This is a genomic window from Prochlorococcus marinus XMU1404 (assembly GCF_017696175.1).
GTDB lineage: Bacteria > Cyanobacteriota > Cyanobacteriia > PCC-6307 > Cyanobiaceae > Prochlorococcus_A > Prochlorococcus_A marinus_X.
Window position 1 is genome coordinate 509,941 of record NZ_JAAORE010000003.1, and the last position, 57,671, is coordinate 567,611.

The following is a 57,671-nucleotide window of genomic DNA, read 5'->3' on the forward strand; positions in this document are numbered from 1 at the left end:
TCTTGATGAATAGCATAAGTAGCTGCAAGAGTTGGTACTGATTTTTCAAAAAAGCCTTGAATTCCTGGAGAGTAAGGATTAGAACTGGTGCCACCTTCTGTTTGAATAATATCAACACCTTCTTCCACTAGTTTTAAAGCAAGATCAACTTGTTTATCAATAGGCATATTATGAGGAACAGTTACTGATAAAGGAACATTAGGCAAAAAATCCCTCGTCTCTTTTGTAATGTTTAAAACTTTTTTATCTGAAAAATTAATTCCTTTTTCATAAAAAGTATCGTAATTTCCTATCTCAATTAATGATGCTCCTGCGTTTACAGAATCTTGAAAAGATCGAGGCACTACTGAACTAACACAAACGGGTAGTGTTGAATTCTTAAGTGCTAAATCAACGAGTTCAGGTTTACAAGCAATATCGACAAGATCTGCACCTCCTAATGAAGCAGCTTCAACAATTTTTTTCACAGATTGAACATCGAAATTATTCAATCCTGAAATAACTTTGAGTAAAGATTTGCTTCTTAACTCTTCTTTGATTTTTTGTGGCAAAAGATTAATCAGACTCATTTACTTAATGAATTTATTACCCGATTGTGACATTGTTTTAGTAAAACAGTGCATTTTTTAAAAAATATTATCTGAGCAACACAAAATGTCTGATAAAAAATTAACTCAGAAAAATTGGTCCTCATGGCATCATCAGCTTCATAAGGAGATTCTTACCAAACAAATATTAATTCCTAAAGGATCGAATATTTTAATAAGTGTTTCTGGAGGACAAGACTCAATGACCTTATTAACCCTAATTAATGACCTAAAAAAATTGCATAATTGGTCTATTAGTGTTTGGCATGGTGATCATCAGTGGCACGAAAAATCCTCGGTTTATGCTCTTGAATTAAAAAGTTATTGCAAAGATAAAAATATTTCATTCTCCTTTGATCAAGCAAATAAAGAAAATATTTCTTCAGAAGAAAAAGCTCGAGAATGGAGATATAAAAAATTATGTGAAAGAGCCAAAACTTTATTAAATAAAAACCAGGAAAAACATAATATATATTTGTTAACTGGTCACACGAGTAGTGATAACGCAGAAACGTTTATCCTCAATTTATGTAGAGGGAGCAATTTTGCCGGTCTAAGTAATATTGAAAGCAAAAGATTACTAGAAAATCAAATTTTCTTAATAAGGCCAATATTAATTTTCAGTAGAGAAGATACGAAACAATTTTGTAATGATATGAAAATCCCAGTCTGGGAAGATCCCACAAATTCAGATCTTAAATTAAAAAGAAATTTAGTAAGAAAAAAAATTATTCCTACCTTGGAGGTTATCTATCCTGGTTGTTCTGAAAGGATAAATAATTTTTCCCAAAAAATGAACAAATACAATAATGAACGTAATGATCTTAGTGAACTAGCATACCTATATTGTAAAGATGTAAAAGGTATCAAAAGGAGTCTCTTAAATAGTATGTGTATTGAAGCGAGGTGCACAATCTTAAATAGATTTTTAAAAGAAATATCTGCAAAGCAATGTAGTTCTAAAAATCTGACAAAATTAGCAACTTCAATTTTTGAAAAAAATAAAGGTCAAATTAACTTGCAAGAGTTTTTAAAAATTGTTTGGAATAAAAACTATATAAATTTTGAAAAAAGTTAAGATGTGACAGTAGATCTTCTTCTTCTTGTTCTACCTTCAAATGAATCTTCTGTAGGAGTCTCAGCCGAAGGATTCTGAGAAACTTTTGGACTTTTTTGAGTATTTTGTTGGTTATTTGAAATATTCGGTTGGTTATTGTTTGATTTCTTATGGAAATTATTATTATTTCTATTTCTATTGGAAAAATTTTGCTCTTCGGTAATCTTTGGAATATAAGCACGAGTTCCACTTGGAGCAGGTTGAACTAGACACAAAATAAGTGGTTCAACTTGTAATTCTCTTCTCATTCTTCTCGATAAACCATTTTCAATTTCTCTTTGTACACCAATCCAATCTACTTCAAAATTATTCGGCCCAGTTTGTCTGGATAATTGTTTCCATCTATTTTCTAAGACCCAGCTTATTTCTCGTTCTGTCCACATAGACATTTTTCTTGGCTCTGCAGTAGTAACAACTCCTCTTAAATTAACTCTGGGAGGCGCAACCATCTTCCCATCTGTACTGATAGGAGCTAAAACAGTTACTACACCATCCCCAGCTAATTGCTGCCTTTCCTTTAATACTCGAGCATCTACTATCCCATTTCGTGAGTTATCAAGCAGTTCAACACCAGCTTTTACAGGATCACCTTTTTGAATAGAATTAGGAGTTAACTCAACTACATCTCCATTTTCAATAATTAAAATATTGTCCTTTGGAACCCCCATAGTTTGTGCACTCTTGCCATGACAAACAAGCATTCTATGTTCTCCATGAACAGGAACAAAAAACTTAGGTTTTGCGAGTGCCAACATTAACTTTTGATCTTCTTGAAAACCATGACCAGAAACATGAATATTCTCACCCTTTCCATAAACAACCTTTGCTCCGAGTTTCATTAATCTATCTATTGTATTAACAACAGAAATAGTATTGCCAGGTATTGGACTGGCTGAAAATATTACAGTATCAGTAGTCTTGAGACGAACATGCTGATGTTCACCACGAGATATTCTGCTTAACGCTGCCAAGGGTTCTCCTTGACTTCCAGTCATTAATAATAAGGTCTCTCTATCTGGCAAATCTCTAATTTGCTTGATAGGAACAAACAAGTCATCTGGGCATTTCATGTAACCAATATCTCTCGCCTTAGCAATAACATTTATCATCGATCTACCTAATAAACCGACCTTTCTTCCATGTTTCATGGCCAACTCTAAGATCATGGTCACTCTATGAACAGAACTAGCAAAAGTGGTAAGGATAACTCGCTCTTTTGCATCCGCAATATGTTTTTCTAAAGAGGGATAAATAGTCTTCTCTGAAGGACAAAACCCTGGAACTTCAGCATTAGTGGAATCACTGAACATGCATAAAACGCCCTTCTCTCCGTAATGCACCATTCTTTCAATATCAAATTGCTCTCCATCTACTGGCATATGATCAAACTTAAAATCTCCCGTGAAAATAATTGTGCCAACAGGTGTTGTAACTGCTAAAGAAAAACTATCGCAAATAGAATGAGTATTTCGAATAAATTCAACAGAAAAATGTTGTCCAACTTTTACAACATCTCTTGGATTGACTGTCTGTATAGTTGTTCTATCAGATACCCCTGCTTCCTCCATTTTTCCTCTAAGCATTGACATTGCAAGTCTTGGGCCATAAATAATCGGAATATTAAAATGCTTTAGATGATGAGAAATACCTCCAATATGATCTTCATGACCGTGAGTGACAATCATTCCTTTTATTCTTCTTTGATTTTCTTTTAAAAAAGTTGTATCTGGCATAACAATATTTACGCCATGCATACCATCAGATGGGAAAGCTAGACCAGCATCAACAAGCATCAATTCATCACCATATTCAAAAACACAAGTGTTTTTTCCTATTTCATGTAGTCCTCCAAGGGGTATTACTCGTAGAGCTGGAGTATTACCTTTAGATCTAGATGAATCATTATTAGATCTATTTACAGTTGAATTTGTACTTGATTGCATAATTTTGAAATTTATGAAGGCCTGCTTGAAATCAAATAAGGTTTATTTAAATTTAATTATCAAGTTAAATATAATCCCTATTATAGGGATTTCAGAATAAAAGATAGTTGCTCTTTCATGTCAGTGGTTAATGGTGACAAAGGACTTCTAGGATTACCTACATTCCATCCCGAAAGCTCTAAAGCAGCCTTAATTGGGATTGGATTAGTAGTCATAAAGAGTGCTTTGAAAAGAGGCTGAAGTTTTTCATGAATAGTAAGCGCATTGGAAAACTCTCCACTTTGAAAGGAATTAATCATCTCTTTCAGTTGCAATCCAACCAAATGACTTGCAACACTTACTACTCCTACAGCACCTACAGATAACATTGGAAGCAACAATGAATCGTCGCCACTATATACAGAGAGTTCAGAACCACAAATAGCTCTTAATTCTGTTACTTCTTCTATTCTACCGCTTGCAGCTTTAATACTGAGAATATTTGAGAAATCCATAAGTTTCTTCACAGTATCAGGTAATAAATTGCATCCTGTCCTTCCAGGAATGTTGTAGAGCATTAGAGGCAAATCCTTTGCAGAATTAGCAATAGAACTGAAATGTTTATAAAGACCTTCTTGAGGCGGCTTATTGTAATAAGGAACAACGACCAAAGCACCGTCAGCACCAGAGTCGTAGGCTTTTTTTGTAGCTTCCACAGCCTCGCTTGTACAGTTACTACCAGTGCCAACTATTACTTTACAGCTTGAATCCAAAGATCCTTTTACTGCAATAAATAAATCATGCTGTTCCGCCCATGAAAGAGTCGGAGATTCTCCAGTAGTACCGCATAACACAATTCCATCAGAACCGTTCTCAAAAAGATAATTTGAGAGCTTTATAGCTAGTTCATAATCTACATCTCCATTTTCAGTAAATGGAGTAACCATTGCAGTCAATATTCTTCCAAATAGTGGGTTATTACACTCAGTTTTGTCTGTAATCATTTTTTTGGAATTAATAACTCAGCTATTTGAACAGCATTAAGAGCTGCTCCTTTTCTTATTTGATCTCCACATAACCATAATTCTAATCCATTAGGCTGACTTATATCAGTTCTTACCCTGCCAACAGCAACATTATCCCCTCCCATAACGTCATTTGGCATAGGAAATCTATTATTTTTGTAATCCTCAATTATTTCAATTCCAGGAGATTTTTTTAATGCTTCAAGAGCATCTTTAGGCTCAACTACACCGGCAAATTCAATATTGATCGATTCAGAATGTGCTCTAAGTACAGGGACTCTAACACATGTAGCAGAGAGCTTTAAATCAGCAATATTTAATATTTTCCTTGTCTCATTAACCATTTTCATCTCTTCTTCGCAGTAATTATTTGCAAGCATGGGTGAATTATGCAAAAACAAATTAAAAGCCAGTGAGTATGGCAAAACTTCACTTTTTTGATGATTACCCTGAAGATATTGTTCAGTTAAAAGTTTTAGTTCCTCCATCGCCAATTGCCCTGCACCACTTACAGATTGATAAGTTGAAACAATAACTCTTTGAATAGTCGAAAGTTTAGTTAATGGAGCCAAAACTAATGTCAACAAAATAGTAGTGCAGTTTGGATTCGCTATTACCCCATCATGATTAATTACATCACTAGCATTAACTTCAGGAACTATAAGAGGTACATTATTATCTAATCTGAAAGCACTTGAATTATCTATCAATAAAGCATTTTGTTCCATAATGGTAGACAACCATTTTTTTGAAATACTTCCACCGGCTGAAGCTAAAACTAAATCAAGATTCAGAAATTCTTCCTTAGTTGTTTTTTTTGTAACTAATTCTTCACCTTTCCAAATAATTTTTTTTCCTTCTGAACGCTCTGATGAAAGCAAGACCAATTCTGATATTGGGAAATAACGTTGTTCAAGAATGTTGAGTAATTCAGATCCCACAGCACCTGATGATCCTAAAACAGCAACTTTTAATGGCCTATTAGGCAAAAACGGAGATTTTCTCACACTTTAAAATGATTTTTATAAATAGATTGACTATTTTTTTTACTTTATCAAAAAAATAACTTTCAAGGAAATCACATAATGTGAAATAATTAAGATTCGGCTTTTAGTAATTAATAAAAAAAATGGCTAAAGAAGCATTAATAGTCAAAACAACTCCTCTTCCTCAAAGTAGAATTGCATTTGAATTAGAAATACCATCTGAGACATGCAAAACTTGTGTAAATGAGACAATCAGTTCTATCAGTCGTTCTGCTAAAATTCCGGGATTTAGACTTGGTAAAATTCCTAAACAAGTCTTAATCCAAAGAATTGGCATCACACAATTACATGCTTCTGCTCTAGAAAAAATTATTGATAAATCATGGCAAGAAGCATTAAAAATAAAATCTATAGAGCCACTAAGTGAGCCAGAATTGGTAGATGGATTTGAATCTTTACTTGCAAAGTTTAGTCCTGAAAAATCACTTAAGGTTACTCTTCAAACTGATGTTGCCCCAGAATTAAAACTAAAAAAATCGAAAGGACTAAGTGTTGAAATCTCAAAAACAAAGTTTGATCCTAAGTCAGTAGAAGAAGCGCTAGAAAAATCTAGAAATCAGTTTGCAAATATTATTCCAGTAACCAATAGAGCAGCGAAATTAGGAGATATTGCTGTAGTTAGTTTCAAAGGAAAATATAAAGATTCTGGTAAAGAGATTGATGGTGGGACAAGTGAATCAATGGATCTTGAGTTAGAAAAGAATAAAATGATTCCCGGTTTCGTTGAGGGAATCGTAAAGATGAAAATTGGTGATACTAAAACACTTAACCTTAAATTTCCTGAAGATTATTCTCATGAGGATTCAAGAGGCAAAGATGCAATCTTTGAAGTAAATCTTAAGGATCTTAAAGAAAAAGAATTACCTGAACTCAATGACGATTTTGCAAAACAGTCTGGCAACAAAGAATCATTAAAAGAGTTAAGGAAAGATATTGAAAAGCAACTAAAAGACAATTTTGAAAAAACTCAAAAAGATATCAAAATTGAAGCTTTACTAGATGCCTTGACAAAGGAATTAGTTGTAGAAATTCCAAAATCTATGATTGATATAGAGGTAAGGAATAATATTGAACAAACCGCTCAAAGATTTGCTCAACAAGGTCTTGATGTTAAATCTACGTTCACTCCGGAATTAGTTAAGTCATTAGCAGAGTCTACAAGACCTCAAGCTGAAAAAAATGTTCAAAGAAATTTAGCTCTAAAAGCATTAGCTGAAAAAGAAAACATAAAAGTAGAGAAAGATGAAATTGATTTGAAAATGAAAGATTATGAAGATGCAATCTCTCAATCTTCAAAACAAATAGATATTAAAAAATTAACAGATGTAATAAGTAACGATTTACTCAAAGAAAAATTAATAATTTGGCTTGAAGAAAATTCTGAAGTAAAAGAAAAAACTACAAAAACAACAAAAGCCACAAAAACTACGACAAAAACTACAAAAACTATTAAAACAACAAAAAAAACAAAAACCCAAAATAAAAAAGAAAAAAAATAATTTATGAAATTTCCTACTAATTAAACAAAAACCCCTTAAATTATTTATAAGACGCAAACTAATTTGTGAACTCAGAAAAAAAACATTTAATCCAAAGCTCAATAAGTTCTTACGAAAGTAATAATAAAACTATTGCCGCTGTTCCCACCGTTATAGAACAATCAGGTAGAGGAGAAAGAGCTTTTGATATTTATTCAAGACTATTGAGGGAGAGAATAATTTTTTTAGGTACTGGAATTAATGATCAAGTTTCTGACTCACTTGTTGCACAATTATTATTTCTTGAAGCTGAAGATCCCGAAAAAGACATACAAATATATATCAATTCTCCTGGAGGCTCAGTAACTGCAGGAATGGCCATATACGATACCATGCAACAAATATCCCCTGATGTAGTGACAATATGCTTTGGAGTAGCCGCAAGTATGGGTGCATTTCTGCTTTCTGGAGGAGCAAAGGGGAAAAGATTGGCTTTACCTAATTCTAGGATTATGATTCATCAGCCTCTTGGAGGTGCACAAGGTCAAGCAGTAGAGATTGAAATACAAGCTAAAGAAATACTTTTTCTCAAGAAAACATTAAATTCGCTTTTAGCAGAACATACTGGTCAACCTTTAGAAAAAATTAATGAAGATACAGAAAGAGATTACTTTTTATCTCCCTCAGAAGCAGTCGAATATGGATTAATTGATAAAGTTATCAAAAAGTGACAAGGAATACTGATTTTTTAAGAATATGATGACGAATTGATATTTATAAGCAATCCTAGTGAATAGGGATAATTAACACCTTTCACATTAAAACTTATAATCGATGGCTAAATTCGACGCCCATCTTAAATGTTCATTTTGCGGGAAATCACAAGACCAAGTAAGAAAGCTTATAGCTGGTCCTGGGGTTTATATCTGTGATGAGTGCATAGACCTTTGCAATGAAATTCTCGATGAAGAACTACTTGATAATCAAGCCAACACAAACAACTCTCCGCAAGTAAAAAAGAAATTACCAACTGAAAATCCAAAAAAATCTGTTCCTTTAGAATTAACCTCAATTCCTAAGCCACTAGAAATTAAAAGTTTTCTAGATAATCAAGTTGTTGGACAAGAATCTGCAAAAAAAATATTATCAGTAGCCGTATACAATCACTACAAGCGATTAGCTTGGAAAGTTAAAGAAGACAGTAAAAATAGCAATTCAACAGATTCACAAGCAACTAAATTACAAAAATCAAATATTTTACTCATCGGCCCTACTGGAAGTGGAAAAACATTATTGGCGCAAACTTTAGCAGAGTTTCTAGATGTTCCTTTTGCAGTAGCTGATGCAACGACTTTGACAGAAGCTGGATATGTTGGGGAGGATGTTGAAAACATACTTTTAAGACTTCTACAGAAATCAGAAATGAATGTGGAACTAGCTCAAAAAGGAATTATTTATATTGATGAAATAGATAAAATTGCAAGAAAAAGCGAGAATCCTTCAATTACTAGAGATGTCTCTGGTGAAGGGGTACAGCAAGCATTATTAAAAATGCTTGAAGGAACAATTGCTAATGTGCCACCGCAAGGCGGAAGAAAACATCCTTATCATGACTGTATCCAAATTGATACGAGTCAAATATTATTTATTTGCGGAGGAGCTTTTATAGGTTTAGAGGATATCGTTCAAAAGCGTATGGGTAAAAACTCCATAGGATTTACCACCAATTCAGATCAAAATAAAGTTGATACAAAAAAAATAGTAGACACAAGAGATTCCCTAAAAAATTTAGAATTAGATGATTTAGTGAAATATGGCCTAATTCCAGAATTTATTGGAAGAATTCCGGTTTGTGCTGTATTAGATCGTCTTACTAAAGAAACTTTAGAATCTATTTTGACTCAACCAAGAGATGCATTAGTAAAGCAATTCAAAACTTTGCTAAGTATGGATAATGTTGAGTTATCATTTGAGCCTGATTCTGTTGAAGCGATAGCAAATGAAGCATATAAAAGAAAAACAGGTGCAAGAGCATTAAGATCAATAATTGAGGAACTAATGCTAGACATAATGTATACTTTGCCTTCTGAAGAAAATATAAAAGAATTCACAATTACGAAAAAAATGGTAGATAATTTGTTCTCATCTAAAATTGTTAAACTACCTTCAGGTTCAAAAAGAATCATTAAAGAGTCTGCATAAAAATTAGAGTTTAGTTGCTTTAATTGAATGTCTAATTTTTCTACATTAATGAAAAATAAATGCCAAATATACATAAACCTTTTCATCAAAAATATAGACCAAACAAGTTAGACGAACTGGTTGGGCAAAAATTTATATCCATCACACTCAAACAAGCACTTTTAACAAAAAAAATTGCTCCTGCATATCTTTTTAATGGTCCAAGAGGCACTGGAAAAACTTCAAGCGCGAGAATATTTGCAAAGTCTTTAAACTGCCAGGCATTTGACCAACCTACGATAAATCCTTGCTGTAAATGTGACTTATGCAGACAAATTACAGATGGAAACGCTCTAGATATTATCGAGATTGATGCAGCATCAAATACAGGAGTTGAAAATATACGAGAAATTATAGAAAGAGCGAGATTTGCACCTACTCAAGCAAGATGGAAAGTATATGTTATTGATGAATGTCATATGCTTTCAACAGCAGCTTCAAATGCTTTACTAAAAACTATTGAAGAACCGCCCTCAAGAGTTGTATTTATCCTTGCGACAACAAATCCTGAGAGAGTATTAAATACGATACAAAGTAGATGCCAAAAGTTTGATTTTAGAAGAATAAGTCCTAGTGACATTTTTCAACATTTATCAGAAATAGCAGAAAAAGAATCCATTGAGTACGAAGTGCAGGCGTTAAAAATGATAGCAAAAAGATCTAATGGAGGCATGAGAGATGCACAAAGCCTCCTTGAACAACTGAATCTTTTACCTGAAGGTATAACGATTAATAATATCCAAAACCTATTAGGAGAAGTATCAGAAATTGAACTAACAAATCTTATTCGATCATTGGTTGAGAATAATCCAGCGTCATTAATTATCACATGCAACAAACTGTATGATATTGGATACGAACCCCATCAAATAATTATAGGATTACTGAATATAACGAGAGATTTACTACTGCATACTACAAATAATAAATATTCAGATCTTTATTATACATCGGATGAATTTCAAGATGAATTGGATGAAATCTCAAAAACAATAAATAAATCAAAAATAATTAATTGGCATAATAATCTGAGAAATATCGAATATCAAATAAAAACAAGTGATAATCCAAGGCTTTGGTTTGAAATACATTTAACTGGCCTTCTTGATAATCAAGAGAAAAATAGTTTTGAAAATAAGCAAGAAAGTAAAAATAATTCGACTTATGAGAAGCATGAAAGTATTAAAAACATTGCAATAAATAATAAAGAAAATATTGCTGATGAAATTGAAAAACAAAGTATCAAACAGGAGATAAGGCGCGAGGAATTGATTGTAAAAAAAGACAAAATATTAGGAAAATTTGACATTAATAGAAAAGAAAGTCTTGGAAATATTTCTGAAAATAACGAAAATGATTCCGAATCAAATAATTTAAAAGATAAATGGGAATTAATTCTTTCTAAAGTAGAGTTACCTTCAACAAGAATGTTACTTTCACAACAAGCCGAACTTGAAAGTTTTGATTCGCGGGAAATCATAATTGCATTATCTCCAAACTGGGAAAATATGATAAAAAGCAGAAAAGTTATTATCGAAAATACAGTAAAAAAGATATTTGGAGATCAAATAGTACTTAATTTTTCAACAAAACAATTAACTAAAGGTAACCCAACAAAAACTCCAGAAATAACCCAAAATGAAGAAAAGATTTTGAAACCAATAAATAAAATAGAATCAAAAACTAATTTATCAACAAACAAATCAAACGAGGAAAATTATGATGATAGTTCAAAAAATTTAGCAAATTTTTTTAATGGAGAAGTTATAGACTTTGATGAATAAATTTAGACTCCAGTATGAAGAGTTTTACGCCAAAGTATCTTTTTTGGGAAAATAGACATCTTTATTGTTACCCAGGGAATTACCAAAAACCAATGTGATAAATAAAAAACCGATACAAAAACCATAAAAAAATTGCTTTTTTGCAATACAGGTACTTCGCTTTTACAAGAAGAACCGTACCAAAAAGCAATTCCAGATAACATAAAAGCGGTGAATGAAATAGGCCAGTAAATTGGCGAATCTAATAAAGCAATACTGAGAACTAAATCAAAAATAGAAATAATTGGCAGTGCATATTGCAGGATGAAGAAGTAAGATAAATCAAATTTTTCCAAATAATCAATCTTATTAGTAAGTAATTGATCCCCATAATCAAAGAATCTTTGCAACCCCCCCTCTGCCCATCTTTGCCTTTGCGCTAATAAAGCATTTAGATTCTCAACTGCTTCCTCCATGACTGGAGGATCCCATAAGATTCCAATTCTAGATCTCGATAATAATAACCTTAAACTTAAATCTAGATCATCTGTAACTGTGTCTTCGTTAAAAGATCCACATGCCAATAATGTATCTTTCTTAATTAATTGACCATTTCCCCTTAATTCAGAAACTCCAGCAACAGATAATCTTCCATATTGAAAGATTGCGTCCATAGCCATTTCCATTGACTGACATGAAGTTAAAAAATTCTTACTTACATTTGTTACTGATTTTCTTAATTGAACTGCAGACCAATCACCCTCTTTTACAAAACTAAATAATCTTGTCAAAGAATCTTGTTTTAATTCAGCATCAGCATCCAAAACTAATAACCATTCACCATGAGTAAACTTCAAGGCATAATTTAAAGCCCCTGACTTTCCTCCTCCCGCGTTTGGAGAACGACTTACGACTTTTAGCTTTTCATATTGTTTAGATAATCGATCTAAAATTAAAGGCGTCTTATCAGAACTGCCATCGTCGATTATATAAATATTTAATTTATTTGTTGGATAATCTAAATTAAATAATCTTTTAACTAATCTTGCTATGACATTCTCTTCATCTCTAGCTGCGACTAAAATATCAAGCACTGGTAACTCTTTATTGCTAATTATGTTATTTACGGTATTTGAAACATTGTTCCTTTTGAAATTTCTAGAAATAACTATTAAACCGTAAAAAACAATCACTAAAGAAAGAATCAATGTAAAGTAAAAGAAATTTTCGATATTGTAAGCATGAGGAATAAAAGCCAATAAAAAACAAACACTAAGAAATATAAACGATTTCAATCTTCGATTTTTATAAAAACCCTTACTCATAAAAGTAAATTTTTAATTACTTAACTTTCATTGAGACAATATCTCAATTTTTTCGAGTTTTGCATCTCGATAGTAATGATTCAATATTTGTTCATAAGAGAATCCTAATTTAGCCATTTCAATTGCTCCTGACTGAGATAAACCTACACCATGACCGAAGCCTCCTCCTCTCAAAAGCCATAAATCATCACTTAATTTATTAATAGTAAACAAATTACTAGGTATAAAATTTAATACCCTTCGAATATCATCTTTAACTAAAACAATAGATTTATTAACTTTGTTAGTTTGTATTTCCAATTTTGTCACCCTGCCACTAAACCCACGTTCAGTAGAATTTAAATCCAAAACATCTTCATTAATATTTATAAGTTTATTTTTAATTAACTTTTCTTTAATTTCAAGACTAGAAATTTTCTTATTCCACCGAAAAAGAGAATGATTACTCCCATAAAACTGTTCTTTATCAAAATCTAAAAAATTATTTAAATCATATTCACTTTTAATTGGAAGTTTAAAAATTTTATTTAATGATTCAGAACCATCAATGATCGAATTGAAATAAGAATAATCTTGAATTTGCCAAGACTCACCTGCAGTAGCAGATACGCCACCATTAGAACCATGATAAAAAGCATTTATTGGTTGATTTCCATATGTGAGAATTAAATTTGAAGTTGCTTCTATAGCTTTTTGTACTTTTTTATTTGGAATTTTAGAAGGCTTATAAACTTGGCATTGAGTGCTTATACATAAATGATATTTATCCATAGTAAATCTATCAGAATTAAAAATTCCCCAAGTTCTTGCTATGATTGCTTGTGCCTTGAGAGCTTCTAAAGGAGAATTCGGTCCAATTTCGTATGGCAAAACACCTGCCAAATAATCGTCAAACTCAATTCTTTGAACTAATGTCCAAGTTCCATATGAATCTTTTATTAAATAAAAATTTTTGCCAAAATTAACACCATTTATTTTTATTTCATCTTGAGCATAAATATATATAGGTCCTTCGAGTTTCATAACACTATATTCACTTTTTAGTACAGGAGTAATTTGAAAATTTTCTATTTTTCTGAAAATTTTATTTTTTAATTCAAACTTTGGCAGATTATCCTCAAATGGAATCCATACTTCCCAATTTTTAGGGTAAGCAACAGTCGTCTCAAATCCTTTATTTTTAAGCTTCTCTGCTTCTTTTTTTGCTGATTCATAGCTGGCAAAAGGACCAAAAACAATTCTTTCAATCGTTTTTGGATTTTTGATGGGTATATCCACCCAAGCAATATTAATCTGTTTTGATTTATGTTTAATACCGTTAGACGATATCAGGTTTAAAAAACCTTTATCCGTGATGAATTTAATATTCTTCTTTTTAGAAAAACTATCTTTTTCCCCGCCTAGATATTGCTTTAAACCAATTAAAAACTTTCCTTTTTTAATTTCTGCATTGAGTTCAACCTTTAACAAGTCTTCTGCTTTTAGAGAAGAAGTAAATTTAGTAGTGTTAATTGCTAAAAAAGAAATACATCCTAAAAATAAATTTAAAAAGGCAAATTTAAGTTTCATAAGTTAGAAATTTCCTTATCAATTAAAAACTTTAATTTGCACCAATGCGTATAAAGGTTTAGATTAACCTAATTAAACACATTTGACTTAAATGTCTAAACTAAAAACTCGTAAATCAGCGGCCAAAAGATTTAAAGCTACTGCAACGGGTAAATTCATGAGAAGAAGAGCTTTCCACAATCATTTACTTGATCATAAAAGCTCCAAATTAAAAAGACACCTATCAACCAAGGCCGTAGTTGATGAAAGAGATGCCGATAATGTAAGATTAATGATTCCATATGCATAAATTTTTAACCAATTTTCATTAGATATTCATGGCACGCGTAAAAAGAGGCAACATAGCCAGAAAAAGAAGAAACAAAATCTTAAATCTTGCAAAAGGTTTCAGAGGTGGCAACAAAAATCTATTCAGAACCGCAAATCAAAGAGTGATGAAAGCTCTTTGTAATGCTTATAGGGATAGAAGAAGAAGAAAAAGAGATTTCAGAAGACTTTGGATTTCTAGGATTAATGCATCTGCCAGAATAAATGGAACAAACTATAGCAAGTTAATAAATGGCATGAAAAATTCAGAAATTATCATTAACAGAAAAATGCTGGCCCAATTAGCCTTAAACGACCCTAAGTGTTTTGAAAAAATCGTTTCTTCCGTTAGTAATTAGAAAAAAGAATATAATTTAAAGAAGTAATTATAAATAATGGAAATTTCTTCCTTTCAATCCTATTTAATAATTCTTTTTGTTGTCTTATTAATAATTTCTATTTTTGTATTCAGACAATTTCTAAAAACAAGAAGTGAAGAATTAAACCTAGTAAAATTCGAACAGAAAGGTTTAGATTCTCTTACTCAAGCTACAGAATTATATGAATTTGGATCTATTCAAATTAAAAAAAGATTATATTCTGAAGCTACTAAAACTTTTTTAAAAGCAATTAAAAATTATGAAAATGAACCTGATGAAGCCAAAGCCATAATAAATAATGCTTTAGGATATTCTTATGCTGCTCAAAATGAATTTCAAAAAGCAATTAAACACTACAACTCTGCAATAAAATCACTCCCAGAATATCCTATAGCCCTAAATAATCTCGCATCAGCACAACAGCGTTTATTCGAGTACGACTTGGCATATGCAACTTATCAAAAAGTTTTGGTAATAGATCCAAAAAACAAAACAGCAATTAAAAAAAGTAAGGAGTTAGAAAAAAGAAATAACTATAAACCTTATAAAGGTATTAAAGATAAGGGATTCTAAATATGAAAAACCATTCAACTTTACTAATTGGAGGAAAACAATTTTCCAGTAGATTAATGTTGGGTACTGGCAAATACAAATCTACTCAAGATATGGTAGAAAGTTTGTCAAATTCTGAGACTGAAATTATAACAGTAGCTGTTAGAAGAATTAAAAATGATCAGACCGGAGAAAATTTATTCGAAAAGATCAACTGGAAAAAATACTGGATGCTTCCTAATACAGCTGGTTGTATTAATTCCGATGAAGCAGTCAGAATAGCAATTTTGGGAAGAGAACTTGCAAAATTGTCTGGTCAAGAAGAAAATAATTTTGTGAAGTTAGAAGTAATTCCTGACAAAAAGTATTTGCTACCAGATCCGATAGAAACCCTTAAAGCAGCTGAAATTTTAATAAAAAAGGGTTTTACTGTACTTCCCTATATCAATGCAGATCCTATTCTTGCAAACAAACTAGAAGAAATAGGTTGTGCAACTGTAATGCCATTAGGCTCGCCAATTGGCTCCGGGCAAGGTTTATTAAATTTATCAAATATAAGGATAATTATTGAAAATGCAAAAGTGCCAGTAATAATTGACGCAGGAATTGGAGTGCCAAGTGAAGCTTCTCAAGCAATGGAACTTGGAGCTGATGGTGTCTTAATCAATAGTGCAATAGCACAAGCTGAAGATCCTCCTCTGATGGCTCAAGCAATAAATTATGGGGTAAAAGCTGGTAGACAAGCTTTTCTTGCCGGAAGAATTAGAAGACAATCCATTGCAGTAGCAAGTTCACCGGTAAAAAACATATCTATCTGATTCTATACATTGAATAAAGTTGGGAAAAACAGAGCAAAAATTTATTATTTAATTTTATTTATCGAATTAAGAAAGAAGATTTGAAACTATTTACAATGTTTTTTCGCAAATTGGAAGCGCACTGTAGTAATTTAATAAATATATTATGAATCTATTAATTCTGGAGTTCTGAGTGAAAGTTATTGTTCTAGGTGGAGATGGTTTTTGCGGTTGGCCTTGTGCGGTGAATTTAGCAGAGCAAAATCATGATGTGATTATTGTCGACAATTTAAGTCGTAGAAAAATTGATATTGATCTAGAGGTAGAATCATTAACTCCAATTGCTTCGATAACAGAAAGACTTTCTGCATGGAAAGAGATTGGAGGTAAGCCTATGAGATTTCTTAACATGGATATCTCTAAACAATATCAAAAATTACTCAATTTGCTCGTTAATGAAAAACCAGATTCTGTGATCCATTTTGCAGAACAAAGAGCAGCGCCTTACTCAATGAAATCTAGTTTTACCAAAAGATATACAGTAGATAATAATGTTAATGGCACCCACAACCTACTTGCTGCAATTGTAGAGAGTAATTTAGATATTCATGTTGTTCATTTAGGAACAATGGGAGTCTACGGATATGGATCACATAGAGGTGCAACAATTCCAGAAGGTTATCTAAAAGTTGAAGTTCCACAACCAGATGGAAGCAGGTTTGAAGAAGAAATATTACACCCCGCTAGTCCAGGTAGTGTATACCATATGACTAAAACTCTAGATCAATTATTATTTCTTTACTACAACAAAAATGATCTTGTAAGAATCACTGACCTACATCAAGGCATAGTTTGGGGAACAAATACAGAAGCAACTTTAAGAGATCCTAGATTGACGAACCGATTTGACTATGACGGAGATTATGGAACAGTTCTAAACAGATTTCTAATGCAAGCAGCAATTGGATATCCATTAAGTGTGCATGGGACAGGAGGTCAAACAAGAGCATTTATACATATAAAAGACTCTGTTAAATGTGTACAAATTGCTCTTGAAAATCCTCCAAAACCTGGCGAGAGAGTCAAAATCTTTAATCAAATGACTGAAAGTCATCAAGTTGGAGAACTTGCTAAAAAAGTTGCGACTCTAACAGGAGCCGATATCAATTATTTACCAAATCCAAGGAATGAAGCAGTAGAAAATGATCTAATTGTTGATAATAAATGCTTTATAGAATTAGGTTTAAACCCAACGACTCTTGATAATGGCCTATTAGAAGAAGTTGTTAAAGTTGCGAAAAAATACTCCAATAGGTGTGATCTTAAGCGCATACCTTGTGTTTCATCCTGGACTAAAAAACAAGCTGAGGCAATAAAGACTAATTAAAATTTCTGAAATACTTACCTGAAGAAAGTGAAAATTGCATTGTTTACTGAAACTTTTTTACCTAAAGTTGACGGCATAGTCACAAGACTGACTAAAACGATTGAATTTTTAATTAAAAATGGCGATGAAGTTATAATTTTTTGTCCAGAAGGGTGTCCAGAATCATATATGGGAGCAACTGTAGTTGGAGTTGCTGCAATGCCATTACCTTTATACCCAGAGTTAAAGCTTGGTTTGCCTGGTCCTGCAGTCTCAGAAAAGTTAGAAAAATTTAACCCAGATTTGATACATGTAGTTAATCCAGCTGTACTTGGCTTAGGTGGTATATGGTTGGCAAAAACAAATAATATTCCTTTAATTGCTAGCTACCATACTCATCTTCCAAAATATCTGGAACATTACGGTATGGGTATGTTAGAGCCACTTTTGTGGGAATTACTTAAAGCAGCTCATAATCAAGCCTTGTTAAATTTATGTACTTCTACCGCTATGGTAAATGAGTTAAAAGATAAAGGTATTCAGAGGACAGCACTATGGCAAAGAGGAGTAGATACTTACAGTTTTCGACCAGATTTGAGAAGTGAGAAAATGAGAGAAAAATTATTTGGACAATATAAAGACGCTAATTACTTATTGATTTATGTAGGGAGATTATCAGCAGAAAAACAAATTGAGAGAATTAAACCAGTCTTAGAAAGTATCCCTACTGCTTGCCTAGCACTTGTAGGTGACGGACCATATCGAAGCCAGCTTGAAAAAATCTTCGAAAATACTAAGACTAATTTCATTGGATATTTATCTGGAGATGAACTTGCTAGCGCCTATGCCTCTGGAGATATATTTTTATTTCCCTCTAGTACGGAAACACTTGGCTTAGTTTTACTAGAAGCAATGGCAGCAGGATGTCCAGTTATCGGAGCAAACAAGGGGGGGATTCCAGATATAATCAGCAATGGGATTAATGGTTGTTTATATGATCCTGATGAAAAAGATAATGGTGAACAAAGTTTGATTGAAGCAACAAAAAAAATCCTAGAGAATGAAGATAAAAGAGAAGTTATGAGAAAAGAAGCACGAAACGAGGCAGAAAAATGGGATTGGAATCAAGCAACGCTACAACTGCAAAATTATTATTCAGATACCCTCAAAGAAATAGATTAAACTTAACCTAAATTATGCTACGTGTGGAGGCGTAGGATTACTATACGAACTTAAAGGAAGTATTAGAGTAGCAATATTTTGATTCTTTTCAGGCCTTTTTTTCTTTGAAAATTTTTTACCAAAAGGTACTCTTATAACATTAGTTCCCTCAATTGAACAAATACTTGAATTATCTCCTGAAAAATTATTGACAAAATTTGGTAGATCGACATTTTTAGATCGCAGGTGCTTAACATTACCAGATTTAAAATCTTTAGTCATAGCTTCAAATACCCCAAAAAAATTTGATGCTTGTGTATTTTAATAAAAAAATTTAAAAAAATTCTATAAGAAAATATTAAATTTTTATTCAAATTGATAATAACTAAGTAAATAAAAGGACGCTAGTCCTTTAAGCACATTTTTTCTCTTCTAAAGTATCTTCTTGATTTACATTGCAAGAACAAATTAAATTGCGATCGCCATATGCATTATTAATCCTAGAAACTGAAGACCAAAACTTTATAGTTGTTGGAGTTTTATAAGGAAAAGAAGCTTTTGCTTTTGAATAAGGATAATGCCAAGTTTCAGCAATTAACTCTTTCAGCGTATGGGGAGCATTGCTTATTACATTATTATTAGTCAATTCATTATTATTTTCTATTTCACTGATTTCTTCTCCAATCAATAACATAGCCTCACAAAATCTATCTAATTCTGCCAAACTTTCACTTTCAGTAGGCTCTATCATTATGGTCTCTGGAACAGGCCAACTTATAGTTGGAGCATGAAAACTATAATCTATTAATCGTTTAGCTAAATCATTTACACTCAAACCAGTTCTAGATTTTAAATCTCTAAAATCTAAAATACATTCATGTGCGACAAAATTATTTTTTCCTTTATAGAGAATCTTGAATTTATGCTTTAGAGAATACGCAATATAATTTGCAGATAAAATTGCGTGTGCAGTTGCTTTCCTTAAACCACTAATACCTGCCATTTTTATGTACATCCAGCTTATTGGAAGAATACTCGCACTCCCATGCTTGGCAGAAGATACGTAATTGGAACTATTAGATAAATTATTATCCGTTAAAGAATGATTAGGAAGAAATGGGCTTAAAGTTTCTGATGAAGCAACTGGACCTACTCCTGGACCACCACCTCCATGTGGAATGCAGAATGTTTTATGTAAATTCAAATGACAAACATCAACACCATAGTGCCCGGGTTTACATAATCCAACCTGAGCATTCAGATTTGCTCCATCTAAATAGACAAATCCTCCAACTGAGTGAATTAAGTCACATATCTTTCTGATTTGCAATTCAAAAACTCCATGGGTGGATGGATAGGTCAACATAAGAGCTCCTATTTGGTTATCAAATTTCTTGACCTTGATAGACAAATCATGAAAATCAATATTTCCTTGGTCATCACATTCAACAGTTAATACATCAAAACCTGCCATAACTGCACTAGCAGGATTTGTTCCATGAGCACTTTTAGGAATTAAGCATTTTTTTCTTGAAGGTTCACCTTTTGATTCAAAATAAGAATTTATTGCCAATAAACCTGCAAACTCTCCTTGAGAGCCTGCATTTGGTTGAAAAGAAACTGATTTTAAGCCAACAATATCACTTATCCATTTTTCTAAGTCAGATATTATTTTTGAATAGCCCTTAGTTTGATCTGGTGGAGAAAAAGGATGAATGGAAGATAAATTAGCCCAAGAGACTGGACTTAACTCTGCTGCAGAATTTAACTTCATGGTACAGCTGCCTAATGGCATCATTCCATCTACCAAAGAAAAATCTTTTTCAGCAAGTCGGAATATATATCTCATTAATTCAGTTTCACTTTGGTAATTTGAGAATATATCTTGCTGCATCCATTCACTGGATCTCAAAGCTAAACTTTCAAGGTGAAATCCTTTATCAAATTTTATAAGCTCTAGATCTTCTTTTTTATCTATAAGGTTTGCTATGAAAGTTACAATATCTTTTATTTCTTTTTCACTACTAAGCTCATCTAAAGAGATCCCAAAGCCAGTTGAATCTTCAATAGTTGATCCCAACGGCAGAATTCTTAAGTTATATCCGTTTTTTAAAGCTTCATTATGGATCTTTTGGGAGTGCTCAGAATAAACGTCAACACTGTCAAATCTAATCCCATCAGGAATATCAAAACCTAGATCAATCAAACTTGATTCTAAATTTCTTCTCAACTTAACTAATCTCTTAGCAATTTGCGTTAATCCAGAGGGTCCATGATAAATAGCATAAAAAGAAGAAATAATAGCTAACAAAGATTGAGCAGTACAAATATTACTAGTGGCCTTCTCCCTTCTAATATGTTGCTCCCTTGTTTGCAATGCTAGTCTTAAAGACTTTTCTCCGTTTTTAGAAAGAGTTTGCCCGACAATTCTTCCAGGTATCAGCCTTTTAAATCTTTCGCTACATGCAAAATATGCTGCATGGGGGCCACCAAAACCCATTGGAACACCAAATCTTTGCATACTACCCACTGCAACATCAACACCAAATTCAGAAATTGGTTTAATTAAAACTTGTGCCAGTGGATCAATACATACCGTTACAATAATTTCTGATCTATGTGCTTGGGATATTAAGAATGTGGGATCAAATAGTTCCCCATTTTTACCAGGTAATTGCAATAAAATTCCAAAAACATCATCATGATTAGGAAGATTGCTTTGACTAAAGCGTTGTAAGGATATTCCCAAAGGTTTTGCTCTAGTTTGTAAAACATTAAAAGTATGATCAAAAACATTTGATTCTACTAAGTATACTTTTGAAGATTTATTTTTTCTTGCAGCAAAACTCATAGCCATAGCTTCTGCTGCAGCAGTACCCTCATCTAACAAAGATGCATTAGCGACAGGAAATCCTGTTAGTTCACAAACAATAGTCTGAAAATTAAATAGAGCTTCTAACCTTCCTTGTGCAATTTCTGCTTGGTATGGAGTATAAGATGTGTACCACCTAGGATTCTCTAGAACATGTCTTTGGATTACTTTAGGCATGTGATTGTCATAATAACCAAGGCCTATTAGAGATCTCATTTTGGTATTTTTCTTCGCAATCTCTTCTAATTCATTTAAAGCCTCAATTTCTGAACAACCTTTGGGTAATATTTCTGAAGATTTATCTTTAAGCTGAATATCTTTAGGAATAACTTGATTAATAAATTGATCAATATTATTAAAACCAAGCTTCTTCAGCATAATTCTCTCATCATTATCTCCTAACCCAAGATGCCTATCTATAAACAAATCGGGGCCAATTTTGGAAGTCATACTAAGATATTTTTCTTTAAAATAGCTCTTTTTGAAAACTTTGCCTTATTTTGGTACAACCTTTGATTGATATTCTTCGGAAGTCATCAAATCAGCAATTGATACTTTTGATCCTGGTTTCAAAATAACTAACCAACCATCTCCAATCGGATCATTCTGTAAAAGCTCGGGGTTATCAATAACACTTTCATTTACAGATACTATTTCCCCTGAAAAAGGCAGATAGACTTCCTCAACAGCCTTAACAGATTCTATTGTTCCAAAAGTCTCACCTTTCTCTAAAGTAGACCCTTGATCAACTAACTCAACAAAAACAATATCTCCTAATTGATCTATGGCAAATTCACTAACTCCAATTTTTAAAAATCCGTTTTCTTCCAAGACATATTCATGGGTATCAGCATAATTGAAGTTATCTGGAAACTGGTAAGACATGATTAAGTTGATAAAGAAAGTAGAGAATCCTTTGAAATTAATTTTTCCTCTAATAATTCAGATAATAATTGAATTAATGCAATTTTGATATGAGCTATGTGAGAACCACCTTGAACAAAAATATTATAAGGATCTCTTAGAGGAGCATCAGCAGAAAATTCACTTGTACTACCCTCAATAAATGTACCTCCTGCCATTAATAATTTTGAATCATATCCATCCATTGGTGATGGAACAACATTTAAAAAAGAATCTACTGGTGAAGAATTTTGAAAAGATTGACAAACTTTTTGTACCAAATCAGGATTATTTAATCTCACTGACTGAATAAGATCAGATCTATAAGTTGCTGGCTCTGGCAAAACCTTAAATCCCAAATTTTTAAAAACTGCTGCAACCATATCAGCACCTTTTAGTGATTCGTGAACAATTTGTGGTGCTAAGAACAAACCCTGCAAAATTAATCTTCCTAGTCCAAAATTTATTCCTGCTGATGAACCAATACCTGGTGAAGTTAATCTAGAACATGCCATCTCAACCAACTCTGAATCTCCTGCAACATACCCACCAGTAGGAACGATCGTTCCTCCCAAATTTTTAATCAATGATCCAGCAATTATATTTGCCCCTTTAGAAATTGGTTCACTATCTTCAACAAGCTCCCCATAACAATTATCAACGAAACATATACAGTTAGGATCAAGAGAATGAATCAGACTACAAATTTTCTCTATCTGATGATTAGTCAGAGATTTTCTCCAACTGTATCCACAACTTTTTTGTATAAATACTAGTTTGCATGAATTTTCTTGAAAAGAATGAATAATTTTTTCTTCAAAAGAATCAAAATTCTCACAGATATTTATTTGCTTATAGTCAATCTCAAAATCTTTAAGTGAGCCTTTACCTCCTCCCCTTATTCCTATCACTTCTTCTAACGTGTCGTATGGTTGTCCTGTAAGAGATAACATCACATCTCCAGGCCTAAGAATTCCAAATAAGACAGAACTTATTGCATGGGTGCCACTTACAAATTGCATCCTCACAGCTGCCTTTTCAGCAAGAAAAAATCTTGCAAAAACTGCATCAATTTTTTCTCTAGATATATCACCATGACCACTACCAGAAGATTGATTGAAATGACTAGTAGAAACTTTTTCTTCCTTAAAAATTGTCAAAATATTTTCTAATTTCTGGAGAACCTGATTTGATCTTTCTTGAAAAACTTGATTTAAACTCTCTTCTACAGAAAGAACAGCGTTTTCAGCCAGTTTTAAGTTATTTTTAAGTGTCATTAATTATGAAGACTCATGTTATTTTTCAGAAGCTAAATTTCTTAATTCTGCGAGGAAAGCATTAGGTCCTCTACCTTGAAAGTAAGAGAGTTTTTTTGAAGCCTCATATAAATCAAGTAGTTCTCCATCTAATTCTTCTGCCGTATAATCTCTAATTCCTGCTATTACCTCGGCAAAGCGTTCTCTACGGGTAGATTTATTGACAGCATAAGCTTCCATTACTTGAATTTTACATGATCTCCAAGCCTTATTTTGACAAAAATGCACTGATAAAGCATCACTTAATGCAGAAGCCTCTTCATCTTCAATGTACCAATCAAAAGATGAAGGAAGAGATTTTAATCCTGAAAAAATCTCAAATAACTCTCCGGCCGTCAAAGGATGACCTGAATCATTTTTCAAGGGCAATGCAGACTCTTGTAAAGATTTCCATAACTCTGGGTAGTCACTTTCCAAACGATCCCTGATTTTCTCTATACCCTGATCAAGAATCGTATTAACTTGAGCTAAAGCAAGAAAAACTTCAGGGCCTGGCGAAGATAACTTCCCATTTCTAAGATTAGAAATTTGCGAATTATGAACTTTACCTAAATCGAGAATCTCAGAAAGTAATGGTAAAACCCTATGTGACCAACCGTTCCTCTCATGCCAGAGGTGTATCAAATGAGCCATAGCCCTTCGACCTTTAGATAATTTATCGCGATATCCTAGACTCACAGATAATTAAACTTATCAATAGTATAGTATGATAATATTACATATCGGTAATTTTGAAAACAGTTTTTCAATATCATGAACTCAGTAATTTTCCAAGAAACAGCAAAATTAAAAAAACCTGTTCCAGCTGAAAAAGTTATAGAACTTTCCGAAAAATTATTAGAACCTTCAAGCCATTCAAAAAAATATCCTCCAAGACTACATAAAACTTGGGGAACAATTGTTTTCATGGTTGCAATTCATATTCTTTCTCTTATAGCTTTACAACCAAAGTTTTGGAGTCTCTCTGCAGTCATATCATTATTATTTTTTTACTGGGTGACTGCTTGTTTAGGGGTAACACTTGGTTATCACAGATTGTTATCACACAGATCGTTCATTGTTCCAAGATGGTTAGAAAGATTTTTCGCTACCTGTGGAGCTATAAGTTGCCAGCATGGTCCTATTGATTGGGTGGGTTTGCATAGGCATCACCACTCTTTTTCAGATACAGAAGTAGATCATCACAACAGCAAAAAAGGGTTTTGGTGGAGTCATATGGGTTGGATGTTCAAAGACGTTGAAGCATTAAAAACTGTTCCAAAACTAAGCGCAGATTTAATTAAAGATCCATACTATAGATTTCTAAATAAATATTTTTTATTTTTACAAATTCCTATTGGACTTTCTTTGTATGCAATAGGGCAAAAATTAGGAGTTGGAGGTTGGTCTTTGGTGCTATGGGGAATTCCATTGAGGCTTGTGGTTGTATATCACATAACTTGGCTAGTAAATTCGGCTACTCATTGTTGGGGCAAAGCGCCATTTGAAAGTGGTGATTCATCGAAAAACAATGCGTGGGTTGCTGCACTAACATTTGGAGAGGGTTGGCATAATAACCATCATGCATTTCCTAATTCAGCAAAACAAGGATTATTTAGAGGTCAAATAGATATCACTTGGGAACATATTAAGATTCTTGCGAAATTAGGTCTTGCAAAAAAAATAAAGTTACCCTCTAGGTCTTATTATTAATTATATTGTTCAATATTTTTATGGCTAAAAAAGTACAAGTCGCATTAACTGAATCAATCAGCTCACTTGGTAAAGAGGGAGATTTAGTTGAAGTAGCACCAGGATACGCAAGAAATTTTCTCTTACCTTATGGCAAGGCAATGAATGTAACACCAGCAGTTCTAAAACAAATTGAAAGGAAAAAAGAAAAAGAAAAAGTTGCTGCTGAAAAATTGAAACAAGAAGCTTTAGATTTTCAAACTGCATTATCAACAATTGGCAGATTCACTATTAAAAAACAAGTTGGAGAAGATGGTGTGCTTTTTGGAACAGTTACCAATGGGGACGTTGCCGAAGCAATAAAAGCAGCAACAAAAAAAGAAATTGATAGAAGAAACATCACAGTTCCTGATATTCATAATTTAGGTTCATTTACTGCAAAAATAAAATTACATCAAGAAGTAAATGCAGAAGTAAATATTGAAGTAACAAGTTAATCAATTTGTTGCATTATTTTGAAAAGTAGCCAGAGTATATATCTAAGCAATTAAAGATATGGTTTCGGTACCTTTTCCAAATAATGGGCAAAATAAAAACTTTAAAAAAGATTTTAATAGTGAAAATAATGGGTTAGTCCCGCCTCAAAACGTTCAAGCAGAGGAAGCAGTTCTTGGTGGCATACTTCTTGATCCAGACGCGATCGGAAGAATTGCAGACTTAATTAAACCTGAAGCTTTTTATATAAATGCCCATCAAGAGATTTATAGAACAGCATTAATGTTGCATACCCAGGGTAAACCAACTGATTTAACATCAATGAGTGCTTGGTTAGCAGATAATGGATCACTAGAAAAAATTGGAGGGAACAGCAAACTAGTAGAACTAGTTGAAAATGTTTCCTCTACAGCTTCCATAGAACAAGTTGCTAATTTAATTAACGACAAATTCATGAGAAGGCAACTTATAAGATCTGGAAATGAGGTGGTTCAACTAGGTTTTGATCAGACTCAAGATACTAATGAAGTTCTAGATAAAGCGGAGCAAAAAATATTTGAAATCAGTCAAGAAAAACCTTCAAAAGGTCTTACTCAAGCAGCTGAAATCCTTACAAGTACTTTCAATGAAATAGAGTCCAGATCATTAGGTACTTCAGTAGCTGGAATTCCTGTAAATTTTTACGACCTTGATGCGATGACCCAAGGCTTTCAAAGAAGTGATTTAATAATCGTTGCTGGAAGACCTTCAATGGGGAAAACTTCAATGGTTCTTAATTTGGCTAAGAATGTAGCACAATCTCAAGATCTACCTGTTTGTGTGTTTAGCCTTGAAATGAGTAAAGAACAGTTGACATATAGATTACTTTCAATGGAAGTTGGAATCGAGAGTGGCAGGCTAAGAACAGGAAGATTACAGCAAGATGAATGGCCTTTACTTGGAGAAGGTATCAATTCACTAGGTCAATTACCAATATTTATAGATGACAAACCTAACTTAAGTGTTTTAGAGATGAGATCTCTGTGCAGAAGATTAATAGCTGAACAAAAAAAAGAATTAGGATTAATTGTGATTGATTACCTCCAATTGATGGAAGGATCAACCCCTGATAATAGGGTGCAAGAACTTTCACGAATAACAAGAGGCCTTAAAAGCATGGCTAGGGAATTAAAAGTGCCCGTAGTAGCTTTATCTCAGCTTAGTAGAGGAGTAGAATCTAGAACAAATAAAAGGCCAATGTTAAGCGATCTGAGAGAATCAGGATCTATTGAACAAGATGCCGATTTAGTATTAATGATTTATAGAGACGAATACTATAATCCAGAGACTGAAGATAGAGGAATTACAGAGATCATTGTCACTAAACATAGAAATGGACCCGTGGGAACTGTTAAATTATTATTTGAACCTCAATTCACGAGATTTAGGAATTTAGCTAATTAAATCGATCCTAATAATGCAAGATCATCAATCAAAAAATGAATCTTTCGACATTATCGTCATTGGAGGAGGGCATGCGGGATGTGAAGCAGCTATAACAACAGCAAAATTAGGTTTTTCTACAGCCTTATTCACAATCAATTTAGATAGGATTGCTTGGCAACCGTGCAACCCTGCAGTTGGGGGACCAGCAAAAAGTCAGTTGGTGCATGAAGTTGATGCATTAGGAGGCATTATTGGGAAATTAGCTGATGAGACAGCAATCCAAAAAAGAATATTAAATGCGAGTAGAGGGCCAGCTGTATGGGCATTAAGAGCACAAACAGATAAAAGAGAATACTCCAAAAAAATGATCGAAATACTACAAAATACAGATAATTTATCTTTGAAAGAAGCAATGATTACTGAACTAGATATTGAAAAAACTGAAGAAATTGGATTGAACTCAAAAAAAATTGTAAAAAAAAGAATAAAGGGTGTTAAAACATTTTTTGGTAGTTATTATTCAGCGAAATCAGTCATCATAACGGCTGGTACTTTTTTAGAAGGCAAAATATGGATAGGCAATAAATCAATGTCAGCTGGTAGATCGGGCGAACAAGCAGCACAAGGTCTTACTCAAAATTTGCACGAAATTGGTATCAAAACAGAACGTTTAAAAACAGGCACTCCAGCAAGAGTTGATAAAAGAAGTATCAGTTTTGATGAATTAGATATTCAACCTAGTACTGCAGCAGATAAATATTTTTCATTTGACCCAGATATCAAAAATAATATGCCCCAAGTTAGTTGTCATATCACAAGAACAACTTCTCAAACACATCAACTAATTCGAGACAATTTACATTTAACACCCATTTATGGAGGTTTTATTGAAAGTAAAGGGCCAAGATATTGTCCATCAATTGAAGATAAAATCGTTAAATTCGCTGATAAAGAATCACATCAAATTTTCTTAGAACCAGAAGGAATTAATACTCCCGAAATATATGTTCAAGGATTCTCTACAGGTTTACCAGAAAATATTCAACTAGAACTTTTAAGAACCTTGCCTGGATTAAGTGAATGTAAAATGTTGCGACCAGCATATGCTGTCGAGTATGACTATATACCTGCAACACAGCTCCAAACATCACTCGAAACGAAAGAAATTGAATATTTATATAGCGCTGGACAAATTAATGGAACTACTGGTTATGAAGAAGCAGCAGCACAAGGATTGGTTGCAGGAGTCAATGCGACAAGAAAAATAAACAAAAAAGATCCAATAATCTTCACTAGAGAAAGCAGCTATATAGGAACAATGATCAATGATTTAATTACTAAAGATCTAAAGGAACCATACAGAGTTCTTACTAGTAGGAGTGAATATAGATTAACTCTTAGAGGAGATAATGCAGATAGGAGATTAACCCCATTAGGTTATCAAATAGGGCTGATTGATGAAAAAAGATGGTCGGACTATCAACAAAAAATGAAGGTCCTCGAAGAAGAGAAATTAAGATTAAAAAACACCCGTTTAAAAAATACAGATGAAATAGCAAAAAAAATAGAATTAGACACGGGATCCAAAATCAAAGGCTCAACAACTTTGAAAGAACTTTTAAAAAGACCAAACTTTCATTATTCAGATCTAATTAAATATGATTTATCTAAAAAAAATCTGGCTTCTTCAATACAAGAAGGTGTTGAAATAGATATTAAATATGAGGGTTACCTCAAAAGACAAAACAATAACATTGAACAAATAAATCGTCAAAGCTGTAAATCTCTGCCTCAAGAAATAAATTATGAAAAGATAGATACATTATCTTTAGAAGCTAGAGAAAATTTGAATAAGATAAAGCCAAAAAATTTTGGAGATGCCTCAAAAATTCCTGGGGTTAGCAAAGCTGACTTAACTGCATTACTTGTTTGGCTAAAAATAAGAGAGATAAGAAAAGAAAAGTCAAATATTTTTGCTAAAAAAAAGTTATCATCGTAAAAGCAATCTGTGAGAGTACTGAATAATAAACTTTTTAAATCCCCAAAAATATTATGGGAAGAAAAAGCATCTACTTTTTTGGTGAAAAATTCACTCCCCAAAATATCTGGTCCATGGAAATTAATGCTGCTTGGAGATGGAAGTCCCACTAGACATCTACAACTATTAACTAATCAAGAAACAAAAATTAAATTGATTTCAATGCAATTAGATCCTCTATTCAGTAAAGAGGGTCCTCAAGAATTGAATCAATTAAATGGCCCTTTAATTAGAAGACAAGTTTGGATTAAAAACAATAATAAACACTTAGCATGGGCTGAAAGTTGGTGGAATGCAGAACAAGTGAGTGAAAATCTAAAAGCCAAAGAAGAACCAATTTGGAAAAATTTAACGCAAGACAGATCAGAATTATTTAGAGAAGTTGACCGAATTTCACTTGTTAATTCAAAATGGTTAGAAGATCAATTTTGTTTTAAAGGTCCATTCTGGTCAAGAAATTACAGATTTTTTCGTGACAAAAAGCCTCTCACAATTATTAGGGAGGTTTTCAATCCACATTTAGAAAGCTTACTAGGTTCTTCTGGAATTAAAGAATTTGCAAGTCTATACTCTTCTTCTTCTTGATCTGGGAAGATTTCTTGATTTTGATTGAACTTTTTGGTTTAGTTGATCTCTTGATATATTATTCTCTTTTTCTGAAGATCTTTGCCATCTTTCAACTTTGAAATCCATTTCATCTGGCCAATTATCGTCTTTAATCTCTTTCCCATAAGGTAATTTTTTTTGCTCAGTTGTCTGTAAATCTTTTGGTTGCCTTAAAGATATTGCCTCTAAAGGTCTTTTCGAATGCGTTTTAGTAGATTCATAAGAATTTGATTCTCTAGTAAATGTCTTCATATCACTTTCATCATCGTAAAAATTATCATCATTCCAATCATCATTATCTTCATCAAAAAATAAATCCACTTTTTCAGATACCCATCTTCCTACTTTTTTAACGCTCTTACTTGTTATTCCTTGAAAATCTGAGTTCCTTGTTTTACCTGGTCTAGCTCCAGATACTCCATCAACGAATTGTTTTCCAGTTTGAAAAATTTTATCAACTTGTTTATCAACAATATTTCTATCAAAACTATTTCTAAAATTCCTAATTCTCCTTGAATCCATAAATTATTGTGCTTTTTAAATTATAAATTACATTAAAAAAATAAATAATTCCAAATATAGAAACAAAAACACATCTTAATTATTTCTAATCAAACAAAATTAAACACTTTTTATTCCATGATCCATTAAAGAAATTTACACAACATTTTTTACAGGCTATATTCTTTATTCTTTTTCTATAAAAAAATTTCTCCCCACAATTTTGACAAGTTCCTATATATTTTAATTCTCTCCTTTCTATAGGAAATGAGTGCCTAACAGCAATTTGAAAATTCTTCTCTTTCGCATTAATTTCATGCATCTTTTCTAAGAAATTTGGACCATGTATTTCATTTTTCTTTAATATCCTATCTACCCATGCATGAATCATTTCATGACATAAAGTACTGTTTATTTCACTATTGGATAATTTACTCAAGATAGGTTTTGATAAGATAATTTCAGAATCTACAAGACCATTAATTCGTTTTCTTTTATAAAAACCAGCAGTAGTTTTTAATCTATTATCACTCCATCTAACTTTTACTAAAGGTTGATTATTAACCGTTAAAGAATTTTCAAAATATAGGCTATTAAATCTATGAAATAATGGTAAAAGAGGAATTATAGGCATTATGGATTAAAAATAATATTATTTTGACAAAAAAGCCATCAAAAACGATTTCTTTTCTTAAAGTAATAAAAAACTTAAATTAACATGGATGCAACATTAGTTAAAGATATCGGAATTAAAGCATTATTAGTTGGCGGAGCAGTACTAGTTTCATTTTGGACTTTTAATGCAGTCAAATTAGTTATAAGCGCCAGAGGAATTAATCCACTAGTTAGAAAGTTTTTTGATCAAATAGCTGCTGGCAGAATTGACGCAGCTTATGGTTTGACTACAAAAACTTATAAAACTCATGTTAAACGCCAAGACTTTCTTAAATTTTTAGCTAGTTTAAATCTCAATAAATACAGAAATTTAAAATCAGGAAGACCTAGAGTTCAAGAAGATCAAATCATAATAACTTTGAATTTAAAATCTGAAGACAAACAAGATGAGCTCCCATTAGATTTTACTTTCGCAAAAACTGACAATGATTGGAAAATAGACAGAATAGCTAAAGTTAATTAATAATTTCTTGTGAGGCAAAAAGAATTGTTTAAAGAAGAAATAATACATCAATTAGAATTACACCCAAGTAGATTAGATAAAGAAAAAATCATCTCAGAAGCAATGGAAGAAGGTCTAGATGATTTTTTTGAAGGTATCCGTATGGCACTTGATCCATTAGTAACTTTTGGTGTAAAAATTGTTCCTGAGAAAGAGTCTGAAAAAAGTCAAAATTTTTTATGGGAAGATTTTAGAAAATTAGCCAATAAGCTTATTCAAAGAGAACTTACTGGTCACGCTGCTCGAGATGCAATTCTTACGGCTATGGAATCTGCAACAAAAGAAGAGTGGAATGGATTTTATAGACGAGTTTTAATTAAAGATCTTAGATGTGGTGTATCTGAAAAAACAATCAACAAGATAGCAAAGAAATTTCCCAAATATGCTATTCCTATTTTTTCTTGTCCTTTAGCTCATGATAGTGCAAATCATGAAAAAAAAATGATAGGAAAAAAGCAAATTGAAATCAAATTAGATGGTGTACGCGTCTTAACTATAATTAGACAAAATAAAGTAGAAATGTTTTCTCGTAATGGGAAACAATTCCATAATTTTGGTCATATTATCTCAGAAATAGAAAACGTCTTAAAAGAAAACCCAGCGCCTTATGACTTAGTACTCGATGGTGAAGTAATGAGCGCTAACTTTCAAGATTTAATGAAACAGGTACATAGAAAAGATGGCAAACAAACCAAAGACGCTGTTCTCCACTTATTTGACTTATGTCCCCTTGAAAACTTTCAAAAAGGGAGATGGGAAACTAGTCAAACAAAAAGAAGTTTTTTAGTAAAAGAATGGGTAGCAAAACATTCTATGCTTCTAAAACATATACAAACACTTGAATGGGAAAATGTAGATCTCGACACTATTGAGGGACAAAAAAGATTTGTAGATCTGAATAAATCCGCTGTGGAAGGTGGATATGAAGGAGTAATGATTAAAGATCCTGATGCTACGTATGAATGTAAAAGAACACACAGTTGGTTAAAAGCAAAACCTTTCATTGAAGTCACTTTAAAAGTTGTTTCGGTTGAGGAAGGGACAGGTCGCAATAAAGGTAGACTGGGAGCAATTCTGGTAGAAGGAGAAGATGATGGATATGAATACAGTCTTAGTTGCGGAAGCGGATTTAGTGATATACAACGTGAAGAATATTGGTCAAAACGTAATCATCTAGTTGGTCAACTTGTAGAAATCAGAGCTGATGCTAAAACCAAATCAAAGGATGCTATGGCTTTTAGTCTTAGGTTTCCTAGATTCAAATGCTTTAGAGGATTAGAATCTGGAGAAAAAATTTAAATTTTAAAAAATGCTATTCAACAAAGTAGTTAATTAAAAATGTGGTTTTTAATTAAAAACTTAAATTCTTAGCTATAAAATATAAGAATAATTATCAAGACTTTTAGCGAGACTTATGACAAAGAAAAAAGTTTTCAACTACATAAAAACACCCTGTGGACAAGCAAAATATATCAAATTAGAAGCTAACAAAACTTTACTAGGTAAATTTAGACTCTTATGGTTTATCTTGATTGCATCTATAAGAGATTGGAATATTAAAGATTAAATTCTTAGGAGTTTTCAAAATATTCTTTAGAGTATTTAGCTAAAAAATATACAACTAAAGAAGTTGAGACAACCCCAATGATAGTCATATATAAATTATTTGGTGATTGAACTTTTTTTAACTCTTGGAGACTTTTTGTCAAACTACCTATTGAGCAATACAGAAAAGTTCCTGGAATTATTCCAATAAGACCAAGAGCAAAATCTCTAAACTTAACATTATTCAAACCATAAAAATAATTAAGAATACTGAAAGGAAATATCGGCGATAATCTCGCTAAAAAAATTAATTTAAGTCCGCCTTTTGCTACTACTTTTTCCATAATACTTAATTTTGGATAACGGCTAAAAAGATTTTTTAGCTTTTTTGCAAAAAAACTTTTTGATACAAAAAAAGCAACTGATGCTCCTATGGAAGCTGAAATGAAAACAATAATTGATCCTAAATATGAGCCATATAAAAAACCTGATAATAAAGATAACCAAGAAGCTGGAAGTATTAATACAACAATTAAAATATAAATACAAACAAACGAAAAGATACCAATTCCTGTATTAAAAAAAAACGACAAATTATAAATATTTTCAAGGAATATATTCATTCTCAACTCAAAAGTTCGAGTTTTTTAGTAATTCTATCCATTTGTACCGAACCTTCTTTTAATTTACATCTGCATTCCTCAACAATATCTTTTGGAGCCTTATCAACGAAATTTTTATTAGATAATCTCATATTTAAATTGTCTAATTCAATAGTCACCTTTTTTAAATCCTTGTTTAACCTTTCTTTTAATGCATCTATATTTACAAAATCCTGAAATGGTAAATAAACCTCTAAATCACTAATTATCCCAGAAAAAGATTTAGCAAACTCTTTTTTATCAACAGCATTAGTTTTAAAAATAAATACTTCAGAAGATTTGGTTAAGGTTTGAATATCATCAACTAAATTTTTTAAAAAATCAATCAATTCATCACTATCTGAAATTAAGTAAACAGGAACTTTTTCTGATGGCTTGAGGCCTAATTCAGCTCTCAAATTTCTAATCAATCTAATAATTTCAAAGAGTTGCTGAAAGGAATTATCAAGCTTATTATCAACAAATTTATTTTCTTGAGTTGGCCATCTTTGAAGAGATAATAATTCTTTATCTGGTTTAAGTTGCAGTACATGCCAAAGTTCTTCAGTAATGTGCGGCATAAAAGGATGAATCATCACCAAAATATCATTGAGCACTTTTATTAAAACCTTCTCAGATATTTTTCTATTTTTAGTCTCTTTATTATTAAACCTTTGTTTAGCAAATTCTACATACCAGTCACAAAAATCATTCCATGTAAATTCATATAGTAATTTCGCAGATTCTCCCAATTTATATTCTTTCAACAAAGCAGCGACTTTTATATTTACCTGATTCAATTTCGATAAAATCCACTTATCACATAACTCTAAAGAATTTTCATCACTCTCATTAAGCGAATAATTATTGTTAGAAGTTTTATTAATTAAAACAAATTTAGTTGCATTCCATAATTTATTCGCAAAATTTCTTGAAGCTTCAACAGTTGAAGATGTATCTTTTTTCCTATCAAAATCAAGCCGAATATCTTGTCCTGCGCCTGCAACTTCTCGAATTAAAGCGAATCGTAGAGCATCAGAACCATATTTATCAATTAATAGTATTGGATCAATACCATTACCTGAACTTTTACTCATTTTTTTATTGTTTTCATCTCGAACTAGACCATGAATATAAACATCCTTAAAAGGAATATTATTCGTAAAAGTATTCCCCATCATTGTCATTCTGGCCACCCAAAAGAAAATAATATCGAAACCAGTAACAAGAACATTATTTGGATACCATTTTTTAAAATCCGCATCATTTGTATTTGGCCAACCAAGAGTTGAGAAAGGCCATAAACCACTTGAAAACCATGTATCCAAAACATCTTTATCACGAACCAATTTAATATTTAATCCAAATTTTTTATTAGCTTCGATTAAGGCATCTTCTTCATTTCTTGCAACGATATATGGAGTATTTTGTTCTATTGAGTCTTGAGAGTCATCTAAAACATACCATGCTGGTATTTGGTGCCCCCACCACAATTGCCGACTGATACACCAATCATTAATATTCTCTAACCAATCCTTATAAACTTTCTCCCAACGTGGAGGAATAAACGATGGTTTTTTAGAATCAATTTCGTTAAGACATCCTTGTGATATATCATCCATTTTCAAAAACCATTGAGTTGACAATAAAGGTTCAATTGGCACTTTACCTCTATCAGAAAAAGGAACAGTATGTTTATAATCCTCTATCTTTGTCAAAAGGCCTAAGTTATCCAATTCTTTGATAATTTTCTTTCTAGCCTCATATCTATCTAAATTTTGAAAAATACCTGCATTAATATTTAAAGTTCCATCTTTATTCATTACATTAATCTGTTTTAAGTTATGCCTTTTTCCTATTGCAAAATCATTTGGATCATGGGCTGGAGTAACCTTCACACAACCCGTACCAAAATCTTTATCAACATGTGAATCAGCGATAATAGGTATTTCTCTATCAACGAAAGGGACTTTTACTTTGACACCAATAAATTCTTTATATCTATCATCATCAGGATTAACTGCCACTGCAGTATCACCCAAAAGAGTTTCTGGTCTTGTTGTTGCAACTTCTAAGTACTTATCTAACAGTTGACCACTTTCAGAAATTAAAGGGTATTTAAAATGCCATAAATGACCATTTACTTCTTGCATTTCAACCTCAAGATCACTTACTGCAGATTGAGATTCAGGGCACCAATTAACCAAATATTCGCCTCTATAAATTAAGTTCCTTTTATAGAGAATATTAAAAGCCTCTATAACTGCTTCATTTAATTTTTGATCAAGAGTAAATCTTTCTCTAGTCCAGTCAACTGAATATCCTATCCTTTTTAATTGAGAAACTATTCTTCCACCACTTTGTTCTTTCCAGTTCCATGCTCTTTTAAGAAATTCATCTCTTCCAATATCCTCGCTTGTTTTGCCTTCACTTCTTAATTGCTTTTCGAGAATAGTTTGAACAGCTATTGAAGCATGATCAGTTCCTGGTAAACACAAAACATTCTTACCCAAAAGTCTTTGAAAACGTACTACAACATCTATCAAAGCCGTATTAAATGCATGCCCCATATGCAAAGATCCAGTTACATTTGGTGGCGGAATAACAACACAAAAAGGCTCACCTTCATCCTCAGGGTTTGGACTAAACGCCTTTAGACTTTCCCATTTTTCTTGCCACTTTTTCTCTACTTCAAAAGGTGAATAATTCTCTAAAGATAATTGATCATTCATCTCTGTCATGTGCAAATTTTATTTCAATAAACTTTTTGTTTATTTTATCTTGAGAGCAGCCAATTAATGAAAATAATATTAGTTTGCAAAAAAAGACACATCCATTCTACAAAATTTTGAAGCCAGAACCACAGAAAAAAAGTTTTGCATTTTTTGGTGTTGAAATAAGAAATCCACAACCGCTCAAATCACCGTAATAATCTAATTTTAAATCTTTCAGTAAATTAAACTTTTTTACATCCGCGTATAAAGTTACTCCTTCAGTTCTTGAAATAGGGGATCCATTACATGTACCTGGCCTTAATTTAATATGCATGCATCCTTCGGAACAATTTTTATCCTCTACCAAATCAATCGACATTTCTACTGGAGAACCATCAAAAGAAGCTTGCCTAGATAGTTCTGAAGCACCGATTTGACTGATTGAAAGATTAACCATCTCAGTCATTAGAAAAATAATAAATGGGCGATCCAGGGTTCGAACCAGGGACATCCTGCTTGTAAGGCAGGCGCTCTACCGCTGAGCTAATCGCCCTTATAATAAATCATTCTAATAGATGAAGATGAAATATTTATACTAAATATTTAAATATTTCATTATTGAGGCAAAATTGAATTAATAAAATACATCCTATGTCATCAAACGATAGATATAAGTTGCAAACAAATTCCAATTTAGAGACTATAGAGAGCTTTAAAATTTTAATATCTATTATCAAATCGTTAAAAGATAAAACTTGGGGATGCCCATGGCAGAAAGTACAGTCTCATAAATCGTTGATCCCATTTTTACATGAAGAAAGTAGTGAATTTATAGATGCTATATATAACAAAAAGGCGGATAACATTTGTGAAGAGTTAGGAGATCTATTATTACAAGTAATGCTTCATGCTGAAATTGGTTACGAAAAAAAAGAATTTGAACTAAATGATGTTATAAAAAATCTAAACAAGAAAATTATTAATAGACATCCATATATTTTCAATAAAAAAGAAAAAGTATCTCTAGAAAAATCGCAAGAGATTTGGGAAAATATTAAAAATTCAGAAAAAGAAGCCCCTCATATGGAATCATCAATTAGTAAAAATTTAAATTTGAAAATAAAAAATTTACCGCCAACGGTTGGAACAGATAAAATCACAAATGTAGTTAAAGAATATGGTTTTAAATGGGAAAGTACAGATCAGATTTTTGAAAAGTTAGAAGAAGAGATTAATGAATTAAAAGAAGCAATTAAAAGTAAAAATGATTCAGACATAAAAAATGAATTTGGGGATATTTACTTTACCCTTCTTAATCTTTCAAACTTTTTAAAGATAAATCCTGAATCAGCTCTTCAAAAAACTAATAAAAAATTTTTAGACAGATTTTCAATAATTGAACATCATGCAGGAGATAATATTAAAAAACAAACGTCTAAAGATTTTCAAAGGCTATGGCAAATAGCCAAGCAAAAACTTAAAAGAAAAAATTCTTAAAAAGCAAATGACTCATATTTCAAAATGGATAGATGAATATCATCAAGGCTCAAGATTCGGCTTAAATGGAGAAATTTTAATTAAACAAAAATCAAAATATCAAGAAATTCTTGTTATAGAAAATGAATATTATGGCAGAGCTTTAATGCTAGATGGCTGTTGGATGACATCATTAAAAGACGAGAAATATTATCATGAGTGTCTTGTGCATCCTGCATTAAGCAGCATTGACGAAAAATCTAATGTGTTAATTATTGGTGGAGGAGACGGTGGTACTGCAAGAGAATGCGTTAAATACTCTCAAATATCAAAAATTGATCTAGTAGAGATTGATGAAGAGGTAATGAAAATATCTAAAAAATTTTTAAAAGAAATTGGAGGCGAAGCATGGAATGACAAAAGATTAAAGATTCATATTGATGATGGTTTCAAATGGGTAAAAAAAACAAGAGATAATTTTTACGACGTCATATTTATAGATTGCTCAGATCCCTCAGAATTTTCAAATTCATTATTTTCAGATTCGTTTTATAGAGAATGCAAAAGAATTCTTACAAAAAATGGTATTTTAGCAACCCAAAGCGAATCACCTGAATCCTTCAAAAATATTCACATAAGTATTTTGAAAACCCTGAAAAAAATCTTTAGAGTCTCTGAAACTATGTATTCTTTTGTACCTATATATCCAAGCGGTATTTGGAGTTGGACATTCGCTTCTGAAAAAGTTCTAAATTTATCAAACCAAAATTCTAATGAGGCCCTAAAAATAGAAAAAGGTTGTGAAATTTGGAATTTAAATTTTCAAGATGCAGCATTCAAAATGATGCCAAATAAAATTGTAAAAGAACTCAATTCATAGAATGATAAAAAATTTATTTGATAACGAAAATGCGATTTTTATGGGAGCAAAAAGAAGTCCTGATGATTGCGCAATTGGTATATTTGGAGTTAATTATGATGGGACATGCTCTTTCAAACCAGGAGCAAGATTTGGTCCTGAAGCTATAAGACAAGTGAGTTCTTGTTTAGAAACATATTGTCCAAAACTAAATAAAGACTTAGAGGATATTATGTATGTTGATTTTGGGTCAATACTAATTGATAAAAATGACTCAAAGTCAGTTATTGAATCAGTCAAATCAGCAACAAATTATTTAATTAGTAAACGCCTTAGTCCTATTATGATTGGAGGCGAACACTCTATTACGAGAGGTGCTATTGAAGCATTAGTAAAAAAATATCCAGATTTGATATTGGTTCAACTTGATGCTCATGCAGATTTAAGAGAATCATATATAGGAAATCAACATAGTCATGCTTGTACTATGAAAAGATGCTTAGAAGTGCTACCTGAAAAGAAAATTTTGCAAGTAGGAATTAGAAGTGGGACTAAGGAAGAATTTGAAATTATGCATAACAACAACCAATTTGTTAACTTTTGTCCTGGCGGAAATGCACATGAATTAAAACAAGCTCTTCTACCATGCGCTAAGTCTCCAATCTATTTAACAATAGATTTAGATTGGTTTGATCCTAGTTTATTAGCAGGGACAGGAACTCCAGAACCGGGAGGATTTTTTTGGAATGATTTTGAAGAAATACTGAAAACTTTAAAAGACTTTAGAATTGTAGCTTCAGATATTGTGGAATTATCTCCAGAAATTGATCAAAGCGGAGTGAGTAGCATAGTTGCAGCCAAAGTACTTAGAAGCTTAATTTTGTCATTAGAAAATATGCAATAAAAAATTTCTAAACTACAGTGTAAAAGTAAAAATACTAAATACAAACTAAATATTTCATGGATTTGCTAAAAAGTCCTCTTTATTCAAAATATGTTGAATCAAATGCAAAATTAGTGAATTTTGCAGGTTGGGAAATGCCCATATCATTTTCAGGATTAATTAAAGAGCATGAATCAGTTAGATCTTCAGCAGGATTATTTGATATTTCTCACATGGGTGTGATATCTGTTAAGGGAATCAATCCAAAGGATTATATTCAAAAACTTTTTCCTACTAATTTATACTCCTTTTCTGAAGGTCAGGGGCTTTATACAATAATGCTCAATGATAAAGGAGGAATAATAGATGACTTAATAATTTATGACCTTGGTATACAAGAAAATGACATATCAGAATTATTGTTAATAGTTAATGCAAGTAGATATGAAGAAGATTTTCAGTGGATAAAAAATAATTTAAATAAATATGAAATTTCGATAACAAATTTTAAAAAAGACAAAGTACTTTTAGCACTACAGGGAAAAAACTCATTCGATTTATTTGAAGAATGGATTGATTCTTCGATCTCACATATCCCTAACTTTGGATGCGAATATAAAATTTTTGAACATATTTCGCCTAAAGAAAAAATTTTCTTTTCAAAGACAGGATATACAGGGGAAAATGGTCTGGAAATACTTTTATCTAAAAAAGCAGCAATTAATTTATGGGATTTCTCAATTTCCAAAGATGTTGCACCTTGTGGTTTAGGGGCTAGAGATACTCTTAGACTTGAAGCAGGCATGCATCTTTATGGTCAAGACATAAATGAAGAAACTTCTCCATATGAAGCAGGTTTAGGCTGGCTCGTACATCTAGAAAATAATCACGAATTCTTTGGAAGAAGATTTCTTGAAGAACAGTCAAGATTAGGTATTCAAAAAAAGTTAGTTGGTCTCTCTATAGAGGGTAAGGCAATAGGAAGAAAAGGTTGCGCAGTTCTTAAAGGTGAAGACAATATTGGGAGTATAACAAGCGGCAGTTGGTCTCCGACTAAACAAAAAGCTATAGCTTTTGCATACATTAATACTACGCATGCCTTAATAAATAATGAAGTTCAAATATTAATAAGAGGCAAAAAATTCAAAGGGGTTATAACAAAAAGAGCGTTTTATAAAAAAAATTATTAACTAAATTTACCCTTAAAGAATTATTATAAGTTATTGATAAATAAATCATACTTAGATGAGAAACAAAATTTGCAAAGAACTCAATAATACAGATATTGGTAAATTAGTTAATTTATGCGGATGGGTAGATAGAAGAAGAGATCATGGTGGTGTAATTTTTATTGATTTAAGAGACCATAGTGGATTCCTACAAATAACAATTAACCCCGATGATGGTGCAGATCTATTTAAACAGGCAGAAACTCTAAGAAATGAGACAGTAATAATGGTTAGCGGAATTATTAATGAAAGGCCCAAAGATTCCATAAATACAAATTTAATTACTGGAGAGTTAGAGCTTAAGGTTAAAGATTTGCAAATTCTCAACCAAATTAAAAAAAACTTACCTTTTCCAGTGTCTATACATGATTATGAAAATACAAAAGAGGAACTCAGATTAAAATATAGATACCTCGATTTAAGAAGGGGAAAATTACTAGAAAATTTAAAAACAAGACATAAGATTATTAAAGTGGCTAGAGAATTTCTTGATAATTTTGGATTTACAGAAGTAGAGACCCCATTACTTACAAAGTCAACTCCAGAGGGCGCTCGCGATTTTCTTGTTCCTGCACGTCTTTCAAATGGAGAATTTTTTGCTTTACCTCAATCCCCACAACTATTTAAACAACTTTTAATGGTTGGAGGCCTGGAAAAGTATTACCAAATCGCAAAATGTTTCCGTGATGAAGACTTAAGGGCAGATAGACAGCCAGAGTTTACTCAATTAGATATTGAGATGAGCTTTATTAGTGAAGAAGAAATAATTTCTTTTAATGAAAGTCTCATAAAAAAAATATGGAAAGAAGTGTTAAATATTAATTTTAATAATGCTTTTCCAAGAATGTCATGGCAGGCAGCAATGGATAATTACGGCACTGATAGGCCAGATACTAGATATCAAATGTTATTAAAAGATTTAGGAGGAGTATTAGGTGATATTGGATTTAATATTTTCACCAAGGCAATTAAGTCTGGAGGCTACATAAAATCCATAACAGTCAAAGGAGGTAATACAAGTATTAGCAACGTAAGAATTAAACCAGGAGGTGACATCTTCCAAGTAGCTCAAGATGCTGGAGCTGGTGGTTTGGCCTTTATAAGGGTCAAAGGAGATGAGCTTGAGACTATTGGGGCAATTAAAAATAATTTAAGTGAAGAGCACATAGCTGATATTTTAAAAATCACAGAAGCAAAAGATGGAGACTTAATCCTCTTAGGAGCTGGAGATAAACAAATTGTCAATCAGTCATTAGATAGGGTTAGACAATATATCGCAAAAGACTTAAATCTCATTGATAAAAGTAAATGGAATTTCTTATGGGTAACTGACTTCCCGATGTTTGAGAGAAATGAAGAGGAAAATAGATATGAAGCTTTACATCATCCTTTTTGTTCTCCAAAAAATATAAAATCTAAAGATTCTGAAAACTTGAAAAAAGAAATTGAGAGCTCTACAGCAAATGCTTATGACTTAGTTCTTAATGGATTGGAGTTAGGAGGTGGCTCTTTACGTATTCATGAAGCGAACTTACAAAGAGAGGTTTTGAAAACGGTAGGACTTACTGATAAAGAGATTGATGAAAAATTTGGATTTTTAATAGAAGCCTTAGAAATGGGTGCTCCACCTCATGGTGGAATAGCTTTTGGATTGGATCGTATTACCATGCTGATCATTGGTGCAGATTCAATCAGAGAAACCATTGCTTTTCCAAAAAATCAACAAGCAAAATGTCTTCTCACAAATGCACCTTCAAATGTCTCTGAATCACAATTAAAAGAATTAGATATTGAAATAACAATTGATGAATAAGAATATATATGGATGTTCTAAAAGTTTTTTGTTTAAATAAAATATAAGGAGGCTGTGCTTAATTAAAAATATTTAATGTCAAAATTTGTATTTGTCACCGGAGGAGTAGTTTCTAGCATTGGTAAAGGAATTGTAGCTGCAAGCTTAGGAAGATTATTAAAGTCTAGAGGATATAGTGTTTCAATATTAAAACTAGATCCATATCTAAATGTTGATCCAGGAACAATGAGCCCTTTCCAACATGGAGAAGTATTTGTAACCGAAGATGGGGCTGAAACCGATCTAGATTTAGGTCACTATGAAAGATTTACTGATACTGCAATGACTAGGTTAAATAGTGTGACTACGGGATCTATCTATCAAGCAGTTATTAATAAAGAAAGAAGAGGTAGTTATGAGGGTGGAACTGTGCAAGTAATACCTCACATAACGGGAGAAATAAGAGAAAGAATTCATAGAGTAGCCGCCAACAGTAATGCAGATATTATTATTACTGAAATTGGTGGAACAGTTGGTGATATCGAATCTCTACCTTTTTTAGAGGCAATTAGAGAATTTAAAAATGATGTAAATAGAAACGATGTTGCATACATACACGTTACATTACTTCCTTACATCAAAACCTCTGGCGAAATAAAAACTAAACCAACACAACATTCAGTGAAAGAATTAAGATCTATTGGTATTCAGCCAGATTTACTTGTATGCCGAAGTGATAAATCTATCAATGAAGCTCTTAAAAAGAAGCTTAGTGGTTTTTGCGGTGTCAGTATCAACTCTGTAATTGAAGCTTTAGACGCAGACAGTATTTATTCTGTACCTCTTTCTTTAAAAAAAGAAGGTTTATGCAAAGAAACCCTAAAGTATTTAGACCTTGAAGATAAAAAATGTGATTTGAAAAATTGGGAGCAACTAATACACAACCTAAGAAATCCTGGAGCTCCAATCAAAGTTGCTTTAGTAGGTAAATACATTGAACTTGGAGATGCATATTTATCCGTTGTTGAAGCTTTAAGACATGCATGCATTGAACAAAAGGCTTTATTAGATTTACATTGGGTAAGTGCTGAAATGATAGAAAAAAATTCAGCAGAAACTTACTTAAATGAAGTTGATGCAATTGTCGTACCCGGGGGATTTGGCAATAGAGGAGTAAATGGAAAAATTTCGGCTATAAAGTTCGCAAGAGAAAATAAAATTCCCTTTTTAGGTTTGTGCCTAGGTATGCAATGTGCAGTTATAGAATGGGCCAGGAATGTAGCTAATCTTCCAGATGCATCTAGTTCAGAACTAGACCCAAACACTCCCAATCCAGTGATACATTTATTACCAGAACAGGAAGATGTAGTTGATTTAGGTGGGACAATGAGACTTGGAGTTTATCCATGTAGATTGACAAAAAATACAACTGGGAAAAACTTATATGATGAGGATGTTATTTATGAGAGACATCGACATAGATACGAATTTAATAATTACTACAAACAAAGTTTTTTAGATTCTGGATACAAAATTAGTGGTACATCACCAGATGGCAGATTAGTTGAGTTAATTGAGTTAGAAAATCATCCATACTTCTTAGCATGTCAATATCATCCTGAGTTTTTATCACGACCTGGCAAACCTCATCCTTTATTTAAAGGTTTAATAAAAGCCTCTCAAGATAAGTTAACTCAATCAAATTAATATTCTTTATTTTTTTGAATGAAAATGACAAATTTTTTACCCATAGTCGAACAATTTCATTCATTACAAGGTGAAGGTTATCACGCTGGGAAAAGTGCTTTTTTTGTAAGATTAGCCGGATGTAAAGTTGGATGTTCGTGGTGCGATACCAAGAATTCATGGGACGAGAAAAAACACCCTTCTATATCAATTGAAAAAATAATAGATCGCATAAAAATTGCCAGAGAAAAAGGAGCATCTTTTTGCGTTATTACAGGTGGAGAACCTTTACAACATAACTTGGATAATTTTTGCAATGCCATAAAAAAAATGACGATGGGAGAAGCACAAAAGCCAATGAAGATTCATATTGAGACAAGTGGAGTTAATTTGATATCAGGAAGCTATGATTGGATTACTTTATCTCCTAAAAGACACTCACCTCCAAAAAATTATTTTTTGAAAAACTGTAATGAAATCAAAATAATCATAAATGAAATAAAAGATATTGAATTTGCTATTCAAATAAAAAAAGAAACTTTAAAACAAAGTCAACTCTCTAAAAGCAAAGATAACTTAAAAAAAGAAGATAAAATTTTTTATTTACAGCCAGCATGGAACAATACGAATGGTTTTTCTCTTGCTATTGATTTCGTAAAAAATAACCCAGATTGGAAATTGAGCCTTCAAACTCACAAATACTTAAAAATTAATTGAAATCATATGACTCTTAAGAATAAATCGATAGTAGTTTTATTATCTGGAGGTTTAGATTCTTCTACAGTTACTGGTATCGCAAAAAAATCCGAAGCTAAAATTTTTGGCCTTTCATTTGATTACGGTCAACGTCATAAAAAAGAATTAAATTCTGCATCAATAATTGCAAAACACTTTGATATCGAAGAATTTAAAATCATTAAGCTTGACTTATCTTTATGGGGAGGCTCGTCATTAACTGATACTCAAAAAAATATTCCGATAAAAGGAGTACAAACTAATAAAATTCCTAATACTTATGTTCCTGGGAGAAATACTATATTTATTTCCGTTGCACTAAGTTATGCCGAAGCAATAGATGCTGATTTTATAGGATTAGGAGTTAATGCACTAGATTATTCTGGTTATCCAGATTGCAGACCGGACTACATTAAAAAATTTCAAGAATTAGCAGATTTAGCCAATAAAAGAGGAAGAGAAAATAATCCAATAAAACTTTGGACACCACTATTAGATTTAAATAAAGAGGAAATTATTAAATTAGCTTTTAATAATCATGTCCCTTTAGATAAAACGTGGAGTTGTTATTCCGGTAATTCAAAACCATGCGGTAAGTGTGATAGCTGCAGAATTAGAAATGCCGCTTATGAAAAATGGCTTAATAACAATAATAAAAAATGAAAATAAAAAAAATAATTCTAGAAAAATGGATGGATCCAGCACAGATTACGCATCATTTAACAAAAAAATTCGGAGATAAAGGATTAGCTTGGCTGGACAGTGATGGCAAAGAAAATGGGGAATGGTCAATAATAGGAATTAAACCTAAAAAAATAATCCAATCAAGAGATATCAATAACTTAGACAAAACTAATAATCCATTTAACAATTTAAAAAATATTGAAAAAGGATTTTGGATCGGATGGTTAAGTTATGAAGCTGGAGTTTACATAGAACCCAAAAACCCATGGCGAAAATCTAATATGGCAACTTTATGGATTGCATCATATGATCCAATCATTAAGTGTAATCTAATAAAAAAAGAAATAATTATCGAAGGCACAAACTCATCTGAACTGATGAATTATAAAAACATAATCAACAATATAAAAAATATTGAAGAAGAAAATATTATTAAAACAAATTTGAATTTTGATTTTTCAAAAATAAATTTGGACGAAATGGCTGAAAAATTTCAGAAAAATATTCTGAAATTGAAAAAATTAATTTCCCTAGGGGATATATTTCAAGCCAACCTAACAACTAAATGCGAAATTGAATCTTCCAAAAACTATGATCCTCTAGATATTTATTTGAAAATAAGAAGGAAATTAAGAGCTCCCTTTGGAGGAATAATAATAAATAATAATTATAAAGAGGCTGTATTATCTACCTCGCCAGAAAGATTTATAAAAATAGATAATAAAAATTCTGTAGAATCAAGACCTATCAAAGGAACTAGATCCAGAGATAAGGATTTAAATCAAGACGCACTTAATGCTATTGATTTAATAACTAACGAAAAAGATAGAGCCGAAAATATTATGATTGTTGACCTAATAAGAAATGATTTAAGTAAAGTTTGCGAGACAGGAAGTATTATGGTGCCAGAAATATTAAAACTTGAAAGTTTCTTAAAAGTTCATCATCTAACTTCAGTAATCAGAGGCAAATTAAAAAAAGACAAGAACTGGATTGATTTACTAAAAGCTTGTTGGCCTGGGGGCTCGATAACTGGAGCACCTAAATTAAGATCATGCCAGAGACTTTTTGAATTAGAAGAATGTGAACGAGGACCATACTGTGGCTCATTTTTGAAGCTTGACTGGAATGGAGAGTTTGACAGCAATATACTAATAAGATCATTTTTAATTAAAGACAAAAAAATCAATATATATGCTGGTTGCGGAATAGTTATTGACTCAAACCCTGAAGAGGAAACTAATGAACTAAAGTGGAAACTTTTACCGTTAATTGATTCACTAAAATGATTGAAACATTAGGCTGGCACAAGGATCAATGGTTGGATATTGATAGAATATTTATTACTGCTAATAATAGAGGATTAAAATTTGCTGATGGTATATTTGAAACCATTTTGATAAAAGAAAACAAACCTATTCTTTTTGATGAACATCTGAAAAGGTTAGAAAAAAGTAGCAAGATTTTAAATATTAATCTCAAAATAAATAAATTAACTTTGAGACAACTTATTCACGATGGAATTAGAAAATTATCGCTTAAAAATGATCAATTTGCTTCAGTAAGAATAAACTATAGTCGAGGAACTAATAAAGGTAGAACACTAACAATTGATAGCACTTCAGAAACAAAAGATTTGAATAATTTATGGCTTGAGTTCTACAGAATCAAACCAAATTTTAATCCGATAAGCGTTTGCATTAGTCAAACGGAAAAAATAAATGAATTCAGTCTTATCAGTAAATGCAAAACATTTTCATATAATCAGGCAATACAAGTTTTGACAGAAGCTAATGAAAAATCATTTGATGATTCTATCCTTTTGAATACGTCAGGTGAACTTTGTTGTGGAAGTACATTTAATCTTCTTATTAAAAGAAATAATCAATGGATAACTCCTAGAAAAGAGAGCGGCTGTTTAGAGGGGATTATGGTTTCTAAAGCTTTAAAATTGAAAATTGTAAAAGAAGAATTAATACCTCCAGAATTTCAAAATGATGACATAATAGTTGCAATTAATAGCTTATCTTGCAGACAAATTAATAAAGTTAATGATTTAAAGTTAAAACCTAAATTCGATCCAATTTACTTTTGGGATTTATTATATAGTTGAACTTTATTAATATCTGGTAAATAGACATCAGATACTTTAGTTATATTATTATTAACCTTAAATTCAACAATTTTTCCAATAATGATAATTGATGGAGCTAAAAATTCTTTATCTTTGATTTTATCTGGAAGATTATCTAATTTCTCTATCAAACATTTTTGATTTTTTAAAGTAGCTTCTTGAATAACAGCGCATTTAGTATTCTTATCTAAACCACCTAGAATTAATTCTTCCACAATAAATTCAATATTTTTTATACCCATAAAAATCACTAAGCTATCTGATGATTTAGCTAAATCTCTCCAATTCACTGTCTTTTTTTCCTTATCTATACGCTCATGTCCAGTGACGAAAGTTACAGAACTCGCAGCATCTCTATGGGTTAGTGGAATACCAAAATATGTGGGTGCAGCTATCCCAGAAGTAATACCAGGAACGATTTCAACTGAAATTCCATTTTTTTCTAAAATCGATACTTCTTCACCACCTCTAGAAAAAACGAATGGATCTCCCCCTTTAAGCCTTACAACATTTTTGCCTTCTTTTGCTAATTTCAAAATAAGAGCATTAGTTTCAGCCTGAGGAACAGAACACTTTCCAGCTCTTTTGCCTACATGATAAATTTCTGTATTTTTTCCTGCCTCTTTTGTTATTTCATCTGGAATTAAAGCATCATGAACTAATACATCACAATTTTTTATTAAACGTAAAGCTTTAAGAGTTAAAAGCTCAGGATCACCAGGCCCTGCCCCAACTAAATAAACAATACCAGGCACGTAAATCTCCATTAACAAGTATGGTAGTAAAAGTTAATCGCAATGAAGGTAAATATTGTGAAAGAAAGTTTATTGAAACCAAACAAAAAATTTACTCTCCTGAGTGCTTTTGTCACTCTTCTAAATGATCGATTAAGTGAAAGTATACTTTTACCCATCTTACCCTCTTTTGTTTTACTTTTTGACTCTAAAGCTAGTACATATGGCTTATTATCTTGTACTTACCAATTAGCTCAATTTGCAGCTTCTCCTGTTATTGGACTTATGAGTGATAGATACGGAAGAAGACCTGTCACTCTTTTTTGTATTACTGGCTCAGTAATAGGAATATCAATATTATCGTTTACAGTTCTTTTTAATTGGTCAAATTCAATAGCCGCTATCCCTTTATTTTTATTATTCTTGGCGAGACTAATTGACGGCTTAAGTGGGGGAACTGCAGCTACAGCAACAACTATTCTGGCAGACATTTCAAGCCCTGAAAAAAGAGCAAAAACGTTTGGACTTATTGGTGTGGCTTTTGGATTAAGTTTTTTCTTAGGAAATATTTTCGTTGTAATTTTTGCAAAAAATACAGGTAATAATTTTATTATTCCAGTTTTAATAGCTTCAATTATTCCAATAATAAATTTTTTATTAGTATTCTTTTACCTACCAGAAACAAAACCTAATGGTGCATCAAATAAATTAAAGACTATTCTTAAAAATCCCTTAAAGCAATTATTTAAAGTATTTAAAGAAGAAAGGATTCGAAAATTATCGTTAGCATTTTTTATTTATTTTATTGCTTTTACTGGATTAACAAATATTCTAATATTTTTCCTTCAAGAATCTTTAGGCTGGACAACCAAAGCATCAAGTGGAACTCTTGTGGTAGTCGGAATCATTGCAATTATTGTTCAAGGAGGACTAATTGGCCCTCTCGTAAAGAAATTTGGTGAAATGAGATTAACACTTATTGGATCAGGCTTCATTCTTGTAGCATGCTCACTTTTAATTACTACTCCAAAAGAAAATGCAACAATAAATATTTATTCAGCTGTATCTTTTTTAGCCGTAGGTGCTGGTTTAATCACCCCTACATTAAGAGCATTAATTTCAAAGAAGCTAGAAGTTGACAAACAAGGATCGATTCTAAGTAACCTTCAAGGCCTTCAAAGTCTTGGGGGGGTTCTAGGAATAGCGATGGCTGGAAGAGTTTATGATAGCTTTGGTCCTAAATCTCCCTTTATTGCTGGTTCCATTATCTTAATTTTCATGATATACCTTATTGCAGAGGGTAAAAATAATGATTCTATTTATGATCATAAACCAAATGCTTTTTAATGGAAAAACAGGGTGATATTTTTATTAATAGAGAATTAAGTTGGATTGAATTCAATAAAAGAGTTCTGCTAACTGGGATGGAAAAAAAGTACAAAATTCTAGATAAAGTAAAATTTTGCTCAATTTTTAGCAATAATCTTGATGAATTTTTTATGGTAAGAGTAGCTTCTCTAAAGGCCCAAGTTGAAGCAGGAATTACTAAAAAAAGTATTGATGGACTTATCCCTAAAGAGCAATTAACAAGAATAAACAAAGAAGTAAAAAATTTAACTAAACTTCAAGAAAACTATGTAAATAATGAATTAAATAATGAACTAAAAAAGGAAAGAATATTTATAAAAAAATATAAGGAACTTAGTGAAAACCAAAAAAATTGGTCTAACAACTATTTTTCTTCATCAATATTTCCTTTATTGACTCCATTGGTTATTGATCCTGCACATCCATTTCCTTTTATAAGTAATTTGAGTCTTAACTTAGCAGCTATAATTAAAAATAGTGAAGATTCCAAACAACAGTTTGTCCGAATAAAAATACCGACAAAAAATATAAATCGGTTTATACGAATTCCTAATGAAATAATAGAAATTGATGATAAAAATACTCACTTTTTTATAAGTGTTGAAGATTTGATTGGGAATAATATAAATTCTTTATTTAACGGAATGGAATGTATAAATTACTCTTTTTTTAGAGTTACAAGAGATGCAGATCTAGAGTTAAAAGAACTTGAAGCTGATGATCTTCTTCTGGCAGTTGAACAAAGTTTGCAAAAAAGAAGATTAGGTGGTGACGTGGTTAGATTGGAAGTTGAATCAGATATACCAAAAAATATATTAAGATTGCTCATTAAGAGTATCTCCATACAAGAGGAATATATATATTTTTGCAAAAGTTTATTAGGTCTTGACGATTTAAATCAACTTACAAAAATTCATAGAGATGATTTAAAAGAAAATCTGCTGGTGGGGAAAACTCATCATTTATTGAAAGATTTAAATTCGCCTTCAAACAAAAACTTTAATTCTATTTTCAAGATACTGAGGAAAAAAGATGTTCTACTTCATCATCCCTATGACTTATTTAAAACGTCAGTAGAAGAATTTATAAATAGAGCTGCTGATGATCCACTTGTAATGGCTATAAAAATAACTTTATATAGAGTGTCAAAGGATTCGCCTATTATCGCTGCTCTAATGAGAGCTGCAGAAAATGGGAAAGAAGTAATGACTCTTGTTGAACTCAAAGCAAGATTTGATGAAGATAATAATATTCAATGGGCAAAACAACTTGAACAAGCTGGAGTTCATGTTGTATACGGAATTATAGGATTTAAAACACATACAAAAATAGCTTTAATCGTTCGAAAAGAGAAAGGGAGCTTAAGAAATTATTTTCATATTGGAACGGGTAACTATAATTCTAATACTTCAATGTTTTATACAGATTTAGGATTACTTTCAACAGATCCAGAAATTGCATCAGATTTACTTGAGTTATTTAATTACTTATCAGGTTTTTCTAAACAAAAATCTTTTAAAAAATTATTAGTATCTCCATCTTCCTTAAGAGAAAAATTTATATTTCTCATTAAGAGAGAAATTAAACATGCTAAGCAAGGTAAAAAAGCTGAGATTATTGCAAAAATGAATTCTTTAGTAGATACAGAAATAATTGAGCTTCTTTATTTAGCTTCTCAATCGGGAGTGAAAATTAGTCTCATCATAAGAGGTATTTGTTGTTTATATCCACAAAGAAAAAATTTAAGTGAAAATATAAAAGTCATAAGTATTATTGGGCATTTTCTTGAACATTCCAGAATTTTCTGGTTTTGTAATGATGATAATGTTGAGGTCTTTATTGGGAGTGCAGATTGGATGAAAAGAAACCTCGATAGAAGGATTGAGGCTATTACTCCAATAGAAGACTTACAATTAAAGTCACATATATACTCACTTCTACAAACATATATCAAAGATAATTACTTTTCATGGAGTATGAAAGAAGATGGATCTTACGAAAAAAATATATTACACTCGGATATTTATCGTTCACAAATTGATCTTATAAATAAATGAAACAAATATTGATTTTTATAACATTTACAAAAAATACTTAATATTTTCAAAATTTTTATATTTTTCAAAACCCTATCATATCAATTGATTTAAGGAAATTTTTAAAAAAAAAGATTTTTTTGTCTTTAAAGTTTCAACGTAAAAGTAGTTTTTATTTCAATTTCAGTGCTAGTTTTTTAAAAAATCCATTATTTAGGAGGCCAGGGTGATGGGGATCCCTCTGGAATCTGGAAAGAGCTCTTCAACTAATATTGATGAGCCTAGATTACCAAACACAGCGGGAAATTCTCGCGAAAAAAAATCAGATTTAACAAAATCTTTAAATAGTAGTTCAAACCCTAAATTAGAGGAACCTAAGTTGCCTAATACTGGGAAAGAATCTAAGGGAAAAAAATCTCGAGCAACTTCAAAGCTAAGTCAAAAAAGATCGGCAAGGTTTGTAACCGATTCGATTGGTTATTACTTATCTAGTATCGGTAGAGTTCCATTATTATCTGGAGAAGATGAAATTGATTTAGCAAAAAAAGTTCAAACCTTAAAAACACTGATTCAATCAGTAACAGAAAACAACGAATTTTCTGAGGTATTAGCTCTTAAAAGTGATTTTAATTTAAAAGAAACTATTAACGATAAAGATCTTAGAGAAAGAATTAATGTAGAAGAAACCTTTAAAAATGATTTAAAAGAAAGTATTTATGGAGGTAAAGAGAACTTTAGTAAAATAGAAAGTCAATCAAAAAATAGTTTTGCAAAATTAATTTGTAATCTTGAAAGATATTTCAAAGCTTATGGAAAACATGATGAATGGAAACAGTTGAAAAGAGGTTTAAGAGCTAGAGATAAAATGATGGAAGCTAATCTAAGACTAGTTGTATCCGTAGCAAAAAAATACCAAAATCAAGGCTTAGAGTTACTAGATTTAATACAAGAAGGGACAATTGGCCTTGAAAGAGCTGTAGACAAGTTTGACCCAAAAATGGGATATAAATTTTCTACTTACGCTTATTGGTGGATTAGACAAGGAATGACAAGAGCTATAGACAATAGTGCTAGAACTATAAGATTGCCTATTCACATTAGTGAAAAACTTTCAAAGATGAGGAGAGTTTCTAGAGACTTATCTCATAAACTAGGCAGGCAACCAAGCAGGCTAGAAATGGCATCAGCAATGGGAATTGAGCAAAAAGATTTAGAGGACCTAATTTCTCAAAGTGCTCCCTGCGCGTCCCTTGATGCTCATGCAAGGGGAGAAGAAGATAGAAGCACCCTTGGAGAACTAATTCCTGACCCCAATAGCGAAGATCCTATGGAGGGTATGGATCGATCTATACTTACAGAACATTTGAGCAGTTGGCTAGCCCAACTAAATGAAAGGGAGCAAGAAATTATGAAAAAAAGATTTGGCTTAGATGGAACGGAAGAGTCAACACTTGCATCAATAGGAAAAGATATTGGTGTGTCCAGAGAAAGAGTGAGGCAATTAGAAGCTAAAGCCTTGAAAAGGCTTAGGATGATGTCAAATTATGATAAAGCAGCTTAAATAAATTGTTCAAAGTTATCGTAATTTGTGTTTATATATTTTCAATATTTTTCTTATCGTCAATCTTCCAAAAAAATGAATCTAATGATAATGAAATCAAAAGAAAAATAATACATATTGGGATAGGTCCTTTAATACCAATTGCACAATTTTTAGAAATTGATCAAAATTCAGCTCTTATTTTCACAGGAATCATTTCACTAATGGTTCTCATCAATTATACCTATAAATTATTTCCAACAATTGAAGATGTAGAGAGAAAAAGTTATGGAACATTATTTTATTGTCTAAGTTTACTTATTTTAATTTTTATTTTCTGGAATAAAGATCCATATGCATTAATTGCAGGATTTTTTATAATGACTTTTGGTGATGGATTAGCTGGTTTAATAGGCAAAAGCTTTAACTCAAAAAGTTGGTTTTTTTTTAAACAAAAAAAGTCTTTATTTGGAACTATAACAATGCTTTTAACGAGCTTTATAGTAGTTTCATCACTAGGCTATGCCGAACAAAATAGTTTTAATCTTAATTATTTTACAATTGCTTTTTTGGCGACTATTCTTGAACAATTTAGTGTTTTAGGAATCGATAATTTCATTGTTCCAATCACAGCAGCATTATTTTTTAATTTTTTAATAACTAACTAACTGAACTGTAAAGAATAGCAAGTAATTCTTGAGTTGTTTCTATATCAATGCATGCGTCAGTGATGCTTCTACCAAACTCAAGATCCTCTTTTTTTAAAAGTTTCTGATTTCCTTCCTTTAAATGACTTTCAAGCATAACCCCTAATATATTTTTTTCTCCATTACTAATTTGAGAAGCTATGTTTTTAAGCACTTCAGACTGTTTTCGGAAGTCTTTGTTGGAATTTCCATGACTACAATCAATCATAACTTTATAAGGGAGATTACATTGCTTTAATTGAGCTGATATTCTTTGAACATGTTGACTTTCAAAATTTGTTCCTTTTGAGCCTCCTCTTAAAACTATATGACCATCTGGATTTCCTGTGGTATTAACAATAGAAGCCATTCCATTGTCATTGACACCTAAAAAATGATGCGATTTTGAAGCTGACTGCATTGCATTTATTGCAGTATTGAAAGAACCATCAGTTCCATTTTTAAAGCCAATAGGCATTGATAATCCTGATGCCATTTCCCTATGAGTTTGACTTTCAGTAGTCCTTGCACCTATGGCTGTCCAACTTATCAAATCTGCAATATATTGAGGAACAATTGGATCTAGTAATTCTGTAGCAGAAGGTATTCCACGAGTGGCTAAATATGAAAGTAAACTTCTTGCTCTTCTTAAACCAGTATTAATATCGTAAGAATTATCTAGATGAGGATCATTTATAAGCCCCTTCCAACCAATAGTTGTTCTTGGTTTCTCAAAATATACTCTCATGACTATTTCTAATTTATTTTTGTAAATTTCTCGAAAATCTTGAATATATTTTGAATATTCCTTTGCAGCCTGTAGATCATGAATTGAACATGGACCAACAATTACTAAAAGCTTCTTATCATTATGATGCAAAATATTTTGTATCGATCTTCTTGTATTAGATACTGTATTAGCAGAGTTGCGATCTAGAGGTATATCATTGTGTAATCTGCTTGGAGGTATTAATGGACGTGTTTCAACAATATGTAAATCAGATGTCTTTTCTAAAGCCGAATTATTTGATGATGTTGTCATTGATTAATTAAGAAATTTGAATATTTAAAAAAGCATTTATGAATACTCTCCTTTTCAATATTAAAAATAACAATAGATTAAGCATTAAACCTTACTAATGAAGAATTTGGAAACATTGCTAAAAGATTATGCAGATCACTTAGGTGAAAGAACTGCCAAAGGAATACCTCCTTTACCTTTAAATGCGAAACAAACAAATTGTGTCACAAGATTATTGGAACAAGATAGTAATTACGATGCATCCTATTTACTTGATTTACTTTTAAATAGAGTACCACCAGGTGTTGATGAGGCTGCTTATGTAAAAGCAAGCTGGCTTACAGCGATTGTTAATTCTGAAAAATATTGCAAATTAATAAATCCTGAAAAAGCAATTGAAATACTTGGGACGATGATAGGCGGATATAATGTAAACTCCCTTGTTGAAATACTTAAAGGAAACAATAGTTTACTAGCTAAAAAAGCAGCAGAAGTGTTAAAAAATATTATTCTTGTTTACGACTCAGCAAATGAAATTTATGAATTATCTCAAGACAATATTTATGCGAAAGAGGTGATTGATAGTTGGGCAAATGCAGAATGGTTCAAAACTAAAAAAGTTTTAGAGAAAGAAATTACTTGTTTAGTGTTTAAAGTGGATGGGGAGACAAACACAGATGACTTATCTCCTGCTGTACATGCGACAACACGCCCCGATATTCCAATGCATGCATTGGCTATGTTGGAATTTAAAAAACCAGATGGATTAAAGATTCTTGAAAATTTAAAAAAACAAAACTTACCCATAGCTTATGTTGGAGATGTTGTTGGAACAGGTAGTTCTAGAAAATCTGCTATTAATTCACTCATTTGGCATATAGGCGAAGATATTCCTTATGTTCCAAACAAAAGAACAGGTGGAATAATAATTGGTAGCAAAATAGCTCCTATTTTCTTTAATACTGCCCAAGATTCAGGTGCTTTACCTATAGAAGCTGACGTATCTCATATGAAAACGGGAGATGTTATTAAAATATTTCCTTATGAAGGCATTATTAACAAAATTGAAAAAGATTCGAATACTGAAGAATTAATAAGCAAATTCGACTTATATCCATCAACAATTACCGATGAAATTCAAGCTGGAGGAAGAATAAATCTTATGATTGGAAGATCTCTTACGGACAAAATTAGAAACAAATTAGATTATGAACCTAGTGAAATATTTATCCGACCACAAAATCCAATAGAGAGTAATTATGGCTTTACTCAAGCTCAAAAAATAGTAGGAAAAGCATGCGGTTTAAATGGAGTGAGGCCAGGAACGACATGTGAACCAATTATGACTACGGTTGGTAGTCAAGATACCACTGGGCCAATGACTAGAGATGAACTAAAAGAACTAGCTTGTTTAGGATTCACTGCAGATTTAGTGATGCAAAGTTTTTGTCATACAGCTGCATATCCTAAACCAGTAGATCTAGTTACCCATAAAGAATTACCTGATTTTATATCTCAACGTGGTGGAATAGCTCTTAAACCTGGGGATGGAATAATTCATAGCTGGCTTAATAGAATGCTTATCCCTGATTCTGTTGGCACTGGTGGAGATAGTCATACAAGATTCCCTCTTGGTATTTCATTTCCTGGGGGTTCAGGAATTGTTGCCTTTGCCGCCGCAATAGGATCAATGCCATTGAATATGCCGGAATCTGTACTTGTTAAATTCAAAGGAGAATTATTACCAGGAATTACTTTAAGAGATTTAGTAAATGCAATTCCTCTCTTCGCAATTAGACAAGGACTTTTAACTGTTGAGAAAACAAATAAGAAAAATATATTTAACGGGAAAATTATGGAAATTGAGGGATTACCTAACCTAAAACTTGAACAAGCTTTTGAACTTACTGATGCTACTGCAGAACGCTCATGCGCTGGTAGCACCATACTTTTATCGCAAGAAACTGTTCAAGAATACTTAAGAAGCAATGTTTGCCTGCTAGAAAAAATGATTGAAAGCAATTATGAAGACTCAAAATCAATTTCAAGGAGAATAAATGATATGAAAAATTGGTTAAAAAAACCCACATTAATTCAGCCAGATCCTGACGCTCAGTATGAAGAAATCGTTGAAATTGATTTAGCCAAAGTAACACAACCTATAGTTGCTTGTCCTAACGATCCAGATAACGTAAAAGAGATCAAAGATGTTGCAAATACAAACATTGACGAGGTTTTTATAGGTTCATGCATGACAAATATTGGTCAT

52 protein-coding genes and 1 tRNA gene (2 of these 53 only partly in view) are annotated in these 57,671 nt (G+C 31.8%); 34 read left to right on the forward strand and 19 right to left on the reverse strand.

Going from position 1 to position 57,671, the window contains the following annotated elements:
- On the reverse strand, positions 1 to 569 hold the 5' portion of the coding sequence (locus HA144_RS09135) for a DUF561 domain-containing protein (RefSeq protein WP_209043727.1). The gene continues 208 nt to the left of window position 1, outside the view; only the first 569 of its 777 coding nucleotides appear in the window; the start codon lies at positions 567 to 569; its stop codon lies beyond the left edge, outside the window.
- 85 nt (positions 570 to 654) lie between these two features.
- On the opposite strand from HA144_RS09135, the gene tilS reads away from it, so the two are divergent.
- Complete coding sequence (tilS, locus tag HA144_RS09140) at positions 655 to 1,665, forward strand: tRNA lysidine(34) synthetase TilS (protein WP_209043728.1); 1,011 nt, start codon at positions 655 to 657, stop codon at positions 1,663 to 1,665.
- On the opposite strand, the gene HA144_RS09145 is transcribed toward tilS, so the two are convergent.
- The 3 genes from HA144_RS09145 to HA144_RS09155 all read right to left on the reverse strand — a co-directional run bounded on the left by HA144_RS09145 (position 1,662) and on the right by HA144_RS09155 (position 5,658).
- Positions 1,662 to 3,647, reverse strand: a complete 1,986-nt coding sequence (locus HA144_RS09145) for a ribonuclease J (protein ID WP_209043729.1) — start codon at positions 3,645 to 3,647, stop codon at positions 1,662 to 1,664. The two genes, tilS and HA144_RS09145, sit on opposite strands and share 4 nt — an antisense overlap.
- An 80-nt stretch (positions 3,648 to 3,727) precedes the next feature.
- The gene (gene dapA, locus HA144_RS09150; protein WP_209043730.1) at positions 3,728 to 4,630 is read right to left on the reverse strand and encodes a 4-hydroxy-tetrahydrodipicolinate synthase; all 903 of its coding nucleotides are present in this window, start codon (positions 4,628 to 4,630) and stop codon (positions 3,728 to 3,730) included.
- Positions 4,627 to 5,658, reverse strand: a complete 1,032-nt coding sequence (locus HA144_RS09155) for an aspartate-semialdehyde dehydrogenase (RefSeq protein ID WP_209043731.1) — start codon at positions 5,656 to 5,658, stop codon at positions 4,627 to 4,629. The genes dapA and HA144_RS09155 overlap by 4 nt, the downstream gene beginning before the upstream one ends.
- 122 nt (positions 5,659 to 5,780) lie before the next feature.
- Between HA144_RS09155 and tig the strand changes: the two genes are divergently transcribed.
- The 4 genes from tig (at position 5,781) to HA144_RS09175 (ending at position 11,200) form a co-directional block, all read left to right on the forward strand.
- Positions 5,781 to 7,196 carry a trigger factor gene (gene tig / locus HA144_RS09160; RefSeq protein WP_209043732.1) on the forward strand — a complete coding sequence of 472 codons (1,416 nt, stop codon included), beginning with the start codon at positions 5,781 to 5,783 and terminating at the stop codon, positions 7,194 to 7,196.
- Positions 7,197 to 7,261: 65 nt separating this feature from the next.
- Positions 7,262 to 7,906 carry an ATP-dependent Clp endopeptidase proteolytic subunit ClpP gene (clpP, locus tag HA144_RS09165; protein ID WP_011819266.1) on the forward strand — a complete coding sequence of 215 codons (645 nt, stop codon included), beginning with the start codon at positions 7,262 to 7,264 and terminating at the stop codon, positions 7,904 to 7,906.
- A 103-nt stretch (positions 7,907 to 8,009) separates the two neighbouring features.
- Positions 8,010 to 9,377: an ATP-dependent protease ATP-binding subunit ClpX gene (gene clpX, locus HA144_RS09170; RefSeq protein ID WP_209043733.1), complete on the forward strand. Its 1,368-nt coding sequence runs from the start codon at positions 8,010 to 8,012 to the stop codon at positions 9,375 to 9,377.
- A gap of 59 nt (positions 9,378 to 9,436) precedes the next feature.
- The gene (locus HA144_RS09175) at positions 9,437 to 11,200 is read left to right on the forward strand and encodes a DNA polymerase III subunit gamma/tau (protein ID WP_209043734.1); all 1,764 of its coding nucleotides are present in this window, start codon (positions 9,437 to 9,439) and stop codon (positions 11,198 to 11,200) included.
- A 2-nt stretch (positions 11,201 to 11,202) separates the two neighbouring features.
- Here HA144_RS09175 and HA144_RS09180 read toward each other — a convergent pair whose 3' ends face one another.
- Together HA144_RS09180 and HA144_RS09185 are read right to left on the reverse strand one after the other, a co-directional pair.
- Positions 11,203 to 12,504: a glycosyltransferase family 2 protein gene (locus tag HA144_RS09180; protein WP_209043735.1), complete on the reverse strand. Its 1,302-nt coding sequence runs from the start codon at positions 12,502 to 12,504 to the stop codon at positions 11,203 to 11,205.
- 27 nt (positions 12,505 to 12,531) lie between these two features.
- Complete coding sequence (locus HA144_RS09185; protein ID WP_209043736.1) at positions 12,532 to 14,073, reverse strand: SpoIID/LytB domain-containing protein; 1,542 nt, start codon at positions 14,071 to 14,073, stop codon at positions 12,532 to 12,534.
- A 91-nt stretch (positions 14,074 to 14,164) separates the two neighbouring features.
- Between HA144_RS09185 and rpmI the strand changes: the two genes are divergently transcribed.
- From rpmI to HA144_RS09215, 6 genes are all read left to right on the forward strand, one after another.
- Complete coding sequence (gene rpmI / locus HA144_RS09190; RefSeq protein ID WP_011819271.1) at positions 14,165 to 14,362, forward strand: 50S ribosomal protein L35; 198 nt, start codon at positions 14,165 to 14,167, stop codon at positions 14,360 to 14,362.
- Between the two features lie 28 nt (positions 14,363 to 14,390).
- The gene (gene rplT / locus HA144_RS09195; RefSeq protein ID WP_011377296.1) at positions 14,391 to 14,738 is read left to right on the forward strand and encodes a 50S ribosomal protein L20; all 348 of its coding nucleotides are present in this window, start codon (positions 14,391 to 14,393) and stop codon (positions 14,736 to 14,738) included.
- 36 nt (positions 14,739 to 14,774) lie between these two features.
- A complete protein-coding gene (locus HA144_RS09200; protein WP_209043737.1) occupies positions 14,775 to 15,332 on the forward strand; it encodes a tetratricopeptide repeat protein in 558 nt (185 codons plus the stop codon).
- 2 nt (positions 15,333 to 15,334) lie between these two features.
- Positions 15,335 to 16,129 carry a thiazole synthase gene (locus HA144_RS09205; RefSeq protein WP_209043738.1) on the forward strand — a complete coding sequence of 265 codons (795 nt, stop codon included), beginning with the start codon at positions 15,335 to 15,337 and terminating at the stop codon, positions 16,127 to 16,129.
- Between the two features lie 172 nt (positions 16,130 to 16,301).
- Complete coding sequence (locus HA144_RS09210; protein WP_209043739.1) at positions 16,302 to 17,495, forward strand: NAD-dependent epimerase/dehydratase family protein; 1,194 nt, start codon at positions 16,302 to 16,304, stop codon at positions 17,493 to 17,495.
- A gap of 27 nt (positions 17,496 to 17,522) precedes the next feature.
- Complete coding sequence (locus tag HA144_RS09215) at positions 17,523 to 18,656, forward strand: glycosyltransferase family 4 protein (RefSeq protein WP_209043740.1); 1,134 nt, start codon at positions 17,523 to 17,525, stop codon at positions 18,654 to 18,656.
- A gap of 12 nt (positions 18,657 to 18,668) precedes the next feature.
- On the opposite strand, the gene HA144_RS09220 is transcribed toward HA144_RS09215, so the two are convergent.
- The 5 genes from HA144_RS09220 to HA144_RS09240 form a co-directional block, all read right to left on the reverse strand.
- Positions 18,669 to 18,917: a hypothetical protein gene (locus tag HA144_RS09220; RefSeq protein ID WP_209043741.1), complete on the reverse strand. Its 249-nt coding sequence runs from the start codon at positions 18,915 to 18,917 to the stop codon at positions 18,669 to 18,671.
- Between the two features lie 130 nt (positions 18,918 to 19,047).
- Positions 19,048 to 21,957 (reverse strand): aminomethyl-transferring glycine dehydrogenase, encoded by a 2,910-nt coding sequence (gene gcvP, locus HA144_RS09225; protein WP_209043742.1) that lies wholly within the window; start codon positions 21,955 to 21,957, stop codon positions 19,048 to 19,050.
- Between the two features lie 45 nt (positions 21,958 to 22,002).
- Entirely contained in the window at positions 22,003 to 22,392 is a 390-nt protein-coding gene (gene gcvH / locus HA144_RS09230; RefSeq protein WP_209043743.1) for a glycine cleavage system protein GcvH, read from the reverse strand.
- Positions 22,393 to 22,394: 2 nt separating this feature from the next.
- Positions 22,395 to 23,687, reverse strand: coding sequence for an aminotransferase class I/II-fold pyridoxal phosphate-dependent enzyme (locus tag HA144_RS09235; RefSeq protein WP_209043744.1), 1,293 nt, complete (start codon positions 23,685 to 23,687; stop codon positions 22,395 to 22,397).
- A gap of 18 nt (positions 23,688 to 23,705) precedes the next feature.
- Entirely contained in the window at positions 23,706 to 24,404 is a 699-nt protein-coding gene (locus tag HA144_RS09240; RefSeq protein WP_209043745.1) for a hypothetical protein, read from the reverse strand.
- 75 nt (positions 24,405 to 24,479) lie between these two features.
- On the opposite strand from HA144_RS09240, the gene HA144_RS09245 reads away from it, so the two are divergent.
- Genes HA144_RS09245 through HA144_RS09265 form a run of 5 tightly spaced genes read left to right on the forward strand, consistent with a single transcriptional unit; the run spans position 24,480 to position 29,940 of the window.
- Positions 24,480 to 25,418 (forward strand): acyl-CoA desaturase, encoded by a 939-nt coding sequence (locus tag HA144_RS09245; protein ID WP_209043746.1) that lies wholly within the window; start codon positions 24,480 to 24,482, stop codon positions 25,416 to 25,418.
- A 20-nt stretch (positions 25,419 to 25,438) separates the two neighbouring features.
- The gene (rplI, locus tag HA144_RS09250) at positions 25,439 to 25,894 is read left to right on the forward strand and encodes a 50S ribosomal protein L9 (RefSeq protein ID WP_209043747.1); all 456 of its coding nucleotides are present in this window, start codon (positions 25,439 to 25,441) and stop codon (positions 25,892 to 25,894) included.
- A gap of 58 nt (positions 25,895 to 25,952) precedes the next feature.
- The gene (dnaB, locus tag HA144_RS09255) at positions 25,953 to 27,335 is read left to right on the forward strand and encodes a replicative DNA helicase (RefSeq protein WP_209043748.1); all 1,383 of its coding nucleotides are present in this window, start codon (positions 25,953 to 25,955) and stop codon (positions 27,333 to 27,335) included.
- A 13-nt stretch (positions 27,336 to 27,348) separates the two neighbouring features.
- A complete protein-coding gene (gene mnmG / locus HA144_RS09260) occupies positions 27,349 to 29,316 on the forward strand; it encodes a tRNA uridine-5-carboxymethylaminomethyl(34) synthesis enzyme MnmG (RefSeq protein ID WP_209043749.1) in 1,968 nt (655 codons plus the stop codon).
- Between the two features lie 48 nt (positions 29,317 to 29,364).
- Positions 29,365 to 29,940 (forward strand): chorismate lyase, encoded by a 576-nt coding sequence (locus HA144_RS09265; protein WP_209043805.1) that lies wholly within the window; start codon positions 29,365 to 29,367, stop codon positions 29,938 to 29,940.
- Here HA144_RS09265 and HA144_RS09270 read toward each other — a convergent pair.
- Together HA144_RS09270 and HA144_RS09275 are read right to left on the reverse strand one after the other, a co-directional pair.
- Positions 29,920 to 30,483, reverse strand: coding sequence for an RNA helicase (locus tag HA144_RS09270; RefSeq protein ID WP_209043750.1), 564 nt, complete (start codon positions 30,481 to 30,483; stop codon positions 29,920 to 29,922). The two genes, HA144_RS09265 and HA144_RS09270, sit on opposite strands and share 21 nt — an antisense overlap.
- A gap of 85 nt (positions 30,484 to 30,568) precedes the next feature.
- Positions 30,569 to 31,096 (reverse strand): SprT family zinc-dependent metalloprotease, encoded by a 528-nt coding sequence (locus HA144_RS09275; RefSeq protein ID WP_209043751.1) that lies wholly within the window; start codon positions 31,094 to 31,096, stop codon positions 30,569 to 30,571.
- An 84-nt stretch (positions 31,097 to 31,180) separates the two neighbouring features.
- Here HA144_RS09275 and HA144_RS09280 point away from each other — a divergent pair, with 84 nt between their 5' ends.
- The 3 genes from HA144_RS09280 to HA144_RS09290 all read left to right on the forward strand — a co-directional run bounded on the left by HA144_RS09280 (position 31,181) and on the right by HA144_RS09290 (position 33,206).
- A complete protein-coding gene (locus HA144_RS09280; protein ID WP_011819289.1) occupies positions 31,181 to 31,600 on the forward strand; it encodes a hypothetical protein in 420 nt (139 codons plus the stop codon).
- 24 nt (positions 31,601 to 31,624) lie between these two features.
- Positions 31,625 to 32,938: an ATP-dependent DNA ligase gene (locus HA144_RS09285; RefSeq protein WP_209043752.1), complete on the forward strand. Its 1,314-nt coding sequence runs from the start codon at positions 31,625 to 31,627 to the stop codon at positions 32,936 to 32,938.
- 115 nt (positions 32,939 to 33,053) lie between these two features.
- Positions 33,054 to 33,206 carry a hypothetical protein gene (locus HA144_RS09290; RefSeq protein WP_209043753.1) on the forward strand — a complete coding sequence of 51 codons (153 nt, stop codon included), beginning with the start codon at positions 33,054 to 33,056 and terminating at the stop codon, positions 33,204 to 33,206.
- A 4-nt stretch (positions 33,207 to 33,210) separates the two neighbouring features.
- Here the strand turns inward: HA144_RS09290 and HA144_RS09295 are convergent, their stop codons facing one another.
- From HA144_RS09295 to HA144_RS09310, 4 genes are all read right to left on the reverse strand, one after another.
- Positions 33,211 to 33,807, reverse strand: a complete 597-nt coding sequence (locus tag HA144_RS09295; RefSeq protein ID WP_209043754.1) for a TVP38/TMEM64 family protein — start codon at positions 33,805 to 33,807, stop codon at positions 33,211 to 33,213.
- 2 nt (positions 33,808 to 33,809) lie between these two features.
- The gene (locus HA144_RS09300) at positions 33,810 to 36,566 is read right to left on the reverse strand and encodes a valine--tRNA ligase (RefSeq protein WP_209043755.1); all 2,757 of its coding nucleotides are present in this window, start codon (positions 36,564 to 36,566) and stop codon (positions 33,810 to 33,812) included.
- A gap of 97 nt (positions 36,567 to 36,663) precedes the next feature.
- Entirely contained in the window at positions 36,664 to 37,050 is a 387-nt protein-coding gene (locus HA144_RS09305; RefSeq protein ID WP_209043756.1) for an AIR synthase, read from the reverse strand.
- Positions 37,021 to 37,092: transfer RNA gene (locus HA144_RS09310), tRNA-Val, on the reverse strand. The genes HA144_RS09305 and HA144_RS09310 overlap by 30 nt, the downstream gene beginning before the upstream one ends.
- A 98-nt stretch (positions 37,093 to 37,190) precedes the next feature.
- Between HA144_RS09310 and mazG the strand changes: the two genes are divergently transcribed.
- The 10 genes from mazG (at position 37,191) to HA144_RS09360 (ending at position 47,996) form a co-directional block, all read left to right on the forward strand.
- Positions 37,191 to 38,036 carry a nucleoside triphosphate pyrophosphohydrolase gene (gene mazG / locus HA144_RS09315; RefSeq protein ID WP_209043757.1) on the forward strand — a complete coding sequence of 282 codons (846 nt, stop codon included), beginning with the start codon at positions 37,191 to 37,193 and terminating at the stop codon, positions 38,034 to 38,036.
- A gap of 7 nt (positions 38,037 to 38,043) precedes the next feature.
- The gene (speE, locus tag HA144_RS09320; RefSeq protein ID WP_209043758.1) at positions 38,044 to 38,895 is read left to right on the forward strand and encodes a polyamine aminopropyltransferase; all 852 of its coding nucleotides are present in this window, start codon (positions 38,044 to 38,046) and stop codon (positions 38,893 to 38,895) included.
- 1 nt (position 38,896) lies between these two features.
- On the forward strand, positions 38,897 to 39,778 hold the full coding sequence (gene speB, locus HA144_RS09325) for an agmatinase (protein ID WP_209043759.1): 882 nt from the start codon (positions 38,897 to 38,899) through the stop codon (positions 39,776 to 39,778).
- Positions 39,779 to 39,834: 56 nt separating this feature from the next.
- The gene (gene gcvT, locus HA144_RS09330; protein ID WP_209043760.1) at positions 39,835 to 40,947 is read left to right on the forward strand and encodes a glycine cleavage system aminomethyltransferase GcvT; all 1,113 of its coding nucleotides are present in this window, start codon (positions 39,835 to 39,837) and stop codon (positions 40,945 to 40,947) included.
- A gap of 55 nt (positions 40,948 to 41,002) precedes the next feature.
- Positions 41,003 to 42,799 (forward strand): aspartate--tRNA ligase, encoded by a 1,797-nt coding sequence (aspS, locus tag HA144_RS09335; protein WP_209043761.1) that lies wholly within the window; start codon positions 41,003 to 41,005, stop codon positions 42,797 to 42,799.
- Positions 42,800 to 42,874: 75 nt separating this feature from the next.
- Positions 42,875 to 44,485: a CTP synthase gene (locus tag HA144_RS09340; protein WP_209043762.1), complete on the forward strand. Its 1,611-nt coding sequence runs from the start codon at positions 42,875 to 42,877 to the stop codon at positions 44,483 to 44,485.
- Positions 44,486 to 44,509: 24 nt separating this feature from the next.
- A complete protein-coding gene (locus tag HA144_RS09345; RefSeq protein ID WP_209043763.1) occupies positions 44,510 to 45,181 on the forward strand; it encodes a 7-carboxy-7-deazaguanine synthase QueE in 672 nt (223 codons plus the stop codon).
- Between the two features lie 6 nt (positions 45,182 to 45,187).
- A complete protein-coding gene (queC, locus tag HA144_RS09350; protein WP_209043764.1) occupies positions 45,188 to 45,862 on the forward strand; it encodes a 7-cyano-7-deazaguanine synthase QueC in 675 nt (224 codons plus the stop codon).
- Positions 45,859 to 47,172: an anthranilate synthase component I family protein gene (locus HA144_RS09355; protein ID WP_209043765.1), complete on the forward strand. Its 1,314-nt coding sequence runs from the start codon at positions 45,859 to 45,861 to the stop codon at positions 47,170 to 47,172. The genes queC and HA144_RS09355 overlap by 4 nt, the downstream gene beginning before the upstream one ends.
- Positions 47,169 to 47,996: an aminotransferase class IV gene (locus tag HA144_RS09360; protein ID WP_209043766.1), complete on the forward strand. Its 828-nt coding sequence runs from the start codon at positions 47,169 to 47,171 to the stop codon at positions 47,994 to 47,996. Before HA144_RS09355 ends, HA144_RS09360 begins: the two co-directional genes overlap by 4 nt.
- Here HA144_RS09360 and cobA read toward each other — a convergent pair.
- Positions 47,969 to 48,772 carry a uroporphyrinogen-III C-methyltransferase gene (cobA, locus tag HA144_RS09365; RefSeq protein WP_209043806.1) on the reverse strand — a complete coding sequence of 268 codons (804 nt, stop codon included), beginning with the start codon at positions 48,770 to 48,772 and terminating at the stop codon, positions 47,969 to 47,971. The genes HA144_RS09360 and cobA overlap by 28 nt on opposite strands.
- Positions 48,773 to 48,829: 57 nt before the next feature.
- On the opposite strand from cobA, the gene HA144_RS09370 reads away from it, so the two are divergent.
- The 4 genes from HA144_RS09370 to HA144_RS09390 all read left to right on the forward strand — a co-directional run bounded on the left by HA144_RS09370 (position 48,830) and on the right by HA144_RS09390 (position 54,363).
- The gene (locus HA144_RS09370) at positions 48,830 to 50,098 is read left to right on the forward strand and encodes an MFS transporter (RefSeq protein ID WP_209043767.1); all 1,269 of its coding nucleotides are present in this window, start codon (positions 48,830 to 48,832) and stop codon (positions 50,096 to 50,098) included.
- A complete protein-coding gene (gene ppk1, locus HA144_RS09375) occupies positions 50,098 to 52,176 on the forward strand; it encodes a polyphosphate kinase 1 (protein WP_209043768.1) in 2,079 nt (692 codons plus the stop codon). The genes HA144_RS09370 and ppk1 overlap by 1 nt, the downstream gene beginning before the upstream one ends.
- A 451-nt stretch (positions 52,177 to 52,627) precedes the next feature.
- Positions 52,628 to 53,716: a sigma-70 family RNA polymerase sigma factor gene (locus HA144_RS09535; RefSeq protein ID WP_432421765.1), complete on the forward strand. Its 1,089-nt coding sequence runs from the start codon at positions 52,628 to 52,630 to the stop codon at positions 53,714 to 53,716.
- Positions 53,717 to 53,721: 5 nt separating this feature from the next.
- The gene (locus tag HA144_RS09390; RefSeq protein ID WP_209043769.1) at positions 53,722 to 54,363 is read left to right on the forward strand and encodes a diacylglycerol/polyprenol kinase family protein; all 642 of its coding nucleotides are present in this window, start codon (positions 53,722 to 53,724) and stop codon (positions 54,361 to 54,363) included.
- Here HA144_RS09390 and HA144_RS09395 read toward each other — a convergent pair.
- Positions 54,356 to 55,423, reverse strand: a complete 1,068-nt coding sequence (locus HA144_RS09395; RefSeq protein ID WP_209043770.1) for a 3-deoxy-7-phosphoheptulonate synthase — start codon at positions 55,421 to 55,423, stop codon at positions 54,356 to 54,358. The two genes, HA144_RS09390 and HA144_RS09395, sit on opposite strands and share 8 nt — an antisense overlap.
- Positions 55,424 to 55,520: 97 nt before the next feature.
- On the opposite strand from HA144_RS09395, the gene acnB reads away from it, so the two are divergent.
- Positions 55,521 to 57,671 carry the 5' portion of a bifunctional aconitate hydratase 2/2-methylisocitrate dehydratase gene (gene acnB / locus HA144_RS09400; RefSeq protein ID WP_209043771.1) on the forward strand. 423 nt of this gene lie beyond the right edge of the window, so only the first 2,151 of its 2,574 coding nucleotides appear in the window; it begins with the start codon at positions 55,521 to 55,523; its stop codon lies beyond the right edge, outside the window.

Excerpts from the sequence above, each read along its gene's own strand:
- tilS (WP_209043728.1), top strand. The coding sequence starts at position 655 with ATGTCTGATAAAAAATTAACTCAGAAAAATTGGTCCTCATGGCATCAT.
- HA144_RS09145 (WP_209043729.1), bottom strand. The coding sequence starts at position 3,647 with ATGCAATCAAGTACAAATTCAACTGTAAATAGATCTAATAATGATTCA.
- dapA (WP_209043730.1), bottom strand. The coding sequence starts at position 4,630 with ATGATTACAGACAAAACTGAGTGTAATAACCCACTATTTGGAAGAATA.
- tig (WP_209043732.1), top strand. The coding sequence starts at position 5,781 with ATGGCTAAAGAAGCATTAATAGTCAAAACAACTCCTCTTCCTCAAAGT.
- clpX (WP_209043733.1), top strand. The coding sequence starts at position 8,010 with ATGGCTAAATTCGACGCCCATCTTAAATGTTCATTTTGCGGGAAATCA.
- HA144_RS09175 (WP_209043734.1), top strand. The coding sequence starts at position 9,437 with ATGCCAAATATACATAAACCTTTTCATCAAAAATATAGACCAAACAAG.
- HA144_RS09180 (WP_209043735.1), bottom strand. The coding sequence starts at position 12,504 with ATGAGTAAGGGTTTTTATAAAAATCGAAGATTGAAATCGTTTATATTT.
- HA144_RS09185 (WP_209043736.1), bottom strand. The coding sequence starts at position 14,073 with ATGAAACTTAAATTTGCCTTTTTAAATTTATTTTTAGGATGTATTTCT.
- rpmI (WP_011819271.1), top strand. The coding sequence starts at position 14,165 with ATGTCTAAACTAAAAACTCGTAAATCAGCGGCCAAAAGATTTAAAGCT.
- rplT (WP_011377296.1), top strand. The coding sequence starts at position 14,391 with ATGGCACGCGTAAAAAGAGGCAACATAGCCAGAAAAAGAAGAAACAAA.
- HA144_RS09200 (WP_209043737.1), top strand. The coding sequence starts at position 14,775 with ATGGAAATTTCTTCCTTTCAATCCTATTTAATAATTCTTTTTGTTGTC.
- HA144_RS09205 (WP_209043738.1), top strand. The coding sequence starts at position 15,335 with ATGAAAAACCATTCAACTTTACTAATTGGAGGAAAACAATTTTCCAGT.
- HA144_RS09220 (WP_209043741.1), bottom strand. The coding sequence starts at position 18,917 with ATGACTAAAGATTTTAAATCTGGTAATGTTAAGCACCTGCGATCTAAA.
- gcvP (WP_209043742.1), bottom strand. The coding sequence starts at position 21,957 with ATGACTTCCAAAATTGGCCCCGATTTGTTTATAGATAGGCATCTTGGG.
- gcvH (WP_209043743.1), bottom strand. The coding sequence starts at position 22,392 with ATGTCTTACCAGTTTCCAGATAACTTCAATTATGCTGATACCCATGAA.
- HA144_RS09235 (WP_209043744.1), bottom strand. The coding sequence starts at position 23,687 with ATGACACTTAAAAATAACTTAAAACTGGCTGAAAACGCTGTTCTTTCT.
- HA144_RS09245 (WP_209043746.1), top strand. The coding sequence starts at position 24,480 with ATGAACTCAGTAATTTTCCAAGAAACAGCAAAATTAAAAAAACCTGTT.
- rplI (WP_209043747.1), top strand. The coding sequence starts at position 25,439 with ATGGCTAAAAAAGTACAAGTCGCATTAACTGAATCAATCAGCTCACTT.
- dnaB (WP_209043748.1), top strand. The coding sequence starts at position 25,953 with ATGGTTTCGGTACCTTTTCCAAATAATGGGCAAAATAAAAACTTTAAA.
- mnmG (WP_209043749.1), top strand. The coding sequence starts at position 27,349 with ATGCAAGATCATCAATCAAAAAATGAATCTTTCGACATTATCGTCATT.
- HA144_RS09270 (WP_209043750.1), bottom strand. The coding sequence starts at position 30,483 with ATGGATTCAAGGAGAATTAGGAATTTTAGAAATAGTTTTGATAGAAAT.
- HA144_RS09275 (WP_209043751.1), bottom strand. The coding sequence starts at position 31,096 with ATGCCTATAATTCCTCTTTTACCATTATTTCATAGATTTAATAGCCTA.
- HA144_RS09280 (WP_011819289.1), top strand. The coding sequence starts at position 31,181 with ATGGATGCAACATTAGTTAAAGATATCGGAATTAAAGCATTATTAGTT.
- HA144_RS09290 (WP_209043753.1), top strand. The coding sequence starts at position 33,054 with ATGACAAAGAAAAAAGTTTTCAACTACATAAAAACACCCTGTGGACAA.
- HA144_RS09295 (WP_209043754.1), bottom strand. The coding sequence starts at position 33,807 with ATGAATATATTCCTTGAAAATATTTATAATTTGTCGTTTTTTTTTAAT.
- HA144_RS09300 (WP_209043755.1), bottom strand. The coding sequence starts at position 36,566 with ATGACAGAGATGAATGATCAATTATCTTTAGAGAATTATTCACCTTTT.
- HA144_RS09305 (WP_209043756.1), bottom strand. The coding sequence starts at position 37,050 with ATGTCCCTGGTTCGAACCCTGGATCGCCCATTTATTATTTTTCTAATG.
- mazG (WP_209043757.1), top strand. The coding sequence starts at position 37,191 with ATGTCATCAAACGATAGATATAAGTTGCAAACAAATTCCAATTTAGAG.
- speE (WP_209043758.1), top strand. The coding sequence starts at position 38,044 with ATGACTCATATTTCAAAATGGATAGATGAATATCATCAAGGCTCAAGA.
- speB (WP_209043759.1), top strand. The coding sequence starts at position 38,897 with ATGATAAAAAATTTATTTGATAACGAAAATGCGATTTTTATGGGAGCA.
- gcvT (WP_209043760.1), top strand. The coding sequence starts at position 39,835 with ATGGATTTGCTAAAAAGTCCTCTTTATTCAAAATATGTTGAATCAAAT.
- aspS (WP_209043761.1), top strand. The coding sequence starts at position 41,003 with ATGAGAAACAAAATTTGCAAAGAACTCAATAATACAGATATTGGTAAA.
- HA144_RS09340 (WP_209043762.1), top strand. The coding sequence starts at position 42,875 with ATGTCAAAATTTGTATTTGTCACCGGAGGAGTAGTTTCTAGCATTGGT.
- HA144_RS09345 (WP_209043763.1), top strand. The coding sequence starts at position 44,510 with ATGACAAATTTTTTACCCATAGTCGAACAATTTCATTCATTACAAGGT.
- queC (WP_209043764.1), top strand. The coding sequence starts at position 45,188 with ATGACTCTTAAGAATAAATCGATAGTAGTTTTATTATCTGGAGGTTTA.
- HA144_RS09355 (WP_209043765.1), top strand. The coding sequence starts at position 45,859 with ATGAAAATAAAAAAAATAATTCTAGAAAAATGGATGGATCCAGCACAG.
- HA144_RS09360 (WP_209043766.1), top strand. The coding sequence starts at position 47,169 with ATGATTGAAACATTAGGCTGGCACAAGGATCAATGGTTGGATATTGAT.
- ppk1 (WP_209043768.1), top strand. The coding sequence starts at position 50,098 with ATGGAAAAACAGGGTGATATTTTTATTAATAGAGAATTAAGTTGGATT.
- HA144_RS09395 (WP_209043770.1), bottom strand. The coding sequence starts at position 55,423 with ATGACAACATCATCAAATAATTCGGCTTTAGAAAAGACATCTGATTTA.